This is a genomic window from Pseudomonas sp. dw_612, assembly GCF_018449725.1.
Lineage (GTDB): Bacteria > Pseudomonadota > Gammaproteobacteria > Pseudomonadales > Pseudomonadaceae > Aquipseudomonas.
Genome location: NZ_JAAVVC010000027.1, coordinates 1 through 57,671 on the forward strand (window position 1 = coordinate 1; position 57,671 = coordinate 57,671).

Annotated in this window: 44 protein-coding genes (1 of these 44 running past the window's edge); 23 read left to right on the plus strand and 21 right to left on the minus strand. The window is 60.4% G+C overall.

The annotated features are described in order from the left end of the window. Window positions 1–26: 26 nt before the first annotated feature. Together tal and rpiB are read right to left on the minus strand one after the other, a co-directional pair. Window positions 27–998: a transaldolase gene (tal, locus tag HB680_RS29060; RefSeq protein ID WP_213941756.1), complete on the minus strand. Its 972-nt coding sequence runs from the start codon at window positions 996–998 to the stop codon at window positions 27–29. Between the two features lie 60 nt (window positions 999–1,058). After that, window positions 1,059–1,538: a ribose 5-phosphate isomerase B gene (gene rpiB / locus HB680_RS29065; RefSeq protein ID WP_213941757.1), complete on the minus strand. Its 480-nt coding sequence runs from the start codon at window positions 1,536–1,538 to the stop codon at window positions 1,059–1,061. Window positions 1,539–1,808: 270 nt separating this feature from the next. Between rpiB and HB680_RS29070 the strand changes: the two genes are divergently transcribed. From HB680_RS29070 to dhaL, 6 genes are read left to right on the plus strand one after another with little or no spacing between them, the layout of a single operon-like run. After that, window positions 1,809–3,296 carry a sugar ABC transporter ATP-binding protein gene (locus tag HB680_RS29070; protein WP_213941758.1) on the plus strand — a complete coding sequence of 496 codons (1,488 nt, stop codon included), beginning with the start codon at window positions 1,809–1,811 and terminating at the stop codon, window positions 3,294–3,296. Beyond that, window positions 3,293–4,294 (plus strand): ABC transporter permease, encoded by a 1,002-nt coding sequence (locus HB680_RS29075; RefSeq protein WP_213941759.1) that lies wholly within the window; start codon window positions 3,293–3,295, stop codon window positions 4,292–4,294. The genes HB680_RS29070 and HB680_RS29075 overlap by 4 nt, the downstream gene beginning before the upstream one ends. Window positions 4,295–4,338: 44 nt before the next feature. Further along, window positions 4,339–5,361 carry a substrate-binding domain-containing protein gene (locus HB680_RS29080; protein ID WP_213941760.1) on the plus strand — a complete coding sequence of 341 codons (1,023 nt, stop codon included), beginning with the start codon at window positions 4,339–4,341 and terminating at the stop codon, window positions 5,359–5,361. 55 nt (window positions 5,362–5,416) lie between these two features. Then, window positions 5,417–6,175 (plus strand): SDR family oxidoreductase, encoded by a 759-nt coding sequence (locus HB680_RS29085; RefSeq protein ID WP_213941761.1) that lies wholly within the window; start codon window positions 5,417–5,419, stop codon window positions 6,173–6,175. 37 nt (window positions 6,176–6,212) lie between these two features. Beyond that, window positions 6,213–7,214, plus strand: a complete 1,002-nt coding sequence (locus tag HB680_RS29090; protein ID WP_213941762.1) for a dihydroxyacetone kinase subunit DhaK — start codon at window positions 6,213–6,215, stop codon at window positions 7,212–7,214. A gap of 3 nt (window positions 7,215–7,217) precedes the next feature. Continuing rightward, a complete protein-coding gene (gene dhaL / locus HB680_RS29095; RefSeq protein ID WP_213941763.1) occupies window positions 7,218–7,865 on the plus strand; it encodes a dihydroxyacetone kinase subunit DhaL in 648 nt (215 codons plus the stop codon). Window positions 7,866–7,926: 61 nt separating this feature from the next. On the opposite strand, the gene HB680_RS29100 is transcribed toward dhaL, so the two are convergent. Both HB680_RS29100 and HB680_RS29105 read right to left on the minus strand, forming a co-directional pair. Next, complete coding sequence (locus HB680_RS29100) at window positions 7,927–8,910, minus strand: sugar-binding transcriptional regulator (protein ID WP_213941764.1); 984 nt, start codon at window positions 8,908–8,910, stop codon at window positions 7,927–7,929. Between the two features lie 75 nt (window positions 8,911–8,985). Continuing rightward, complete coding sequence (locus HB680_RS29105; protein WP_213941765.1) at window positions 8,986–9,918, minus strand: LysR family transcriptional regulator; 933 nt, start codon at window positions 9,916–9,918, stop codon at window positions 8,986–8,988. A 210-nt stretch (window positions 9,919–10,128) separates the two neighbouring features. Between HB680_RS29105 and HB680_RS29110 the strand changes: the two genes are divergently transcribed. Further along, window positions 10,129–11,328, plus strand: a complete 1,200-nt coding sequence (locus HB680_RS29110) for a cation:dicarboxylase symporter family transporter (RefSeq protein WP_256735642.1) — start codon at window positions 10,129–10,131, stop codon at window positions 11,326–11,328. A 7-nt stretch (window positions 11,329–11,335) separates the two neighbouring features. On the opposite strand, the gene HB680_RS29115 is transcribed toward HB680_RS29110, so the two are convergent. The 5 genes from HB680_RS29115 to HB680_RS29135 form a co-directional block, all read right to left on the minus strand. Beyond that, on the minus strand, window positions 11,336–13,177 hold the full coding sequence (locus tag HB680_RS29115; RefSeq protein WP_213941767.1) for a peptide transporter: 1,842 nt from the start codon (window positions 13,175–13,177) through the stop codon (window positions 11,336–11,338). 71 nt (window positions 13,178–13,248) lie between these two features. After that, window positions 13,249–14,766, minus strand: a complete 1,518-nt coding sequence (locus HB680_RS29120) for an argininosuccinate lyase (RefSeq protein ID WP_213941768.1) — start codon at window positions 14,764–14,766, stop codon at window positions 13,249–13,251. Window positions 14,767–14,774: 8 nt separating this feature from the next. After that, window positions 14,775–20,867 (minus strand): filamentous hemagglutinin N-terminal domain-containing protein, encoded by a 6,093-nt coding sequence (locus HB680_RS29125; RefSeq protein WP_346657422.1) that lies wholly within the window; start codon window positions 20,865–20,867, stop codon window positions 14,775–14,777. Between the two features lie 10 nt (window positions 20,868–20,877). Next, window positions 20,878–23,916 carry a porin gene (locus HB680_RS29130; RefSeq protein ID WP_213941769.1) on the minus strand — a complete coding sequence of 1,013 codons (3,039 nt, stop codon included), beginning with the start codon at window positions 23,914–23,916 and terminating at the stop codon, window positions 20,878–20,880. Between the two features lie 88 nt (window positions 23,917–24,004). Beyond that, window positions 24,005–25,090 carry a hypothetical protein gene (locus tag HB680_RS29135; protein ID WP_213941770.1) on the minus strand — a complete coding sequence of 362 codons (1,086 nt, stop codon included), beginning with the start codon at window positions 25,088–25,090 and terminating at the stop codon, window positions 24,005–24,007. A 481-nt stretch (window positions 25,091–25,571) separates the two neighbouring features. Here HB680_RS29135 and HB680_RS29140 point away from each other — a divergent pair, with 481 nt between their 5' ends. From HB680_RS29140 to HB680_RS29210, 15 genes are all read left to right on the plus strand, one after another. Beyond that, entirely contained in the window at window positions 25,572–27,212 is a 1,641-nt protein-coding gene (locus HB680_RS29140) for a methyl-accepting chemotaxis protein (protein ID WP_213941771.1), read from the plus strand. A gap of 195 nt (window positions 27,213–27,407) precedes the next feature. Next, a complete protein-coding gene (locus HB680_RS29145; protein WP_213941772.1) occupies window positions 27,408–29,036 on the plus strand; it encodes a methyl-accepting chemotaxis protein in 1,629 nt (542 codons plus the stop codon). A 55-nt stretch (window positions 29,037–29,091) separates the two neighbouring features. Continuing rightward, complete coding sequence (locus HB680_RS29150) at window positions 29,092–29,742, plus strand: hypothetical protein (protein ID WP_213941773.1); 651 nt, start codon at window positions 29,092–29,094, stop codon at window positions 29,740–29,742. Window positions 29,743–29,793: 51 nt separating this feature from the next. Next, entirely contained in the window at window positions 29,794–30,222 is a 429-nt protein-coding gene (locus tag HB680_RS29155) for a hypothetical protein (protein WP_213941774.1), read from the plus strand. 85 nt (window positions 30,223–30,307) lie between these two features. Beyond that, window positions 30,308–31,174, plus strand: a complete 867-nt coding sequence (locus HB680_RS29160) for an HDOD domain-containing protein (RefSeq protein ID WP_213941775.1) — start codon at window positions 30,308–30,310, stop codon at window positions 31,172–31,174. 279 nt (window positions 31,175–31,453) lie between these two features. Next, window positions 31,454–33,076, plus strand: coding sequence for a methyl-accepting chemotaxis protein (locus HB680_RS29165; protein ID WP_213941776.1), 1,623 nt, complete (start codon window positions 31,454–31,456; stop codon window positions 33,074–33,076). A 25-nt stretch (window positions 33,077–33,101) separates the two neighbouring features. Next, the gene (locus HB680_RS29170; protein WP_213941777.1) at window positions 33,102–34,259 is read left to right on the plus strand and encodes a hypothetical protein; all 1,158 of its coding nucleotides are present in this window, start codon (window positions 33,102–33,104) and stop codon (window positions 34,257–34,259) included. 11 nt (window positions 34,260–34,270) lie between these two features. Next, a complete protein-coding gene (locus HB680_RS29175; protein ID WP_213941778.1) occupies window positions 34,271–34,675 on the plus strand; it encodes a phosphate ABC transporter substrate-binding protein in 405 nt (134 codons plus the stop codon). A 45-nt stretch (window positions 34,676–34,720) separates the two neighbouring features. Continuing rightward, on the plus strand, window positions 34,721–36,649 hold the full coding sequence (locus HB680_RS29180; protein ID WP_213941779.1) for a methyl-accepting chemotaxis protein: 1,929 nt from the start codon (window positions 34,721–34,723) through the stop codon (window positions 36,647–36,649). Between the two features lie 60 nt (window positions 36,650–36,709). Then, complete coding sequence (locus tag HB680_RS29185) at window positions 36,710–39,490, plus strand: PAS domain S-box protein (RefSeq protein WP_213941780.1); 2,781 nt, start codon at window positions 36,710–36,712, stop codon at window positions 39,488–39,490. Further along, the gene (locus HB680_RS29190; RefSeq protein WP_213941781.1) at window positions 39,487–40,119 is read left to right on the plus strand and encodes a response regulator transcription factor; all 633 of its coding nucleotides are present in this window, start codon (window positions 39,487–39,489) and stop codon (window positions 40,117–40,119) included. Before HB680_RS29185 ends, HB680_RS29190 begins: the two co-directional genes overlap by 4 nt. 287 nt (window positions 40,120–40,406) lie before the next feature. Next, window positions 40,407–41,339 (plus strand): chemotaxis protein CheW, encoded by a 933-nt coding sequence (locus tag HB680_RS29195; protein ID WP_213941782.1) that lies wholly within the window; start codon window positions 40,407–40,409, stop codon window positions 41,337–41,339. 514 nt (window positions 41,340–41,853) lie between these two features. Beyond that, the gene (locus tag HB680_RS29200; RefSeq protein ID WP_346657423.1) at window positions 41,854–42,474 is read left to right on the plus strand and encodes a response regulator transcription factor; all 621 of its coding nucleotides are present in this window, start codon (window positions 41,854–41,856) and stop codon (window positions 42,472–42,474) included. An 85-nt stretch (window positions 42,475–42,559) separates the two neighbouring features. Next, on the plus strand, window positions 42,560–44,410 hold the full coding sequence (locus tag HB680_RS29205; RefSeq protein ID WP_256735644.1) for a diguanylate cyclase: 1,851 nt from the start codon (window positions 42,560–42,562) through the stop codon (window positions 44,408–44,410). Window positions 44,411–44,530: 120 nt separating this feature from the next. Continuing rightward, window positions 44,531–44,740, plus strand: coding sequence for a hypothetical protein (locus HB680_RS29210; RefSeq protein WP_213941785.1), 210 nt, complete (start codon window positions 44,531–44,533; stop codon window positions 44,738–44,740). Window positions 44,741–44,775: 35 nt separating this feature from the next. Here HB680_RS29210 and metC read toward each other — a convergent pair whose 3' ends face one another. The 10 genes from metC to HB680_RS29260 are packed head-to-tail and all read right to left on the minus strand — an operon-like array spanning window position 44,776 to window position 55,499. Further along, complete coding sequence (gene metC / locus HB680_RS29215) at window positions 44,776–47,505, minus strand: cystathionine beta-lyase (protein WP_213941786.1); 2,730 nt, start codon at window positions 47,503–47,505, stop codon at window positions 44,776–44,778. Between the two features lie 24 nt (window positions 47,506–47,529). Then, window positions 47,530–48,186: a glutathione S-transferase C-terminal domain-containing protein gene (locus HB680_RS29220; protein WP_213941787.1), complete on the minus strand. Its 657-nt coding sequence runs from the start codon at window positions 48,184–48,186 to the stop codon at window positions 47,530–47,532. Next, window positions 48,183–48,779 (minus strand): cysteine dioxygenase, encoded by a 597-nt coding sequence (locus tag HB680_RS29225; protein WP_213941788.1) that lies wholly within the window; start codon window positions 48,777–48,779, stop codon window positions 48,183–48,185. The genes HB680_RS29220 and HB680_RS29225 overlap by 4 nt, the downstream gene beginning before the upstream one ends. Before the next feature lie 17 nt (window positions 48,780–48,796). Further along, entirely contained in the window at window positions 48,797–49,633 is an 837-nt protein-coding gene (locus HB680_RS29230) for an amino acid ABC transporter ATP-binding protein (RefSeq protein WP_213941789.1), read from the minus strand. Continuing rightward, the gene (locus HB680_RS29235; protein WP_213941790.1) at window positions 49,620–50,408 is read right to left on the minus strand and encodes an amino acid ABC transporter permease; all 789 of its coding nucleotides are present in this window, start codon (window positions 50,406–50,408) and stop codon (window positions 49,620–49,622) included. The genes HB680_RS29230 and HB680_RS29235 overlap by 14 nt, the downstream gene beginning before the upstream one ends. Further along, entirely contained in the window at window positions 50,398–51,132 is a 735-nt protein-coding gene (locus HB680_RS29240; RefSeq protein WP_213941791.1) for an amino acid ABC transporter permease, read from the minus strand. The genes HB680_RS29235 and HB680_RS29240 overlap by 11 nt, the downstream gene beginning before the upstream one ends. Then, window positions 51,129–52,340 (minus strand): aminotransferase class I/II-fold pyridoxal phosphate-dependent enzyme, encoded by a 1,212-nt coding sequence (locus HB680_RS29245; protein WP_213941792.1) that lies wholly within the window; start codon window positions 52,338–52,340, stop codon window positions 51,129–51,131. Before HB680_RS29245 ends, HB680_RS29240 begins: the two co-directional genes overlap by 4 nt. Then, a complete protein-coding gene (locus tag HB680_RS29250) occupies window positions 52,337–53,761 on the minus strand; it encodes an FAD-binding oxidoreductase (protein ID WP_213941793.1) in 1,425 nt (474 codons plus the stop codon). The genes HB680_RS29245 and HB680_RS29250 overlap by 4 nt, the downstream gene beginning before the upstream one ends. After that, window positions 53,758–54,609, minus strand: a complete 852-nt coding sequence (locus HB680_RS29255) for a transporter substrate-binding domain-containing protein (protein ID WP_213941794.1) — start codon at window positions 54,607–54,609, stop codon at window positions 53,758–53,760. Before HB680_RS29255 ends, HB680_RS29250 begins: the two co-directional genes overlap by 4 nt. Before the next feature lie 47 nt (window positions 54,610–54,656). After that, window positions 54,657–55,499, minus strand: a complete 843-nt coding sequence (locus tag HB680_RS29260; RefSeq protein ID WP_213941795.1) for a transporter substrate-binding domain-containing protein — start codon at window positions 55,497–55,499, stop codon at window positions 54,657–54,659. Window positions 55,500–55,745: 246 nt separating this feature from the next. Between HB680_RS29260 and HB680_RS29265 the strand changes: the two genes are divergently transcribed. After that, entirely contained in the window at window positions 55,746–56,597 is an 852-nt protein-coding gene (locus HB680_RS29265) for a LysR substrate-binding domain-containing protein (protein ID WP_213941796.1), read from the plus strand. A gap of 410 nt (window positions 56,598–57,007) precedes the next feature. Here the strand turns inward: HB680_RS29265 and HB680_RS29270 are convergent, their stop codons facing one another. Beyond that, entirely contained in the window at window positions 57,008–57,205 is a 198-nt protein-coding gene (locus tag HB680_RS29270; protein WP_054050768.1) for a YbdD/YjiX family protein, read from the minus strand. A gap of 15 nt (window positions 57,206–57,220) precedes the next feature. Further along, window positions 57,221–57,671, minus strand: the end of a protein-coding gene (locus HB680_RS29275) for a carbon starvation CstA family protein (protein ID WP_213941797.1). The gene runs 1,607 nt beyond the window's last position; 451 of the gene's 2,058 nt are visible here — the last part of the coding sequence; its start codon lies off the right edge, out of view — the gene reads right to left on this strand; its stop codon occupies window positions 57,221–57,223.

The following is a 57,671-nucleotide window of genomic DNA, read 5'->3' on the forward strand; positions in this document are numbered from 1 at the left end:
GGAATTCAAGATCTGTTCAGGCTGGTTCAAGCGACACCTCCGGCAAGTTTTTCCCGTAGCAACGTTTCAAGCTTCAACTGGTCCGCTTCAAAACCGCGGATGCCTTCGGCCAACTTTTCGCTGGCCATGGCGTCTTCGTTCATTTGCCAACGGAATTCGGCTTCGCTGAGTCGTCTCGGCAAGTCACCCTCGGCCTCGGCGCCATCGATCGGCACGGGTTTCAATTGACCTTCGGTGGCTTCAAGCGCCTCGAGCAAGGTCGGACTGATGGTCAGACGGTCGCAGCCGGCCAGCGCCCGGATTTCGCCGACATTGCGAAAGCTCGCGCCCATGACCACGGTCGGATATCGATGCTGGCGAAAGTACTGCAGGATGCGTTGTACCGATTGCACGCCCGGCTCTTCATCAGGCGCATAAACAGCGCCGGGATTGGCCTTGGTGTACCAATCGAGAATACGGCCCACGAACGGCGAGATCAGGTAGGCCCCGACTTCAGCGCACGCTCGTGCCTGAACGAAGTTGAAGATCAGCGTCAGGTTGCACTGCACGCCGTTCGACTCCAGCACTTTCGCGGCGCGTACCCCCTCCCACGTCGCCGCCAGTTTGATCAGGATGCGATCCCGACCGATGCCGGCCTGTTCGTACAACTCGACCAGGCGCCGGGCCTTGGCAATACTTGCCACGCTATCGAAGGAGAGCCGGGCACTCACTTCGGTCGACACTCGTCCCGGTACGAGCTCAAGAATCTGTTTGCCCATGGCGACCACCAAACGGTCGCAGGCTTCATCTATCGCGTCTTCGACGCTGACACCCAAGCCACGCACATCGGCCAGGATTTGATCGACCAGCGCGTTGTACTGGCCGGACTCGACCGCCTTCAAAATCAGCGAAGGGTTGGTGGTGGCGTCCTGAGGTGCAAAGCGGCGTATCGCGTCGAGATCGCCGGTATCGGCCACCACAACGCTGTGTTGTCTCAATTGTTCAAGCAGGTTGGACATTTTCTGGGCTCTTGTTGATTTGTGTTTCAGTCCCTGGCGCTTATCCCGACCGCCCGACCCTTATCGGGATGGCAAGTCCCGGTCGGCCTTCTCCACCGCCGTAATCCGCTCGACCTTCGGCCCGGAGCGCTCGGCTTCGAACTCGGACTCAAGGAAGATTTTGACGATGCTCTTGGCCAGCTCCAGACCGATCACCCGTGCACCGATGGACAGGATCTGTGCGTCGTTACTTTTGCGCGCGCGCTCGGCGGAATAGGTGTCGTGGGCCTGCGCGGCACGCACGCCCTTGATCTTGTTCGCGGAAATGGCCATGCCAATGCCGGTACCGCAAATCAGCACGCCCAGGCGATGTTCGCCAGCACTGACCGCGGTCGCCACGGCTACCGCGATATCCGGGTAAAGCACCGGGCTAGACGAATAGCAGCCGAAATCCTGAAGTTTGTAGCCCAACGCTTCGATATAGAGCTTGAGCAGTTCCTTGAGCTCGTAGCCTGCCTCATCGCAACCGATGGCCACAGAAAACGATTTGTTTGTTTCCATAACTTTTCCCTCCGCCGTCACGCAGAAGCGCCGACAACGATCAAATGATCATGCAATGAAATAATGCACAACCATTAGCCTGCTATAGGAACGCCTATGTCAAGTAATATTTTGAGCTTTTTTGCGCTAAAATCCACTCAACGACTAAAATAAAACAAAAGAATTGCAAGCATCGTTGACAGAATACGGTGAACTGATTTAAACATATGATCACTGACCGATCAGATGATCAGTTAGACCTAACAAGAAAATCAGCAAGAGGACACCCCGATGGCTACGCCATTACTGCTCCAGGCTGAACATGTCGCCAAAGCCTATGCAGGAATCCCCGCCCTGCGAGATGGGCGCCTCTCCCTCCGTGCCGGCAGCGTGCACGCCCTGTGCGGCGGCAACGGTGCAGGTAAATCGACATTTCTCAGCATCCTCATGGGCATCACCCAACGCGACGCAGGCAGCATCCTGCTCAACGGCAAGCCGGTGCAGTTCGATCGCCCCAGCGAAGCCCTGGCCGCCGGCGTGGCGATGATCACTCAGGAGCTGGAGCCCATTCCCTACATGACCGTCGCCGAGAACATCTGGCTGGGCCGTGAACCACGGCGCGCCGGCTGCATCGTCGACAGCAAGGAGCTGAATCGGCGTACTCGGGAACTGCTGCAAAGCCTGGAATTCGAGGTTGATGCGACCAGTCCGATGCACCGCTTGAGCGTGGCGCAGATCCAATTGGTGGAGATTGCCAAAGCGTTCAGCCATGACTGTCAGGTGATGATCATGGACGAACCGACCTCAGCCATTGGCGAGCGCGAAGCGGAAACCCTGTTCAAGGCCATCCGCCGCCTGACCGCCCGTGGCGCCGGAATCATCTATGTGTCCCACCGCCTCAGCGAGCTGTCGCAGATTGCCGACGACTACACCATCTTCCGCGACGGCGCCTTCGTCGAAAGCGGGCGCATGGCGGATATCGACCGTGCGCATCTGGTACGCGGCATCGTCGGCCAGGAGTTGCAGCGCATCGATCACAAGGTCGGTCGCGAATGCGCCGCGCAAAACTGCCTGGACGTTACCGGCCTGAGCCGTGACGGCGAATTCCAGGACATCAGCCTGCAACTGCGCCAAGGGGAGATCCTCGGCATCTACGGCTTGATGGGCTCGGGTCGCAGCGAATTCCTCAACTGCCTCTATGGCCTCACCGCACCCGACGCCGGCAGCGCCACGCTCCAGGGCCAGCCCCTGCCCATCGGCGTGCCGGCCGCGACCATTCGTGCCGGCATGTCGCTGGTGACCGAGGACCGCAAAGACAGCGGCCTGATACTCAGCGGCAGCATCATGGCCAACATCGCGCTCTCTGCTTATAAACAGCTGTCGAGCTGGTCGGTGATCAGCGCGCGCAAAGAAAATGAACTGGCCCGCAGCATGGTCAAGCGCCTGCAGATCAAGATCACCTCCCTGGACCTGCCCGTGGCCTCCATGAGTGGCGGCAACCAGCAGAAAGTCGTGCTTGCCAAGTGCCTCTCGACGCAGCCGATCTGCCTGCTGTGCGACGAGCCGACACGCGGCATCGACGAAGGCGCCAAGCAGGAAATCTATCACCTGCTCGATGAGTTCGTCCGCGCCGGCGGCTCGGCCATCGTCGTCTCTTCCGAAGCCCCGGAACTGCTCCATCTGAGTGATCGAATCGCGGTATTCAAGGGTGGCCGACTGGTCACCATCAGCACCGATACCGCTCTCTCCCAGGAAGCCTTGTTGAGTCTCGCCTCATGAACACCAAAACGCTTGCCACACCTGCCCCTGCTGCCCCGGTTTCCAAGACCAGCCACTCGACACGCGCCCGCCTGCGCTATGCCCTGGACCGCTTTGGCCTGCCGCTGGTTTTCATTCTGTTGTGTCTGGTCATGGCCTTCGCCAGTGAATACTTCATGACCTGGCGCAACTGGATGGACATTCTGCGCCAGACCTCCATCAACGGCATCCTGGCCGTCGGCATGACCTACGTGATTCTGACCAAGGGCATCGACCTGTCGGTCGGTTCGATCCTGGCCTTTTCCGGGCTGTGCAGCGCGCTGGTAGCGACGCAGGGTTACGGCTTGCTGGCGGCGGTCAGTGCCGGCATGTTCGCCGGCGCCATGCTCGGCGTGATCAACGGTTTCATGGTCGCCAACCTGACGATCCCGCCCTTCGTCGCCACCCTTGGCATGCTCAGCGTGGCCCGAGGCATGACCTTCATTCTCAACGACGGCAGCCCGGTCACCGATCTGCCCGAAAACTTCCTGGCTCTGGGCATCGGCACACTCGGCCCGATCGGTATCCCCATCATTATCTTCGCCGTCGTCGCCCTGATTTTCTGGATGGTGCTGCGCTACACCACTTATGGCCGCTACATCTACGCCGTGGGCGGCAACGAAAAAAGCGCCCGCACTTCCGGCATCGGCGTACGCAAGGTGACGTTCTCGGTCTACGTGGTTTCAGGCCTGCTGGCCGGCCTCGCCGGTGTGGTGCTTGCCGCCCGTACAACCTCCGCCCTGCCCCAGGCCGGCGGCTCCTATGAACTGGACGCCATCGCCGCCGTGGTGATCGGCGGCACCAGCCTCTCCGGTGGCACCGGCAGCATCGTCGGCACCCTGTTCGGCGCGCTGCTGATCGGCGTCATCAACAACGGTTTGAACCTGCTCGGTGTGTCTTCCTATTACCAACAAGTCGCCAAGGGTTTGATCATCGTACTTGCGGTGCTCATCGATGTCTGGCGCAAGAAAAAACGTTAAGCCGTATCACCCAACCAATGACTAAAACAATAAAGGAGTTACCCATGAAGCTTTCCACTAAAAAAGTCGGCAAATCTCTCGCGGCGTTGGCGGCTGTTTCCCTGCTCAGTAGTAGCATCGCGTTTGCTCAGGATAAGACCTACAAAATCGGCGCTGCGGTGTATGGCCTCAAGGGCCAGTACATGCAGAACTGGGTCCGTGAAATCAAAGAACACCCGGCGGTCAAGGACGGCACCGTGCAACTCACCGTGTTCGATGGCAACTATGACGCCATGACCCAGAATAACCAGATCGAAACCATGGTCACCCAGCATTACGACGCGATCATTTTCGTGCCGATCGACACCAAGGCCGGCGTCGCTACCGTGACCCAGGCGCAAATCAGCGGCGTCCCGGTCATCGCCTCCAACACCAAGGTGGCCAGCGCCAACGTTCCTTTTATCGGTAACGACGACGTCGAAGGTGGCCGCCTCCAGGCCCAGGCCATGGTCGACAAATTGCATGGCAAAGGCACCGTGGCAATCATCCAGGGCCCTATCGGCCAGTCGGCACAGATCGACCGGCAAAAAGGCGAAATCGAAGTCCTGCTGAAAAATCCGCAGATCAAGATCATTGAGATGAAGACCGCCAACTGGTCCCGCGCCGAAGCCCTGACACTCACCGAAGACTGGCTGAACGCGCACCCCAACGGCGGCATCAACGGCATCATTTCGCAGAACGACGACATGGCCCTCGGCGCCCTGCAAGCCATCAAGTCCCGTGGACTGTCGCCAAACGATGTTCCAGTGACCGCCATTGACGGCATGCCAGATGCCATCCAGGCCGCCAAAAAAGGCGAAGTCATCACGTTCCTGCAAGACGCCCAGGCCCAATCCCAGGGTGCTCTCGATATCGCCTTGCGCACCTTGGTAGGCAAGGATTACAAACCTCAGTCAACCATCTGGGAACGCTATGCCAAAGACGTGAAATGGGGTGAAGGTACGGATAAGGTGTACATCCTGCCGTGGGTGCCGGTCACCAGCAGTAACGCCGACGCCTTGTACGCCCAGGTCACCGGAAGCAAGTAAGCGTTTATCCAACTAGAGAACCCGGGCCGAAACCGGCCCGTACGGAGTGCATGAAATGTCCAATTTCTGGAACCAGGCGTTCGACCTCAACGGCCGCTGCGCCGTGATCACCGGCGGTGCTGCCGGTATCGGTCTGGCCTGCGCCAGCCTGCTGGTGGAGCGCGGCGCCAAAGTGGCCCTGCTGGACCGCGATCCGGCGGTGGTCGAGGTGGCTGCCAGCCTCGGCGCCGGGCATGTCGGCCTGGCCGTCGACCTGCGTCAACTGGATCAGGTGCAAGCCGCGGTTGACCAGGCCGCTGCGCAGCTCGGTCGTCTTGATTTCCTGGTCAACAGCGCCGGCGTGGCGCTGCTGGACAAGGCTCTGGACGTTAACGAGAACGCCTGGGACACGACGTTGGACATCAACCTCAAAGCCAGTTTTTTCGTGGCCCAGGCCTGCGCTCGACACATGATCGAGCAAGGCTCGGGACGTATCGTCAACCTCGCCTCCCAGGCCGCCGTAATCGGTCTGGACCGGCACGTGGCCTACTGCGCGAGCAAGGCCGCCGTGGTCGGCATGACCAAGGTCCTGGCCATGGAATGGGCGCCACACGGCATCAACGTCAACGCTGTCTCGCCAACCATCGTGGAAACCGCCCTGGGCAAAAAAGCCTGGGCCGGTGAATTGGGCGAGCGCGCCAAATTGCAGATCCCGATCGGACGGTTTGCCCAGCCCGAGGAAATCGCCGGCCTGGTGCTTTACCTGCTCAGCGACGCGGCCAAGATGATCACCGGCGAAAACGTGGTCATCGATGGCGGCTACAGCATTCAGTGATCGGTCTTAACACTACAAGAACAAGGAAACACACTTCATGAATCGAGTCATAAACGATCCGGATCAGGTGGTTGAGGACATGCTCAAGGGCATCCTCGTGGCGCACCCGGAACTGGCCCAGTACGAGGCCAATCCGCGAGTCATCCGCAAAAGCAAAACCTCACCGGCGGGCCAGGTGGGTATCGTCACCGGTGGCGGTTCCGGTCATGAGCCGGCGTTTCTCGGTTATGTCGGCCCGGGCCTGGTTGACGCGGTCGCGGTCGGCGAAATCTTCTCCTCGCCGACGGCCAAGAGCTTCTTCGATGCCTTCCGCGCCGCGGATCAGGGCGCCGGCATCGCGTGCCTGTATGGCAACTACGCGGGCGACAACATGAACGTCAAGCTGGCGATGAAAATGGCCGCCAGCAAAGAGATGAACATTCGCACCGTCGTGGCCAACGACGACGTGGCTTCCGCGCCTCCCGCTGACATTGCCAAGCGACGTGGCGTCGCCGGCGAGATCTTCATGTGGAAAGTCGGTGGCGCGGCCGCTGCCAAAGGCTACGACCTCGACGGCGTGATTCGCGTCGCGCAAAAGGCTGTCGACCAGTGCCGCTCCATCGGTGTCGGCCTCACCCCGTGCATCATCCCGGCAGTCGGCAAACCGAACTTCCAGATTGCCAACGGCATGATGGAACTGGGCATCGGCCATCACGGTGAGCCGGGCATCGAAGTGATCCCGGTCGAATCCGCCGCGGTCATGGCCGAGCGCATGCTCGCGCCGATTCTCGCCGACCGCGATTTCAGCCAGGATGAAAGCGTCGTGGTGCTGGTCTCCGGGCTGGGCGCCACGCCGGTGATGGAGTTGTACATTTTCTACGCCGAAGTCGAACGCCTGCTCACGGCCAAAGGCCTGCGCGTTCATCGCTGCTATGTCGGCAATTACTTCACGTCGCTGGAAATGATGGGCGTCACCCTGACCCTGCTCGGGCTCGACGCGGAACTGACAACCTTGATCGATCAACCGTGCCGCTCCATCGGCATGTCCCAGTCGGAGTGAACCATGAGCCAGCATTTCTCGAGTAGCAACGGTAGCGCCATCGTGGCCAACCTGGTCTCGATCATTGTCGCCAACCGCGAGTACCTCAGCGAAGTCGACGGCGCCATCGGTGACGGCGACCACGGCATCAACATGGCCAAGGGTTTTGCCAGGTGCGGCAAGAGCCTTGAAGGTCGCCAACTGTCCCTGGCCGAAGCCCTTGACGAGTTGACCCTGGCGCTGATGGAAGGTATCGGTGGCTCGATGGGGCCACTCTACGGCAGCCTGTTCATCGGGATGGCCGACGAAGTGCGCGGTCGCGAACAGATCGACGCGGCGAGCTTTGCCAGACTGCTGCGCGGTGGCCTGACCTCGCTGCAAGACATCACGGATGCAGGGGTCGGCGACAAGTGCCTGATGGACACGCTGATTCCATCGGTGGAAGCCTTCGAGCGCGCCGTGGCTGAGGGTGCCTCGTTTGGTGAAGCCCTGCGCCTGATGAAAATCGCCGCCTCCCAGGGCCGGGATTCCACCCGGGATCTGGTGGCAAAAATCGGCCGCGCCAGTCGCCTGGGCGAGCGGTCACTGGGCGTGCTGGATGCCGGTGCGGTGTCGTGCTGCCTGATCCTCACCAACCTCGCCGAATCGGTAGAAGCACAACTGCAGCACTAATCCCGCCTGTCCCTTCCATCCGGTACGTAGGGCAACGACCGGATGGCATGGGCTGTTTTCCTCAGGTCAGCTTGCGCGTTGCATCATCCAGTGCCAGTACCGTGTAAGCATTGGTCACCGTCGTCGCCAACGTATTGATCACCCCCGAACGCAAGGCCCCCAGCGTCGCCGCTGCCTTGGTGTTTTCGCTGGCAATCGCCACCACATCGGGAATACGCACCAACTCCTGCACCGACAAACCGATCACCCGCCCTTGCAGGGCGTTGACCGCCGGTTGCCCGTGAATGTCGATAAAGTCGTAACCCATCATGTCACCGACCGTGCCGGACAGTCGCGCCTGGGCAATTTCCTGGGGCGAGAACCAGCCCATGCGCACCATGTTGCTGTTCTCGCTCATGTCACCGATACCGATCAATGCAATATCGGCGCGACGGGCACGGTCCAGGGTCGAACGCACGGTATCGTTGTTGATCAGAATGCTGCGCAACTCCGGATTGGCCACCAGGGCGGGCGCGTAGAGCGTTTCGCTTTCCGCCCCGAAGCGCAAGGCCAGGCGCCGGCAAATATGGTCGGGGTTCATGTATTCGCCGGCCTTCAGCGAACCACCGATGGCGCAGACAAACGTGCAGTTGCGCGTCACCGGCAAAAATACATTCTCGGCCACGGCCCCGACGTTGCGGCCCATGCCGACGGCGACAATCATCCCATCGCTCAAGGTCTTGTTCAGGTAGTTGGCCACGAGGCTGGCAACCGCCGAACGCTGTGTGTCGGGGTCGCCATGATCGACGGCAATCAGCGCCCGATCCAGTTGGAAGCGCTCGACCAGTTGCTGTTCCAATTCATTGTTCAGCGCAGGATGCTGCAGTACACGCACCTCGACAATGCCTTCATCACGCGCGCGTTTGAGCAGCCGACTCACCTTTACCCGGGACAAATCGAAGCGCTTGGCGATCGCCTCCTGAGTGATGTTATCGAGGTAATAAAGCATGGCCACTTCAGTCATCAGATCGATGTCGCTGGCTGCACGCTGCGTACTGTCAGTCATGTGAGCTTCCGTTTTCGCAACAAAAAACCATTCTCCCTACTCAGCACCGGCCAAGTCCAGCGGCGAATAGCAAATTCAGCTCGATGCGATACGTTTTGCCAGGTCGATAAAGTTGCATAGGATCGGCCCCTGCTCTTCACGCCGGCACATCAGGGTGATGGGCGCCAACAATCGCGGTCGTGAGTTGATACGGCAATAGACCACGGACTCGCGATGAAAGCCGTTCATTGACGCGGGCACCACGGACACCCCTGCCCCCGCCGCCACCAGGCTGATGTTGGTCAACATGCGCTCGACTTCGAAGGCAATCTTGGGCGTGAAACCCGCGTTTTCGCAGGCCTCGATCAGCTTCGAATACATCCCCGTGGCGCCACTGCGGCGAACGAGAATGAACGGTTCCTCGGCCAGGTGCTTGAGCGCGATAACAGGCATCGAGTCATCGCCGTCCTCACCCTTCTTTTTCCGCGCGCGCTCCAATAACGGATGGCCCACCGGAAGAACCAGCAGCATGTCCTCCTCGAACAACTGATAAAAGGTCATTTCGTGGGGTTGGCTCACGGGCGCTCGCAGGATGCCGATATCAAGCTTGCGCTGAACCACGTCGTCGGTCAGTTCCCGGGCACTGCCCTCGTTGAGCAACAAGCTGACGCCCGGGTACGCCTCGCGATAGGCGCGGATGATCCGTGGGATCAACGGGTGCGCCGCCGCCGAACTGGTGAAGCCGATCGACATCGTGCCCTCATACCCTTGGGCGGCCTTGGCCGCACGCCGCGCGGCATCTTCGACCCGGTTGAGAATATCCCGAGCTTCCTGCAGGAAAATCAGCCCTCCGGGCGTCAGGTCGACACCTTTGGGATGGCGCCGAAACAGGTCGAATCCGAGCTCGCTTTCCAGGGCGCGGATCTGCTGGCTGAGCGGTGGCTGCTGCATGTTCAGGCGAACGGCCGCGCGAGTGAAATGCTGCTCCTCGGCGACCATCAGGAAGTAGCGCAAATGTCGAAGTTCCATAGAGCCCTGAAAAGGTGAGATCGATCGGGATGCGCCGGGTAAAAAGCGCCGAAACCATTAGACGAAACGACGCCCATGACTGTAATAACTCGTTACACTACAGGCTACAAAAAAGCCCGCCACCGACGTCCTTCCGGTCAACGGCGATTACGTTGCGAGGAGTCGTCATCCCCCATGCATCGCCGTTTTTTCAATAGCAGCGTCACACAAATGTTAGTCGCAATTGTGTGCGGTCTGGCACTGGGTTACGCGCAACCGCACATGGCGGTCACCCTCAAGCCCATCAGCGAAAGCTTCATCAAACTCATCGGCATGAACATCAACGTGATGGTGTTCGTGCTGGTCGTGTCGGGCGTCGCCAACCTGCATGATCAGCGTCAGTCTGCACGAATCGGCGGCAAGGCCGTGGTCTATTTCCAGGTCATGGCGCTGCTCTCGCTGCTGGCCGGGATGATCGTCACACTGGTGCTGCAACCCGGCACCGGGCTGGCGCTGGATGACAGCGAAATGACCCAGCTGGTACCCGACAATATTCACGATCCGTTCCAGTTCAGCCGTTTTATGCTCGACATGATCCCCTGCTCTTTCGTCGCGCCCTTCACCCAGGCCAGCACCCTGCAAGTGCTGTTTCTGGCCGTGTTGTTTGGCATGGCCCTGGCACGCAGTGGCCAGCACGGTGTGCCGTTGCGCCGGGGTATCGAAATCCTTGCCCAGTTGATGTTCAACATCATGGCCATGATCCTCAAACTGGCACCGCTGGCCGCCTTCGCCACGCTGGCCTATACCATCGGCCGATACGGCCCGTCGTCGATCCTGCCGCTGGCAAAACTGCTGTTGACCCTGTACGTGGCCTGCGCACTGTTCATCATCATCGTGTTCAGTTGCGTGACGCGATTTGCCGGGGTGCGCTTGTCGAGCCTGTTGCGCTACATCAAGGAAGAAATATTGCTGGTGTTGTTCACCACCTCGTCGCTGGCCGCGCTGCCCTCGCTGATCGTCAAGATGGAGCGCCTGGGCTGCGCGCAAGGCATCGTGCGGCTGGTCCTGCCCGCTGGCAACGCGCTCAACCTCAACGGCACCAATATCTACCTCACCGCCAGTGCACTGTTTATCGCCCAGATCGCCCAGGTGGATCTGAACGTCGGGCAGCTCATCACGTTGCTGATGATCGCGATGCTGACCTCCAAAGGCGCGAGCGCCGTGACCGGTTCGTCGTTCATCACCCTGGCCGTGACCCTGACTGCGCTGCAGATCGTGCCGCTCGACAGCGTCGCCCTGCTGCTGAGTATCGAACGGCTGATGAAATGCCGCTCGCTGACCAACCTGATCGGCAATGCCGTGGCTTGCCTGGCCGTCGCCCATTGGGAAAAGGCCATTGACCGGGAACGCTTGCAGCAGGAGTTGGGCTGACCCCCTGTCAACGCAGTTCATTCAACAGCGCCTCGCTCAATGCCTGCGCACGCCCGGAAAACAAGGTACGCAGTGGCTCGTCGGTTGCCAGATGCCGATACAGGGTGGCCCGCTCCGCATAATCGGTGGCCAGGCGTACGGCGGCCTGCACGTAATCTTCCCGCGTCTGCGCGATGGTCCATTGCGGGAGTCCGACGCGCCTGAACAACCCTTCATCAATGTGTTCGAACACCTGCGGACCGGTCTTGCACACCCCTGGCAGGCCGACCGTCAGTGCGTCGATGATGCCGTTGGTATTACCAAACGGAAACGGACTGAGAAACAGGTCGCAGCGGTTGAGAATAGCCATGTAATCCGGGTACGCCTGGTGCGGATACACCGTTGCATCGTGCACGCAGCGTTCAACCAGACGCAGTAACTGTGGGTACAGCAACCCTTGGGCCTGCCCGACCAGAAAATGGTAGTGCACCCGCTTCCCCGACTGCTGCAAAGTGCGTGCGGCAATGATCTGGCAAGCCGCCAGAAACCCCGGGTTGAGTTTCATCGTGGTCGCCGCCACGGCGATATGCACCACCGAGCCGTCTTCGCGCGTCAGCCGCGGCAGGTTCACGGCGATGGCCGAGGGACGGTAAGGCTGCCCGTCGGCGGGCAAGCGCAGCAGACGCTCGGTGAAACAGCCCGGGTCGCCGACGAAGTCATCCTCGACACTGATGCAGTCGATATGACGCGAGCCGGTGGTCGCCGGATGCCCCAGTGCCGCGACTTGCAGCGGTGCAATCCGCAGATTGCTGGCGAACAGGGTAATCAGGAACATGCCGACGCTGGGCATGTAGAACACGTGCGGCTGCCGCGCCTGGGCCAGATCGCGCAACTGGCCGAGGCAGGCGAACAGATCATCCGGTTCGGCGAACTCGACAAACTCGTCGAACACCTGGCGCCCCAGGTCATCGACATTCGCCCCGTAGCCGATGCCCACCACGTGAAAATCCCGCCGCGCTGCTTCCAGCGTCCGCGAATGGGTGCGATAGATTGAGTGCCCACCAGAAAACCACTCCACCAATACGAGCATCAGCGGTTTTTTCGCGACGCTGTCGACGGCGCCCCGATTCACCGGCAGGTGATGCAAACCGACACTCTCCAGCTTGCGTTCGATCAAGCGATTGATCGAGGCCTTGATCCGGTGCCGCTCGGGCAGGTCCGCATAACTGCAATGCATGTAAACGTCGTGCAACACACCGATCGGCAGCCCATCAAGGCTGTCGATCTGGTCCAGGCGATCCGGCAGCCAGGCCAGCAAGGCCTCGCGTTTGGAGTGCGCGGCGGGCGTACCGAGAAAGCGTGGCGACAGCAACGCCATGAACAGCGCGGCGGCCAGCGCGGGGTTGCGCGCCCATAGCAACTCGACGTCCAGCGGCAGTTCGGACTCCGGGGAATAGAGGATGCAGAACTTCACCAAATCCTGTTCCGCAAGCCGATAGTCATCGGCGTTATGCCCCAGCAGATTCAGCGAACGCAGAATGTGGTCGCAGTTGACAAAAGCACTGGCCGCAAACAGGGATGACAGCCAGCGCTGCAAGTTAATCAGTTGGCCAAAGCCGTCCGGGCTGATATGAAACCCGGGGTCGGAAAACAACGCGGTGATGGCGCTGGTCAGCCGCGTCAACACGTGGTTTTCCAGCTCGCCCGGCGAAATGGCGGGCGACACGCTCAGTGAGAACTGTTCGGACAATTTGCCGTAGTTGCGGTCGATCAGTTGCAGCAACCGGACCAGATCGCCGGCAGCCGCCTCATGGTCACGGGTGTAACAACGGTATTCGAACTGTTCCAGGGAAAACACTTGATCGGTCATCGCAAACGCCAGGTTGAGAATGGACGGTTACAGTCGCGGGCCTGACCGTCAGCAGTCAGGCCCGTGATCACTCAGTGGCCCAGCGCGTAGAAGACTTTATCCAGATTGACCTGAGCCTGCGCCAGCTTCTGACGCTGCTCGCTCAACCAATCCTGATCGGCCTTGAGGCGCTGTTTTTCCTTACCCAGCATACGCTCGACTTCAGAACGTTGCGGTCCGCCCAGCCCCTTGCTGGCGCTGACCATGTTCTGCGCCGTCAGCACCGTGCGGAACCGCGCTTCGGTCAGCGGCAGCGTACCCTCCAGGTTGAACGCTTCCAGCGCCTTGGCGTAGATCCGGCGCGCCTGATCAAACGGGATGTCGGCCGGTTTGATCTTGTTCTGACGGCCGTAGGTGACCAGGTCCGAAGCGAAGTGATGACCTACGCGAAACGGCACATCAGACTCACGTTGCAGGGTGTCGGCCAGTTCGGTGGTGGTGGAGTAATCCGCATCGACTTCCTGCAGGGCGCGATTCTTGTCGATGATCAGGTTGCCCAGCATATCGGTCAACAGGTCGAAGGCCTGGGTGGTCTGATCCAGGCTCTTTTCTGCCTGGTCGCGCTTGTAGTCCGGCATGCCTGAGGAAACATTGTGGCCTTCGAACTCGTACGTCACCGCCCCGCCCACAATGTCGCTGGCTTGCAGGCGCAGACGGTTGAGGACATAGGGGTTGCGCTTCTGCGGCATGATGCTGCTGGTGCCGGTCAGATGACCTTCCTGGATCATGATCCAGGGATACGGCTGGTGATACTGGATGTGAATGTCCTGGGCCATCAGCCCGATGGTTTGCGCGGCGTTGGCGCAAATGCCGGTCAACTCCATGCCGGTATCGAGGGCGCCGAGCTGGGTGGCGTCGTAGGAGTTTTCAACCGGCGCATCGAAGCCCAGCAGGTCCGACAACCGTTTGCGGTCGACCGGAAAACTCGAAGTGCCCAACGCCGCGCCGCCCAGCGGGCTCAGGTTCAGGCGTGCATACGCCTGTTGCAGTCGCGTGGTATCGCGGTCAAACACCGCCGTGTAGCCCAGCAGGTAATGGGCATAAGTGGTCGGCTGCGCCTGCACACCATTGGTGTAGGCCGGGACGATCGTGTCGATGTGGTTCTGCGCCAGATCGATGAACGCGGCCCGTGAACGGTTGATCGAATCCAGCAACTTCAGCGCGTTCTCACGCTGCATCAGCCGGCGCGTGGTGGACAGGATGTCCTGGCGGCTACGCCCCGAATGCATGCGCGATCCGTCAGGGCCGGCCAGTTTCAGAATCAGTGGCTCGTAGTCCAGGTAATCCGCTGGACGCTCGGCCCCTGGCTTGTCGCCGTCCTTGATGACCTGGTCAACGGCCGCCACGATCTTCTTGCCCAGGTCCTTGGGCACGATGTTGTTTTCGATGACCATCACCGTGGACGCCTTGTTCATTTCGCCCAGGTAGTAGAAGTAGTCGTGGACTTCTTTCTTCTCGCCGGCCTGGGCGCTGCCCAGGGAAAAACTCAACGCCAACGGCAACAGGGCAACACGGATTGCCAGACGCAGAGGGGAATAGGAATGGTTCATTGGGGTCGTCACTCTCGGTCGGTTTTACTGGAAGAACGGGCGCCTGCCGTGTCGGCGGCCGCGACGCTGCGCCATTGCGCAACGTCGATGCTCACCTGATCGGCAACGCTGCCCAGGGCTGTGAGGTGGTAATCGGGTGCCAGTGGCTGGCTCCAGGCGCTGCGGGCCATCTGCAGTTGCAGGTACTGGGTGGTCGGTGCGGAAGCGGGGTCGAGCAGGCTGCTGTTGATCAGCCCGCCCCGGGAAATCACCACCACCCCCGCGCCGCTGGCCGTCAGGCTGGTGGCGTCATCGGTGTGGGTGATGTAGCGGCCGCTCGGGCTGTCGACATCCACCAACAGCAGACCATCGGCCACCTGCAGGCTGTTATTGCCATCGTCGAAGCTCAAGGCTGCACCGCCGGCGCTCCTGCCAGTCAGCGTGAGGTTGCCGTCGCCGCCGGTAGCCACTCGGTTGTAGCCGCTGGCATTGACCGCACTGAAGGCGATCCCGTCGCCGCTGCCTTGGGTGGTGCCGGTCAGGTGAATGTCACCACTGCGGGACAGGATCTGCACACCATTGGCAGTCCCCGACCCACCGCTGCGAATGCTCAGGCCGGCCTTGGAGGACGTGGCCGCACTGATGCCGGTCAGGGACAGATCGCCGCTGACCGTGGACAGCGTCAGCGAACTGCCGGTGCCGGACGGATAGATATTGATGCCGGAACCGCCCTGGGATTGGCCATTGAGCGTGACCGAACCGGTGCCGGTTGCCTGGATCAGGTTTTGCCCGGTCAACAAGCCGATGCCATCCCCCGCCCCGCTGCTGCCGGTGATGCTCAACGCACCGTTCTCGACGCTGAGTTGTGCCTTGCCATTACCGTAGACCTCGACACCACTGCCCTGGTCCCGGGCACTGCCGATCAACGTCAGGTTGCCATCGCCGCGGGTTTGCAGAATGTTGTTGACGCTGAGGATGGCGATGCCGTGGTCCAGCTCCCCGCTGTTGGGCGAGTGGAAATTGCCGATCAGGGTAATGTCGCCGCCGTCGGAGGTGATCCGGTTGCTGGACACGCCGTTGCCGGTGCTGCCCCCCAACGCGATGGCATCCGAGGTGCCGACCGAGTCGCCACGCAAGGTAATGTTGCCCGAGCCGCTGCTGACGTTCACGCCTTGGGAATTGCCGGTGGCGTTGAAGAAAATCCCGTAGCCGCCGAACGGCATGGTGCTGTTGCCGCTGATAGTGATGTCGCCGCTGGTGGTCGCCAGGCTGATGGAAGCATTGGCGCCCGACGGTGCGATATCGACGCCGCGTCCTGAAACGCTGGTACCGTCCAGCGTCAGATCGCCGCTCTGGGTGGCGATGCGGATAGTTGAGTAATCGCCGCCAGCATCCAGTGACAAGGCTTTGAACGAGCCGCTGGCCGTGCTTAGTGTGTTGTGATTGGCCTTGAGCAGGACATCGCCGCGACTGCTGCTGATGTTGATGCTCGCCCCCGGCGTCGCGGCGGTGCCGGCCCCCGGAGTCACCAGCGCCAAGGCCGGTGTGGTGCCGCCCGCCGTGGTACCGGTGAGGCTGATAGCGCCATCGGTGGTGAGGTTGATCGACGAGGTTGCACCGGTGGAATTGAGGATCGTGCCGAAACTGCCGGTGCTGCTGCCGTCGAGGACGATCGCGCCGCCCTGGCCAGAACTGAGGCTCACAGCGCCGTCGCCCGCAGCGGCCAGGTAGACACCTCGGCCATTACTGTTGCCCTGCACGGTCAGCGTCCCCGTGCCGACGCTCAAACTTTGCGAAGACACCGCCGCCGTCGAACACACCAGCACGCCCGCTCCCGAGGTGGCATTGCCGCGCAGGGTCACATTGCCGGAACCAGTGGCGGCGATGCTGTTACTGGTGCTGAAAATCCGCGTGCCGTTGCCGCTGCCCAGGCTGGTGCTGTCGACCGTGATCGAGCCAAGTCCGGTGGTGATCAGGCTGCTGCCGCCGGTGAGCGTGAACCCGTCGCCGCTACCGCTGACGCTCGTTTGCAGGGCATTGATGTTGATGTTGCCGCCCCCGGCATCGAGGCGGCTGCCGCGTACGCTCACGCCCGATGCGCTGGACCCCGCAGCCGTGGCGCCATTGAGGTTGATATCACCGCCGTGGGTGGCGACGAACGTGCCGCTGCCCAGGGACACGCCGCTGCCGTTGCTGAGGTTGCTGCTGGTCGAGGATTGACTCGGCTGCACCACACCCGTGACGCTGAAGTTGCCCCCTTGAGTGCTGATCCGATTGCCGGAACTGCCACCGATCACAACCGCGTCCGAGGCGCCCACCGAACTGCCGCGCAAGGTGATATTGCCCGCGCCGCTGCTGACATTGACGCCCTGGGAGCTACCGGTGGAGTTAAGGAAAACGCCGTAACCGGCCAAAGGCGTCGCGCTGGTGCCATTGATATCGATATCGCCGCTGCCGGTCGCCAGGCTGATGGCAGCGTTGGCCCCCGACGGCGCAATCTCAACACCGCGCCCGGAAACACTGGAGCCATCCAGGCTCAGGTCGCCGCTTTGGGTGGCGATGCGGATCGTTGAATAATCGCCGCCGGCATCCAGCGACAATCCTCTGAACGAACCGTTCGAGATGCTGACGGTGTTTTGATTGGCCTTGAGCCGCACGTCACCACCGCTGCTGGCGATGTTGATACTCGCGCCCGGTGTCGTGGCCGTGCCGCTGCCCGAGGTCACCAGTGCCAGGGCCGCGATGCTCCCGCCCGTCTCGGTGCCGGTGAGGCTGATGGCACCGTCGGTGATGAGGTTGATCGACGACGTTGCGCCGGTGGAGTTGAGGATCGTGCCATAACTTGCGGTGCTGCTGCCGTCGAGCACGATCGCGCCGCCCTGGCCAGAGCTGAGGTTCACGGTTCCGTCACCCGCCGCCGCCAGATAGACACCCCGGCCATTACTGTTGCCCTGCACGGTCAGCGTTCCCGTGCCGACGCTCAGGCTTTGCGAAGACGCCGCCGCCGTCGAACACACCAGCACGCCCGCCCCCGAGGCAGCATTGCCGCGCAGAGTGACATTGCCGGAACCGCTGGCGGCGATGCTGTTACTGGTGCTGAAAATTCGCGTGCCGTTGCCGCTGCCCAGGTTGGTGCTGTCAACGGTGATCGAGCCGAGGCCGGTGGTGATCAGGCTGCTACCGCTGGCCAGGGTGAACCCGTCGCCGGCGCCGCCGACACTCGCTTGCAAGGCACTGATGCTGATGTTGCCGCCCCCGGCATCAAGGCGGCTGCCGCGCACGCTCACGCCAGTGGCGGTGCTGCCTGTCGCCAGGGTCGAAGCCGTGGCGCCATTGAGGTTGATATCACCGCCGTGGGTGGCGATGAACGTGCCACTGCTCAGGGAAACACCGCTGCCATTGCTGAGGTTGCTGCTGGTCGAGGACTGACTTGGCTGAACCGTGCCACTGATGGTGAGTGAGCCGCCTTGGGTGCTGATGTCATTGCCAGCGCCGCCGCCCAGAACCACCGCATCCGAGGCCCCCACTGCATTGCCGCGCAAGGTGATATTGCCGGAACCGCCGCTGACATTGACGCCCTGAGAGGTACCGGTGGCGTTGAAGAGAATCCCCGACCCCGCCAACGGAGCGGTGCTGTTGCCATTGAAGTTGATGTCGCCGCGACGGCTGCTGATTTTGATGCTCGCGCCCGGCGCGGTGGCCGTGCTGTTGCCCGACGTCGCCAGCGCCAGGGCCGCGATGTTTCCGCCCGCCGTGGCACCGGTGAGGCTGATGGCGCCGTCGGTCGCGAGGTTGATCGACGAAGTGGCACCGGTGGAATTGAGGATCGTGCCGTAACTCGCGGTGCTGCTGCCGTCGAGCACGATCGCGCCGCCTTGGGCCGAACTAAGGTTCACCGCACCATCACCCGCCGCCGCCAGATAGACACCCCGGCCATTACTGTTGCCCTGCACGGTCAGCGTCCCCGTGCCGACGCTCAGGCTTTGCGAAGACGCCGCCGCCGTCGAACACACCAGCACGCCCGCCCCCGAAGTGGCATTGCCACGCAGAGTGACATTGCCGGAACCGCTGGCGGCGATGCTGTTACTGGTGCTGAAAATTCGCGTGCCGTTGCCGCTGCCCAGGTTGGTGCTGTCAACGGTGATCGAGCCGAGGCCGGTGGTCACCAACCGGCTGCCGCCACTCAGAACGAACCCGTCGCCGATGCCGCTGATGCTCGCTTGCAAGGCGCTGATGCTGATGTTGCCGCCACCGGCATCGATGCTGCTGCCGCTGATGCTGACACCCGTTGCGGTGGACCCTGCCGCCAGGGTCGCCGACGTGGCGCCGCGCAGGATTACGTTGCCGCCGCTGGTGGTGATGCGCGTGCCGTTGCTCAAGGAAATACCGCTGCCATTGCTGACGTTGGTGCTGGCCCAGGCTTGATTCGGCTGCACCGCACCGCTGATGGTGAGGTTGCCGCCATTGGTGCTGACCGTGGCATTGCTCAGGGCCACCGAGCCGTTGCCGGTATTGTTGAAGTTCGAATACAGCGACACATTGAGTGTCTTGCCGGTGGCGTTGCTGATACTCGTGTTGGTCATCACGATGTTGCGATGCGCCTGCAGCGTCAGCGTGGCGTTACCGACCGCGCGCACGTTGCTCAGCACGTTGATGTCGCCGGACGTACCGCCCACCGACGAGGTGCAGACCAGAATGTTCGCCCCTTCGGACAACGACGCGTTAAGGGTCGCCGAGCTGAGGTTGGAGCTGGCCGCGCCACTTGAGGTGAACGGGCTGGTGCTGGTGGCGCCGGAACTGGCGCCTTGGGTGATGTTGATGTTGAACGGGTCAATCAGCCAGGTGCCGCCGTTGCCCGACACCGCGCTGAGATCAACGATGCCCGTGACTTCCAGGGCATGGCCAGAGGTTTCCACCAACCCGCCGCGCCCTTGAATGCCTGCGCCTTTGACGCTGATACCGCCATGGAACTGCGTGCTGTCGAGGGACCAGAGAACCACCTTTCCGCCATTGCCGTTGCTCAGGGCATCGGCGCTGATGCGTGCGTCGCTGCCCATGTAGGTCGCATTCGCCTGGTGAACACCGCCGCTGCCCTGATAGTCGCCGCCCAGCAACACGGTGCCGCCACCCACGTCACCCTCGGCGTTGATTTTGCCGCTGTCGAACAGGCCGACGTATTCCCCGGTCATGCTGACGTTGCCGCCCGTCTCGCCACTGTTGCGCCCGGACACATCCAGGGTGCCGCTGTTGACGACCACGCCGTTGCTGCCGCCATCGAGGATCACACGACCATTGCGTTGCTGCAGGCTGCGAGCCTCGATCACGCCTTCGTTGTTCACCACATTGCTGAGCATGGCCTGCGAGTCACGGGCACTGAGGGCGACCAGGCCGCCAGTGGCCCGAATCACCCCGCTGTTGGCGACACTGGCACCGATCACCGGGTCGTTGACTTCCAGGTTGATCAAGCCGTCGCCATTGAGGTCCAGGGTGATTTTCTCGCCACCACCGAGCACCACCGAGCCCAATCGGGCAACCACCGTGCCTTCGTTGCGCACCTGGGCACCGAGCAGCGCAACACTGCCGCCGTCACCGGCCGTGATCGTGCCCTGGTTGATCACTGCGCCTTGGCTCTTACCGGCAAACACCTTGCGCCCGGCCATGAAATCGCTGTTGGAAATGTCCAGCGAACTGGCCACCAGACCACCGACGTTGACCATCGAACCCGCCCCGAACAGCACACCGGACGGGTTGATCAGGTACACCTGACCGTTGGCACTCAACTGACCGAGAATCTGCGAACCGTCGCTGCCGGTCACCCGGTTCAGGGCCACCGATGAGCTGCCCGGCTGCTGGAATTTGACCTGCGCGGCACTGCCGACATTGAAGGTGTCCCAGGTCGCGATCATGCGGTCGCTGCCCTGATTAACGGTCATCACATTGCCGTTGCTGTGGATGCTCGCGCTGCCGGCAATGACTTGGCCGTTGGCCGGCAGCGCGTTGTTGTCCAGCGCCAGCGCCGGCAGCGGCGCCAGACTGTAGAGCGCGCAGAGCACGGCATGGCTGAGGGGTTTGAGGCGCGGTAGCGTCTCGCGGCTGGTGCGGTTGGATTGAACGTTGCTCACAGCCTTCTCCTCAGAATGAATAATTAATGCCAGTGCCGAAGGCGCTGATGGTGGTGCCGACACCCGGCGAGTAACCGGTGGCGGCGTACACCCCGGTCAGCGCGAAGTTGTAGTTGGCCAGGGATTGGTTTTTCAGCAGCACGTACTGGCCGAACAGATCAGTGTTTTTGGTGAGTTTGTAGCTGGCGCCCAACGCATACTGAGTAGCGCCCATGCCATGGGTGTCGCAGTCGACATCACTGGCGGCGATCATCGAACACTGGCCCGGCAAGGCCTTGGCGTAACTGGCCCGCAACTGCCAGGCGCCGATGTTGTGACTGACGCCGAACATGTAGGCGCGGCGGCGATAGCGGGACAGGTCGCTGGAGGTGGTGCTGGTGTTGATCACACCGTCTTCGGAATAGGACAGGTCGTCGGCAATCACCGACAGCTTGGTGTCGCCGAAGTCATAGGCCAGGCCATAGCGCACACTGAAATCGTCCGATGAGGTGCCCTCGGTGACATGGGTGCTGCTGCCCACGCCCCGGGCATTGCGTCCCAGCGAAGCGATGCCGAAATAATCGATATGCCGTTCAGCCGCGACAATCGCCGTGAAGCCGCCGTGGGTGTAGCTCAGGCTGGCGCCGTAGATGTAGCCGTTGCTGACGTCGTCGGCCGCGCGGGTGCCGTTGTTGGAATACGCCAGTTTCAATTGCAAGCCGTACCATTCCGGGGTCCAGTACTGCGCGACGCCGGCCTGGCGTCGGTTGAACGCGGCGTCATCGTTGTTCGAGGTGTCGGCGGTGCCGGACGGCCCGTTGACGTTGGTGGCCAGGCTCGTACCGAAACCGGGCGAACCGATGATGTTGTAATACGCGGCACTGGTTTTGCCGTAGAACGGGTCGAGGCTGGTGGTGCTCTCTTTCAACGGCATGTCCCAGATGCCGTACAGCACGGTGCCGAACTGGCCATTGTTCAGGGCGGCGGCGGAGTTGCGCAGTTTTGTACTCGGCGATGCCGACTGCACCACCGAAGGATCGTCGCTTTCGGTGTAGTTCAGGGAAATGCCGTACTCGAGTTGCCACAGCAGGTTCCAGTCATCCGTCAGTGCGTAGCCACCGTGTACGCCGACATTGGAAACGTTGTCACGAGCGCGCCAGAAACTCGCCATGTTGTTGCCGCTGGGGGTTGCCAATCGACTTTGATTGGCCGGCGCCGCCCGGGTCGCCCCGGAACGGTCGACGTATTCGGGAACGATGCCCAGCGAGCCGTAGATCACCGTATCGGTTTCGGCCACTTCGAAGTCCTCGCCCTTGGAACCCAGGTCACTGGCCAACCCGGCGAATGCCTGGGGCGAGCCGGAAATCGAGAACCACAGACGTCTCGCCGCGCGATCGTCGCTGGTCGGATTGTCGCCCGGTGAAAAGGCCAGGCTGGCGTTCATCACCAGGTCGCGGTGATACAGGTTTACGCCCACGCCATAGCCGTAGCGGGTCAGGTGGTTGTCGCTTGCATCCCAAGGGTTCTTGTTGACGGTGACCTTGCCTGCATCGGCGAACAACGCGCCTTCGGCAATCGCGCCGTAGACGGTGCCGAGGTATTTACGCAACTCCAGGCGCCCTAATACACCTTCGTCCCCGGCGGCTTCGCCCACCGGGTAGGCACGCACACCGTTAGGTCCGCCGAGGCTGAGCTTTTCCGAGGAGTCTAGGTTTTTATCAGCCCACTGCCCGGCAACCGAGGCGTACAGCGAATAGCCGTACCCCAGCGATTGCAGGCGACTGAGTGAAACGTTGGTTTTTTTGTAGGTGCCCGCAGCTTTTGCCGTGTAGTCATCCAGCGCGGCATCCGCGGCGGTGTTTTTGTCCAGATCACCGATCCCGTAGACCAGGCTCCAGGCATTGCTGCCCTGCCAGCCGTCACGCCAATTGCCATAGAGCGTGGCGCTGCGAAACACCGCCGATTTGTTCACGGTGAAACCGCCCGCCGAATCCTCGAAATGACGATGTTCTTCGGCCAGGTTGAAACTGATGTTGGCCTCCCGCGAGCGCAGCAGCGAGCTGTTGAGAAACACCGAAGACACTTTGGCGGTACCGTCGGCATTGACGTCCTTCAGCCCCTTGCCGATCGAATACTCCAGCTCGGCGTAGTTGGCGCCGATGGACACGCCGCTGGCACCCAGCGGTTGCTGGTAGCCGATACCCTTGATTTCCAGGCCTTCGAAGGTGTTCTGCGAGTTGACGGTGAACGACTCACCCAGGCCGAACGCATCATTGAGGCTGACGCTGGAGGTCAGCCGATTGGAACCGGTGTAATAGTTGCCGTAATTATCGATGGCCGCACGAGCCGTCAACGCCGTCATCTCGCTGAGTTCCAGCAGGATGTCCGCCGCACCCGGTTGCTGCGAAGGACGCAAAATAGCATGCACGGAAACGCCGGCGATGTCCGACAGGCGCAGCAGTACCCGCTCCAGATCCTGCTCGCGAATGATCGTTCCCGGTTGCAAGGCATCGACGAAGCGTTGCTGCATACCGGGACGCAGGCGCACGTTCGGTCCCGGCCTGGCGACCACCGTGCCGATGACCCCTTCCTGGATACCGATGGTGACTTGGCCGTTCTGGATTTCCTGGGCCGGCAGGTAAGCCCGGGCCACCAGATAACCACGCGCCCGATACAACGCGGTGACCTGCTCCGCCGCTTCACGCAGGCCATTGAGGTCGAGCACGCGCTGAGTGTAAGGACGCAGTTGCGCCTGCAATTGGGCGTCGTTGATTTCCCGGTTGCCGCTAAAGGTAAACCCCTTCACCTCAAGCTTCACCGATGAAGCCGCGCCGGCCCCGGCATGGCTGTCAGGCTCGGTGCCCTGGCTTTCAATGCGCACGCTGCCCGGCGCGGCAGGTTGCGCACTGTCGGTCGGGCGCAGGGCCGAGCGGTTGGTATCGAACAATGTACCGGCGGAAGGCAGGGTATCGGCCTGGGCGCGAGCCGCCATCAGGGCCATTACCATAAAAGCGAGACGGCCAGGCGTGAACGCCTGCGACGCCCTGGTTAACAGATCGTTTGTGCGCATACATCACTCTTATTATTTTTATCGAGGACGTTATTGTCCGGCCCAGGCAGCCTTGCCAAGCCGGTGTTGAATCAATACAACTGTGTACTCAGGGAAAAATGATTCGGGCGACTTTTTCATCGCGAAACAGTCGGGGAGCGCTATGCCCAAAACCCGCAATGGTGTGCTGCGGATGGTGGATCGGCGTTTGCCACTTGGTTGCCAGGAACTGTTCGTAGGCGAGATACACGAGCTGCCGTTCGACCCGGGTCCCGCCCTGGAAACTGGCGCCGCAGGAGCTGTCCATGACCCGGCTGTTGGGGTTGTCGTCCTTGGACCCGACCAGGTAAGTCACATTCCGCGCAGCGTAGCGGGCGAACAGTTGCCGACCGGACAATTGCTGCGCCTGCAGATAGGCCGGCGCGCCTTCAAGGCCGTAGCGATAGCGATCATAGCTGGGGCAGATAATCGTTTTTACCGGGGCGAACGCGCCGTCCTGCATACGGTTGTCATCCAGGTACAGATAGCTCGACGGGCTGGCGATGACGTAACGAATGCTGATGCCGCTGGCCTTGAGCCCGGCGTCCAGGTTGTTGACGATCGCGTAGCGCTGCATCAGTTGCCCACCGGCAGAGTGGCTGACCATGACGATTTCCTTGAGCTTTGGAAAACGCTGGCGGTCGGACAAGTAGCCGACCAAGTCGTCCAGCACTTTAAAGCCCGAAATGCCGGTATGCCCCGACTGCGATTCGATGCCATGCATCCATTTGTCACGGGACCAAAGAGGCATGTCATTGGCGACGCCCGGATCGGTCGGCGTCAGGAAGTTAGGCGCCAGCAACAGCGTCTTGCCGGCTGACAGCCCGGCATTGCCCAGCAGTTTTCGACCGGTCTCGAAGTACTTGTCAGCATCGCGTTGTACGCCGTGCAGCATGACCACGGCGCGCTCGATGCCTTGGGGTGGCTGATACAGATCGGCGTTGGCGTAGATCCGGAACGGATAGGCCTCGCTGTCATGGCCCAGGCGCAATGTCTGGAACGTTTCGTCAACGTGGTGCTTACCGGGCACTTCGCCTTGGGCTTCAGAGAGGGAACAGGACGTGATCGCCCCAACCAGAACCACCGAGCCCAACACCGAGGCCAACGATTTGGCAACGGCGAAGGACGTGTGGAGGCGTTTGAAAAGATTGACCATGAAACCCTCTTGCAGATACGCCGAAAGAGGCGGCATCGACTCGATGCATCTCTTGTTTTTTTTGAATTTAACAGTGGCGACGACCGATTAAAAATACATAAAAAATCAATCTCGATACTTTAAAAATATCGAGTCATGGCAATCGTAATAATGTGCAAACAAGGAAGCACTTCGCCGACAGCGAAGTGTGTAGCGCACGCACGAAATCACTACAAAAACTCGATACTTATAAAGTATCAACATAGACTTTTTTATGTATTTTCAATACCCAAATATCGCCACTAACATGCGGGCACGAACGCATGCGAGCCCCTAAGAGCCCAGCGTAGTGGCGAAATGAAGGCACTTCTCGACCTTTGCGCCAGCACCAAAATAATACTCGGCCGAATACTTATACCCATGGGAAACATCGGCCCCGTAGCTCCTCAATTCTGCCAATTGCTATTTAAACGTTAACTTCTAACTCAGCAGGCGCTTTCCCATGAATTGGTTTTACGACCTCAAGCTATCAACCAAGCTCATCTGTTCCTTTGCACTCTGCGCATTCATTACGCTGGCGGTGGGATGGCTCGGGAGTAATGGGGTAACCGACCTTTCTGCTGCCCTCAAACTGGTGTTCAGCAACAACCTGGTGTCCGTTGCCAAGACCGCCGAAGCCAAGAACAACGCCATCGCCCAGCACCGCGACCTGTATCACTTGCTATCAGCGACTTCCGCCAACGCCACCATTACAGCGAAGAATGAAATTCTTGGCACGATGCGTATCAATCGCGCCGAAAGTGAAAAAGCCTTCGCCATCTATCGCTCAACGCCTTTGGCCGACGATGAGCGCGCCGCGGGCGACAAGATGGAAGCGGATTGGCCGATCTACCAGTCGCTGATCGACCGCACCGTCAACCAGATCATGGCCGGTGATGTCGAGGGCGCAAGAACCTTGATGGACAACGACCTGCAAAAAGCCTACCGCAAGGTCATGGATGAACTGACCCTCATGGTGGAGTCAAACAATCGCCAGATCGGCGAAGGTGCCGAAGAGGCGGCAAAACTTGAAAGCGCCGCCAAAACCAACCTTTATATAGGCATTGTGCTGGCGTTCGTTGCCGCGCTTGCCCTGGGCTTGCTCATCAGCCGGTTAATCAGCCAGCCTATCGCCGAAGCGATGATGGGCGCCCGGCGCGTGGCCAGTGGCGATCTCAGCCAAGTCATGAAGAGCAGTCGCCGAGATGAAACCGGCCAGTTGCTGACCGCACTTTGCGAGATGCGCTTGAGCCTCCGGACCACCATTCAACAGATTGCCAGTGCGGCGGATCAACTCGCTTCCGCTGCCGAAGAACTCAACGTCGTGACCGAGGAAAGCAGCCGCGGCCTGATGCGCCAGAACGATGAAATCCAGCAGGCCGTCACTGCCGTCACAGAAATGACCTCGGTAGTTGAAGAAGTCGCGCGCAACGCCATGTCCACCTCTGAAGCGTCGAAAGTCACCAGCGACGAAGCCGCCATCGGCCGGGATCAAGCCCTGGACGCCGTCAGCGCCATCAACAGCGTCACCGTGGAAATCACTACTTCAAGCACGATCGTCGAAGAACTCGCCGGACAGGTCAGGGACATCGCCAAGGTACTGGATGTGATTCGCGCCATTGCCGAGCAGACCAACCTGTTGGCACTCAACGCCGCCATCGAGGCTGCGCGCGCCGGCGAGCAAGGTCGTGGTTTCGCCGTGGTGGCGGACGAAGTGCGCGCATTGGCCGCCCGCACGCAAGCCTCGACCGGTGAAATCGAGGGCATGATCAGCTCGGTGCGCAACAGTGCCGACCGCGCCGTACTCGCCATGGGCAACAGTCGGTCGCTGGCCAGCGATACCCAGTCACTGGCCCAGGCCACCGGCGAGTCGCTGGAGCGCATCGCAACGAGTATCGCGCTGATCAACGACCGCAACATCGTGATTGCCACCGCGTCGGAGCAGCAGGCGAATGCGGCACGTGAGGTGGATCGCAATCTTGTGAACATCCAGGACCTGTCGACCCAGACGGCCGCCGGCGCCAACCAGACCAGCGCGTCCAGCCAGGATCTGTCGCGCCTGGCCATTTCGTTCAACAACCTGGTGAGTCAGTTCAAACTTTAAGTCTGCACGTTTATTTGCCGAGCCTGAGCAGGGTTTATCGCCCCGCTCATGCATGCAGGGGTAAGGACACTCCAAACATTCATCAAACATGCTGAATGACAACCTCACCCTTTGATCCGATCCCCCGCGTGGTCCTGGCGAACTATTCCCATGGCGAATATGTCGGCAAACGTAAGCATTTACCTGGAGTGATATATGTCCCTCAGAACACTGAACCTCGCCCCGCGCTCGGTTCTATGCTTCGGACTTTTCTGCTTGCTGATTATTGGCATGGGCCTGTTTGCCTTGCATCAGGCATCCGAGCTGAATGATGCAGAAGACCTCGTCGAAAACAATGTGCTTCCCACTGTCGAAGTACTGGGCGAATTGGACAGGAACTTTATAAGTATTCGTCCTAACAATGCCAACTTGCGCAGCCCGCTCGAAACCGACGCGGTTAAAGCCAAGAGCGTGGAAGCCATCGCCACACTGCATGACAACACCGAGAAAAAAATGAAACGCCTGTCAGAACTGCTGATCACGGCCAAGGGCAAGGCCGTGTTCGAAGTGCTGGTAGCCGACACTCACGAATTCAATGCCATCGAAGATAAATACCTGGCCCTTATCAGGACAGGCGATTTACCGGGCGCCAATAAATTTACCGCGACGGACGTCATACCCGGCATCACCAAGGTGTCCGATGGTATCAACACATTGATCGAACTGGCTCAGCTCAAGGCCAAGGCGGCCGGCGAAGCCGCGGACACCGTCTATCTGCATACGCAGGTCATGGTCACCGTCATGATCGTCATCTCGTTGCTGGCGACCGTGTTGCTGGCCTGGCTGTACACCCGCAGCATCACTGTTCCGCTGGGCCAGTCCCTCGCGATCGCCCGGCGGATTGCCGACAACGATTTCAGCCAGCCCATTGTGGTGAAAGGCTCGGATGAACTGGCGCAGTTGCTGATAGCGCTGGCCACCATGCAGACCAACCTGCGCAGGACGATCGCCCAGATTGGTGGCTCATCGACTCAGCTCGCCACCACCGCCGAACAAATGTTCGCGGTGACCGAGGACGCCTCCAAAGGAATGATTCGTCAGAACAATGAAATCGAGATGGCCGCCACGGCGATCACCGAGATGAGCACGGCGGTCGATGAGGTCGCCAGCAACGCGGCCCAGGCCTGCGCCGCAGCCACCCAATCGAGTGCCACCGCGTCGAGCGGACGTAGCCGCGTCGAAGAAACCCTCAACGCCATCGGCCTGATGGTCGCCAGCGTGCGCTCCACGTCCAGCGAGATCAAACGCCTTTCCGTCATGGCCGTGGACATCAGCAAGGTGCTGGACGTGATTCGCGCTATCTCCGAACAAACCAACCTGCTGGCCCTGAATGCGGCGATCGAGGCCGCGCGTGCCGGTGAGGCCGGGCGAGGTTTTGCGGTGGTGGCCGACGAGGTGCGAGCACTGGCTCATCGCACCCAGGTCTCGACCCAGGAAATCGAGCAGATGGTCGGCAGCATCCAGACCGGCACCGGCAACGCCGTGGCGTCCATGGACCAGACCACCGTGCAGGCCGAAAACACCTTGCGTCTGGCGGAGGCTGCGGGTCAGGCCCTGGCCGAGATCACCGAATCAATCATCCAGATCAACGAGCGCAACCTGCTGATTTCGACGGCGGCCGAAGAACAGGCCCAAGTCGCCCGGGAAGTCGACCGCAGCCTGGTCAGCATTCGCGATCTGTCGACGCAGACGGCCACCGGCTCCCACCAGACCTCGATTGTCAGCGGCGAGCTGTCGAAGTTGGCCGTCAACCTCAATGGTCTGGTTGAGCACTTCAGGCTGTAACGGGTCATGGGTCACACGAAAACCATTAGCGATCAATTTGCATGAGACTCCCCCTATGACGAAGTCCCTGAGGTTCCAGACGCTGGCGCTACTGATGACCAGCATCGTGTTGATATTGTCGATCAGCCTGGCGTGGCTTCATTTTCTTTCCAGCAACTTGCAAGACTATAAAGACCTCATCGACGGGCCGCTGCAAGCATCGCACATGGCCGACGAAGCCAATTTGCAATTCAAGGTGCAAGTACAGGAGTGGAAAAACGTCCTGTTGCGCGGCAAGAACTCTGCCGATCGTGACGAACTCTGGAGCAAGTTCGAGGATCAGGAACGTCGTGTGCAGGACATCCTCAAGCACTTGAGCGTGCTCGAGGGTATCGACCCGGCCATCAAGGCCCGTGTGGGCAAACTCAGCGAGGAGCATCGCACCCTCGGGGACGCTTATCGAAAAGGCCGGGATGCGTTCGTTGCCGCGAATGCTGACTCTGTCGCGGGTGATCGGGCCGTCATCGGCATTGACCGCGCTGTCACCAAACAGATGAATCAATTGGTGATCGACCTGCGCTACCTGAGCAACACGCAATCGCAAGATATCAATGCTGACGCCAGCCAGACCATTCTGACGGGCACCCTGGCGATACTGGTCTCGGCGCTGATCCTGGGCATTTTCACCTTGGTCTCGTCGCGCCGATTTCGCAGGATGATCGAGTAAGCGCTCGCCTGATTCAGATTAACTTTTAAAGAGTAACCATGAGGACTCACCATGTCTTGGAATCCGCGTCACTTGTCAGCAATACAATCGTTAACGGCCTCACAAGCTCGAATGATAGATATACAAGAATGCCTGAATCATCTCGAACTCATCCCGTGCGACCCGGATGCCGCCCGGTCTTTGATCGGGCATATAAGATGGTTGGCTCTGTCGGCCGACACTGCACTGCTCGCGACGACAAATATCTTCTGCCTCGAACTTCACAAACTGATCAGCTCGCCGAGAATTGAACAAAAGCTAAAGGGGCCAACGCTGCAGACCCTCAAAAAATGCTGCAACTTATTGGCGTGGCAACTGGAGTTCACAAACCCGCGAACGGGTATTTTGCAAATGGACCGACTGGAAGAGATGACCCTGCTCAACAACTTGAAACAGTCGCTTAAAAACAACCTTGACGAAACACCTGATTCCACCAAATAGAAACGCCAGTTCATATTATAAAGACACCACCCCCCGTGATTATTTAACACCCTCCTCTGCCCTAATTGCGCAGATAGGTACCCTGATGCTGACAGAACTCACCGCCGAACAAATAAAATTTGCCTTACAGGGCATCACTGTGCCCCCACAGCCACAAATAATGGTTGACCTGCAAATTGAACAGTACATGCCAGACCCTGACTTGAGTGAGATCGCCCGATTGATTTCACAAGACCCGGGCATGGCCGGCGCATTATTAAAATTAATCAACTCCAGCCATTTCGGCTTGAGCAATCGTATTTCTTCGATTCAACGCGCGGTCAACCTGCTGGGCAGTCGGTCAGTCATTAATCTTATTAATGCTCTTTCCATCAAAAGCGAAATGAATGACGACGCCATCGTGACACTCAATCGATTCTGGGATACCGCCCAGGACGTTGCGATGACGTGCCTGACCCTGGCTAAGCGGATTGGATCGCAGGCGGTGGACGAAGCGTATGCGTTAGGGCTGTTCCATGATTGCGGGGTGCCCTTGATGTTCAAGAGATTCCCGAACTATATGGCTGTTCTGGAACAAGGCTACGCCTCGACCAGTTACAACCAGCGTGTCGTCGACGTCGAAAACAAGGCCTTTAATACCAATCACGCGGTCGTCGGTTATTTCACGGCAAAGGCCTGGCGCCTGCCTGAACACTTGAGCATCACCATTGCCAATCACCATAACGCAGTGGCTGTATTCAGTGACGAGTCCAGTCGACATAGCACACTCAAGAACCTGCTTTCCATTCTGAAAATGTCCGAACACATCTGCGAATCACATTTAATAATTGGCAAGTCACGCCAGGATCACGAGTGGGACAGCGTAGGCCATTTAATACTCGATTATGTCGGATTATCCGAGTACGACTTCCAGGAACTCAAATCGAGTATTCGTGAGTTGGGCACCCGTTAAACAATACCTGAAGCAAGACTCATACCTTATGAGGTAGGGCGATGCCTACCCCGACCACCAGAATGACCACCCAAAAATAGGCGCCACCCGATGGTTAATTGCTCAGTTGGATTCGTATTATTCCTATATGAAGTTGTCAGTGCCGGTAGTCGTCGGCGCGTCGAACCACCGGCAGAAAAACTCAAATATTGAACGTAACAACCAACGTTCCTGAACGTCTGCGATCCAGAACATCCTCGCGTTAGGGCTCATGTTCTATTAACGATTGAGAACCCTGAAATGCTGCAAAAAATCCCGCTGACTTTAAAGCTTTCATTGATGCCCATCGTGGCCCTGATCGGACTTCTGATATTCGTCGGTTATACCTCGCTGCAGTTGTCCGACAATGATGCTCGACTGGTTGCTCTTGAGGACAACAGCTACCCCATTCTGGAAAAAACCGACGCGGTGATTTTTCAGTTCTCGCGCTTGCCGGGGATGCTCAACGGCGCGGTGACCGCCGGAGAAATTTCAGCGCTCAACGACGTCCGAAAAGTGCTCGACGATATCGCCAGCAAGCAGCAGGAACTGCATGACCTGAGCCGCGACCAGCCGCAACGCAATCAACAGCTCGTGGCCTGGAATGACGCCATCAAACGCTATTGCGACAACGCCCTGTCGGCTTCAAGGCAATTGATCGAAGGCAGCAGCACGTTCGAAAAACTACGCCCCAACCTCGATCGCATGGCCACCGATCTGCAAGCGGCCAATACCTTCGGCGACGCGTTTCGCGCGAATGCTTACAAGGTGTTCCAGGCCAGCCTGTCCCAGACCCGCACCGACAATGCGACCACAACCCACGCGGGTTATGGCCTGACACTGGTACTGGTGCTGCTGGTTACTTTTGGTTCGGTGGTCATGATTCGCCAGATCATGAAAAACATCCATGGCGTCGTCGATTCACTGAGAGCCATTGCCAGCGGCGACGGCGATCTGACCCGGCGCGTCGATGTCCGTTCCGAGGATGAGATCGGCACCATGATCGTCCTGTTCAACAGCGTCCTCGACAAACTGCAAGGCACCCTTCGGCAAATCATCGATTCGGCCAACCCGCTGGGTGACGTGTCGAAGGAACTGTACCGCCTGACCCAAAACTCGGAAGAAAACTCCAAGTCTCAGCAGGACCGTACCGACTCGATCAGTCGCGACATCCACACCATGACGGTGAGCATCCAGGAAGTGGCGCAGCGTTCGCAGCAAGCTTCCGAGGAAGCCGGTGCGGCCTCCAGGCAAGCCGATACGGCACGCCAGGTCATCAGTGGGTTGTCGGCCAACATCAGCGACCTTGGCGTCAGCGTCCTCAGTGCCGTGCAGGACATGCAGCAACTGGAAGAGGAAACCCAACAGGTCGGCACGGTACTGACCGTCATTCACAGCATCGCCGAGCAAACCAATCTGCTGGCCCTGAATGCCGCGATCGAAGCGGCCAGGGCCGGTGACCAGGGCCGTGGCTTCGCCGTGGTTGCCGATGAAGTGCGCTCCCTGGCGCAGAAAACCGCGGCCTCTACCGCCGAGATCCGGCAAATCATCCAGCGCCTGCAAAACAGCGCCAACAGCGTGCTCAGTGTCATGACGCTCAATGGCGAGAAAGCCCAAGCAAGCATCGCCAGCTCGGTACAGGCCACTGAAACGCTGGACGCCATCGCTCAGGCAGTGCGCGAAATCAACCAGCTCAATGCCGGCATCGCTCAATTCACACATGAGCAGATTGGCCTCAGCCATTCCATACAGAAAGACACGCAAGTCCTTCAGCAGGATTCCAAAGCATCCGCCCATGGTGCCGATGCCACTGCCCGCCTCGGCGAGCAGTTGGTCAGCACGGGCGATCACTTACGCGCGACAACCTCCCAGTTCCGCGTTTAACACCTCAACAACAGAGACGCCCCGAATGTTCAATTATCGAGCCCTCAGCGCCCTCGCCATTTGCGTGGCCAGCGCACCAGCGTTTGCGCTGGATCAAGGAGATTACCGCTTCAATGGTTTCGGCACTGTTGGCGTCACCCATCTGGGTGGCGAAAGCCAGAGTCACGGTTACGGCATCAGCGGCCAGACGACGGATGGCTGGCGTGGTGATCAGTTGTCCAAGCTGGGTGGTCAATTCCAGTACGGCCTGACCGACACCATCGATTTCACCGTGCAGATGCTGGCCAAGTCCTACAGCGACCAGTGGCGACTCAAACCGGAATGGCTGTACCTGTCCTGGGAAGCCACCGACAAACTGAAGTTCAGCGCGGGCAAGCTCGGTACCCCGATCTACATGTATTCGGAAACCCTCAACGTCGGGTTTACCAATCCGTGGATTCGTCTGCCGGATGAGGTCTACAACCAGGTTCAGTTCAGCTCCTATCGGGGTGTCAGCGCGGTGTATACCGAACCCCTGCCTTTCGGCGCCCTCACCTTTCAGGTCGCTGGCGGACAGTCGACCAACGACAAGAACTACGTCATGGATGCCATGTACGAAGCCGATGCGAAGAATGCCTACTTCTCCAACGTGACCCTCAGCACCAACGATTTCGGTTCGTTGCGCCTCAGCTACACGCAAGCCAATTTGCATTCGAACGTGCATGACACGGTTGAGACTCCGTTTGGCCCTGCCGACCTGACCTTCATGCACCTGCAAGGCAACAAGGCGCAGTTTTCCTCGATCGGTTATCAGTACGACAACGGTACCTGGCTGAGCAGTAACGAAGCCACCAAGCTGAAGATCTCCGACGCGGGAACCGAGCCGGTCAACGCGTTCTACCTGATGGGCGGACGCCGCTTCGGCGACTTCCTGGCCCACGTCACTTACGGGCAGATGGATGATGCTTCGGGACGTGAGTCATCCTGGACCTACGGCTTGAACTACAACGTCTCGCCTACCGTCGTGGTCAAGGGTGAGTTCAAAAGAGTCGATACCTCAGGAGGCGCTCCGGGGTTCTTCGCACGCAATACCCAGCAGACCATCGACGATATTTTCTATAGCGCCAGCAGCGGCCAGCAAGGTTCGCCTGCGCGCAACTTCGACGGCGACATCATCAGTATCGGCGTCGATTTCGTATTCTAAGGAGCGTTCCAATGAAGCTGTCTATTGTCGCTCAAAGCGTACTTGCACTATTGAGCATGGTCGGCGTGGCCCACGCCGAGGTTGCGGTAATTGTGAACCCGGCGCTGAGCACCGCGCCGACCCAGTCGGACGTGGCGAACATTTTTCTGGGCAAGGACAAATCCCTCAAAGGGGTCGACCAGGACAACTGGAGCCCCACCAAGGAAAAGTTCTACACCGCCGTGACCAGCAAGAGCGAATCACAGTTGAAGTCTTACTGGTCAGGCCTGGTGTTTACCGGCAAGGGTCAGCCGCTGCCGCACGTTGCTGATGATGGCGCAGTGGTCGGCCAGGTGAGCGCTCAAGCGGATGCCATCGGGTATGTGGACAAAGCGGCAGTGAACGACAAGGTCAAGGTGTTGTTTACCTTGCCTTGATGGCGGCACTGACGAACATGACAACACCTCTGAGTGGATGCCCCCATGGCTTCTCGTAGTCTTCAATCGAAGTTCGTTCTTCCGGTCCTGGCCATTGTGGTGCTGACCACGTTGGTGCTTGTTGCCGTCATTTCCGTAAGAACCAGCCGCACTATCGAGCAGTCCGCGCACGATAAAATGCAGGAGCAGCTTTCCAGCATGCAGCACGTTCTCGACGTGATCGACACCCTCATGATGGAACGTGTGAAGGGGTCGATGGCGCTGCTGATGGAGCGCGGTCAATTCCAGGGGGTTCCACATCAAGGCGAGCGAGTGGCCGTCAGCGACAGGATGGTGCCTGACCTCGTTCTGGATGGTCAGCCACAGGCGAACAACTTCGAACTGGTTGACCGGGTGGCGTCCAGTCAGGGTGGGTCGGCGACGTTGTTCTCCAGGGCCAATGACGAGTTTGTGCGCATCAGCACCAATGTACTGGTCGACGGCAAGCGCGCCATTGGCACGCTGCTCGATCCCCTCGGAATGCCGGTTAGCGCGATTCGAAAGGGCCAGGCGTTCTATGGGCAAGTCGATATCCTGGGCAATCCGTACCTGACAGGCTACGAACCTATTCTGGACAGCCTGAAACAGACGGTGGGCATCTGGTATGTGGGTTACAAGGTCGACATGCAAGCCTTGCAGGAGTCCATCGCAAAGAGCCACATCCTGAGCGGTGGCTTCGTCGCGTTATTGGACAATAAGGACAATGTGCGCTTTCAATCGAAAAGCGTCGAAACGGATACCGTGCGGCGTGTTGCCGATGGCAGCCGTCAGGGCTGGGTGGTGAAACGTGAACGCTTCACCCCTTGGGGGTTCACCATGATGGCGGCTTACCCCGAAGAAGAAGTCCGGATTGCCGTCAGGAATGAAATCATTCGTGTAGCCGTGAGCGGTCTGGCGCTGGCCGCTGCGTTGATGGGCCTGGTCTTCTGGCTGTCGCGCTCGCTGGTGGTCAAGCCTTTGAGCCTGGCGGTCGGGGTGGCCCGCAAGATCGCGGCGGGAGATTTGTCATCGCCCTCCTCTACCACCCTGCGTAACGATGAGATTGGCGATCTGGTCCGCTCACTGAGCAATATGCAAATGTCATTGCGTCAGATGATCGGCAACATCGCGGGCAATGCCCAAACGATTTCCGCGCTGTCGTCCTCACTCTCCTCTTCTGCCGATGACGTGGCCACTCAATCGGAGCAACAGAGTGGCGCCGCGGCTTCGGCGGCCGCATCGCTGGAGGAACTGAGCACCAGTATTGGCCATGTCTCAGTCAAGGCCCGCGAATCCTTCAGCCTGGCTCAAGACGCAGGCGACAAGGCCAGGCTGGGCGGCGTCGTGGTGGAGAAAGCTTCAGCGGAAATGCACAACATCGCCGACAGCGTCAGTCAGTCGTCCGAGCGCATCGTTTTGCTGGGGCAACACTCGGCCCGGATTTCAACCATTGTCGGCGTCATCAAATCGATCGCCGACCAGACCAACCTGCTCGCACTGAACGCGGCCATTGAGGCAGCGCGGGCCGGCGAGCACGGACGCGGCTTCGCGGTCGTCGCCGATGAAGTCCGGGAGCTTGCCGAGCGCACCGCACGCTCCACGGTAGAAATCACGACGATGATCGGCGCTATCCAATCAGGAACGGAACAGACCGTGCAGACCATGCGGGAGGGGCAGGTACGCGCCCACGCCGGCGTTGAAATGGCCGGCGCGGCCGGACGTGCCGTGATGGACATCCGCGGTTGCTCCGAACAGGTCGTGGATGCCGTCAATAGCATTTCCGCAGCCCTTGAACAGCAAAACGCGGCTAATCATGAAATTGCCGTCAACGTGGCCAACATGGCGGAGATGTCTGAGAAAAACACGTTCGCGGTCCAGCAAGTCGCGCAGGCGTCCAGGCAATTGCAAGCGTCTTCCAACTCGCTACGGGCAACCGTTGACCTGTTCAAGTTATGAACTTGACCCATTCACCCCCTGATCCACGGCGAACCCGAATTCATATTGAGCGACGTACCGATGCTGTTATCAATCGAACCGGATAGCGCCGACGCGCAGACGGCACTGGAAAGTCAGGACCTGTCCCACGTTGCGTTCGAGTTCGCAACCATCGGCCTGGCCCTGTTAGCCCTGGACGGGCGCTGGCTGCGCGTCAATCGTCACCTCTGTGAGTTGCTCGGGCGCAGTGAGAGCGAATTGCTGCACACCACCAGCCAGGCCTTGACCCATCCGGACGACCTGCCAGAAGCACTGGCCGCCGGCCAACGCCTGGTACTGGGCGAGACGCCCGAGATTCGCCTGAAAAAGCGCTACCGCCACCGTGACGGCCACTACCTCAAGGTACAACTGACGTGCAGCGCGATACGCTCCAGCGACAACACGCCCCTGCATTTCGTCATCCAGATTGAAGACCGCAGCCGTCTCCTTGAGGCCGAAGAGCGCCTGACCCTGCTGGAAACCCGGCTGCGCACCAGCGAGCAGCAGTTCCGTGCCCTGGCCCACAACACGTCAAATATCGTCATCCGCTACGACCTCAATTGCCGCCGCACGTATGTCAATCCGGCCTTCGAGCGGGAGACCGGCATCCCAATGGCGCACGCCCTGCAATGCAGTCTTGCAGACAGTTGGAGCACGGACATACCGGTTGAGCGCTACCTCAAGCAACTGCGTCAGGTGATGCTCACCGGTCTGCCTCAAGACATTATTCTGGAGTGGTCGCGCCCCCAGCGCGGCGAGATGGCCATTCACGCCTTGAAGCTGATTCCCGAGATAAGTGCCAACGGTTCGGTGGTCAGCGTTCTGGCCAAGGGGCATAACATCACCGCGCTCAAACGCCACGAGCGGCTGGAGGAAGCCCTGCTGCACATTTTCGAACGGTTGGCGCAGGGGGCCCGACTGCCGGAAGTCCTGGCACTGGTGACGAAATACATTGAGCAGGCAAAGCCGCACTTTCTGGCCAGCATCATGCTGGTGGACGACGACGGTCTTTACCTGCTTCCCGGCTCGGCGCCCAGCCTGCCAACCAGTTATTCGCAAGGACGCGGTCGCATCGAAATCGGCAAAGGCCTCGGTATCTGTGCCACCGCCGCGTGGAGCGGCAACACGGTCATTGCCGAAGACCTGGCCTCACACCCCTACTGCAATGTTTTCCGCGAACAAGCCATCAAGGCCGGGCTGCGTGCCTGCTGGTCGGAACCGATCAAGGACTCCGCCGGCAAGGTGCTGGGGACCTTTTGCATCTACTTGCGTCACCCCGGGCGGCCGACGAACGACGACCTCAAACTGGTTCGTCAAGCCAGCCATATGGCCGCTATCGCCATCGAGCGCAAACGTGCCGAGACATTGCTGCTCGAGAGCGAACAACGTTACCGGGAAATTTCCGACAAATCCCTGGATGCCCTGTTTCTGCTGGAAGTCACCGAGGACGGGGTCTTCCGGACCATCGAGGTCAACCCGACCTACGAACGTTACGCCGGCATGGGCCGCGCGGAACTGATCGGCAAGAACATCGAGACCACGCTTGCGCCCCCAGTCGCGGCTATTGCCATGGCCAAGATGCGACAGTGCGTGGAAAGCGCAACCGTGCTCGACGAAGAAGAGGCGCTGGACCTGCCGGCCGGGCAACTGACCTATTTCCACACGACGCTGGTTCCGGTACGGGATGCTTACGGACGCGTCCACCGAATCGTCGGTATCGCCCGCGACATCACCGCGCGCAAACATGCGGAACACGTTCTGCATACCCGCGAACAGGAATTCCGCGCGTTAGTAGAGAACACCCCGGATGTGGTGGCGCGCTTCGATTTGCAGTGCCGCTTTTTGTATGCCAACCCCGCCGCGCAACACATGCTCGAACGCCCACTGGCCTTTCTGCTCGGCAAAAACTCCAGCCAAGCATCGCCCCGCTCGCCCGCCGCCAAATCCTTTCAAGACAAGCTCGAACGCATCATCCGGACCGGCGAAGCGACCGCCGAGGAATTGACCCTGGACGTGCCGGTGATACAAGACGCAGAAGCGGCCTGTTACCTGGTCCGACTGGTTCCCGAGCGCGATCAGCACGGGCGGCTGGTCAGCATTCTCGCCGTCGGCCGCAACATCAGTGCCATGCGTGCCGCCGAGCGACGCCTGAAAGAATCCCATGCACAACTGCGTCAGCTCTCCAGTTACCGCGAAAGCACGCGGGAAGAGGAACGCAAGCGCATCGCCCGGGAAATTCACGACGAACTGGGGCAGCAACTGACCGTTCTGCGCATGGGAATTTCGATGCTGCGCCTGCAATTCGGCAGCGATCATCCGCTGCTGGTGGAGCGGGTCCAGGCGCTGATGGTACGGGTCGACGAAACCATTCAGGTGGTTCGCAACGTCGCCACCAGCCTGCGCCCCTCCGCACTCGACATGGGCCTGACCTCGGCCCTCGAATGGCTGGTTTCCGAATTTTCGCGCAACACGACCATTCCTTGCCGACTGAATGCGCCCTCGGCTCGCTTGGAGCTCGACGACGAGCGCGCCACCGCAATCTTCCGGGTGATTCAGGAGTGCCTGACCAATGTCGCGCGTCACGCCCAGGCCAGCCGAGTGGATATCGACCTCGAGCGCGGCGTCGGGCATGTGCAGATTGAAGTGCGGGACAACGGCAAAGGCTTCGACCCGGAGCAACTGCCCAAAGGCACGCTCGGGATGCTCGGCATGCACGAGCGAGGACACATGCTTGGCGGCACCGTTACCGTAAACAGCCACCCCGGACAGGGTACTCACGTCCGGGTGAATATCCCCTTCCAGGTAAACCCGGAGACTCCATGATCCAACTGATGATCGCTGACGACCACGCCATCATGCGCGAAGGTCTGAAACAGCTCTTCGCCCTGGCTGGCGATCTGCAAGTCATAGGTGAAGCAGAAAACGGTGTGATGCTGTTTGAGCAACTGCGCCAAGGCCACGTCGACCTGCTGCTGCTCGACATGAGCATGCCCGGCATCAGCGGCGAAGACCTGATCGCGCGTATCCATACGCACTATCCGCAGCTGCCGATTCTGGTGCTGAGCATGCACAACGAAGTGCAGATCGCGCAGCGGGCACTGAGGTCGGGCGCCTCTGGCTATCTGACCAAGGACCGCGACCCCGAGGCCCTGCTCACGGCGATCCGCCGCGTCGCGAACGGCGGACGCTACATCGACGCCGCCCTGGCCGAACAGATCGCCTTCGCGGCCAGCGGCCTGGGCCCGTATACCCAGCACGACATGCTCACTGACCGGGAATTGCAGGTCATGCGTTTGCTCGCGCGTGGCTTTAGCGTTTCGCGTACCGCCACAGAACTGTCCATCAGCCACAAGACCATCAGCACCCATAAAGCACGCATGATGGAAAAAATGGGGTTTACCAGCATGTCGGAAATTGTCCGCTACGCCGTGAGTCAACGGCTTATCGAGTGACCCGTCTTCGGCCCGTAACGTTGCACCGTGCACCTCACAAAAGCACCGCAAAACCTCAAGCAACAGGTCGTAGGGCAATGCCTACCCAACCCCCGCCACACGCCCACTCCAAAACCAGCGTTGACCGATGTCCAGGCCCGGTGCACGGCCGGCATCATGCGATGCCACCGGGATTACGCTGCATATTTTTTGCAGGACTACCCGCTCCGGCAGTCAGGTCACCGGCCGGAGAATCCGCATTGAGCGCATCTACCGCCCCCCGCTAACGAACCACGATGGAAGTAGATATGCACGACCTATCGTTTTGGCTATTGCTGGCCGCCACACCCGGTGCCGCGATGCTCGTCGTCCTGGGCATTCATTATCTGAAAACCCCACACAACGACACAAAGGCGATCTCCCCTGTTGCGCCGCTGGTCGAGATGGAATCCTGCGGCCTGGAGCAATTCACGCGACAGACGATCGAGCAGATCACGGCCATTTCCTCGGCCCTGTCCGATTGCGCGACGGCTGCAAAACACGTCGCCCCGCAGGATCCTCCGGCACATCCATCGACACTCGGTGGCTCCGTCGAGACCACTCGCAACGATGTTCTGGACAAAGACCTCGCCGTACTCGTCGCCAACATGCGCGAAATGGCCGCGCTCACCGCGCGCCTGCATGACGAAAGGCAGCACCTTGTCCCCAGGACCGTCACCCCGGTGCTGGTTGCCGACAGTGCGAAAAAAAACCGCTGCTACCTCTCCTTCACCCTGCGCGAAGAGCAATTTGCGGTGCGCACGTTGAGCGTCTGCGGCGTCGTTGAGGCCTCTCAACTCATCACCAAGGCGAGCATGCCCCCGAAGCTGCGCAGGGCGATCAAGTTGGGCGGCGCGTTGGTCCCGGTGATCGACCTGGGCGTGTATCTGGGTGGGCAGCCCATAGAGATCGGTCGACGCACGAGTATCGTCATTCTGGAAGTGACCCTCGACGAGCGCGCACAGATGATCGGCGTGGTGGTGGATTCGGTCGGCAAAGTGGAGGAAATCCCCCCGAGCGGCGTCGAATCGCGAGAGGCGTTTGACAGCGAGATCCACAAAGACTTCACCGTCGGCACGATCACGGTCAACAACCACACGGTCACCCTGCTGGACATCGGACGAGGATTATTGACCCATGAATTCGTCGCGGGACGTGCGGCAACCCCCTCCCAGGCGCAGGAAAACATCTCCCGTGGATAGCCGCCAAATCAGCCGGCTTCCGGGGCACTGCGGGCATTCCCCTACCTGAAAATCAGCCCACACTGATGGTCGTGGAGTCTGCACCGTTGCACTATGGTCCTGTGTCGATACCTACGCTTGGATTGCCGAAAGTTCGACACATCTGTGTGTTTGTGTGTGCGTGCTGCTCCTGGGTCGGGAGCCCGTGAAGTGTTGTCTATGAACCCCTACATAGTCCAACCGACCATGGATCTTCGCTTCTGGCGGGGATGGCGATTCTTGGGTTCTTCACGATTACTCGTGAAGAACCTTTTTTTTGCCCCTACATAAACAACTTCGCCCCTGCGGCCCCGCCACCTACGCAGCGGCAGAAAGCCCCTACCGAAAAATCAGCCGTTCCCGATAGGCCGGCTGCTGGCAGCGTGCCACCATCGCTACAGCTTCAAACGTTTGTCTGGTCATCTGTACTCCCTTATCGACCTCCCGGTCCGCTCTACCAAAGCATCCATAACCTATGCCAAAAAAAATCCGCCTGTTGATCGTCGACGACCACCCCATCATGCGCGAAGGGTTGAAACAACTGTTCGCCCTGACCAGCGACTTGAAGGTCGTCGCAGAGGCCGAAAACGGCGAGCTGGCGCTGCAGCGTTTGAAACAGGGCGATATCGACTTGCTGCTGCTCGATATGAACATGCCAGGGCTCTGCGGCGAGCCCTTGCTGACGCTCATTCACACCAAGCATCCGCGACAGAAAACGCTGGTGCTCAGCATGCACAACGACCCGCAGGTCGCCATACGCGCGCTCAAGGCCGGAGCCACCGGTTACCTGTGCAAGGTGTGCTCACTCGAGACGCTGCTGGGTGCGGTGCGCCGGGTTGCCTGCGGCGAGCGCATCATCGATCCGCACATAGCCGAATGCATAGCCTTCGAAGCCAATGAGCTGAAACAGCAGTTCCATCACGACCCGCTCACCGCCCGCGAGTCCCAGATCCTGCACCTGTTTGCCCTTGGCGCCAGCGTGACGCAAATAGCCCGGAAGCTGACCATCAGTAGCAAAACCGTGAGTACTCACAAGACTCGATTGATGGAGAAGCTGGGCTTTTCCAGCAATGCCGAAATCGTTCGCTACGCCGTGAGCCAAAGGATTATCAAGTGACGAGAGGACATCAATAATGCGGCTCAACGGGCTTGTTTTCAGATTTCATGAGCTGTCGCTCGCCGGACGGGCTCTACGCTTGGCCATGCTGCGCATCGGTCTGGTGTCGCTGTCTGCGGGCACGGTGTCCTACTTCGTCAATCAGTCTTCGATCGAAGAGGGCATCACCCGGCAGTTGCTGCTGTCCACCGAACAAACCTTGCAACTGGAGTCCCTGCCGTTCCGGGAAATCAAGGATCTGCAGCAGAATTTTCTCAATGACTACAAGAATATCCATGCCAGGCCGGGCATCGAGGCCACGCTGGTGCGCGACTTCAACCAGATTTTCTACCGCCACGACGATGGCTCCTACACCCAGCGCCCGATGCTGTTCGAAGGCAAACCACTGGCTGACGGTCGCCGCTTCACCGGGATGTCAGCCACCTATGCACCGGATATTCCTCCCGATGACGACATCAAGGCGCGGTTTGCCCTGTCTTACATCCTGTCCCATAAATACGGTTCCAGCACCAAGGGTCGGCTGTTCAACTTCTACGGCGTGGTACCGGAAAAAGGTTTTCCCATCTACCAGGCCTCCGACATCGCGCAAGTGTTTACTTACTCGGGCCCGGATGCGCTGAAACTCGAAAACTATGAGTTTTATGAACGCGGCTTCGGTACGCCTGGAAACAGCACCGTGTTTACCCACGTCTACTGGGACATGTCCAACAACGCCTGGATGACCACCATTGCCACGCCCGACGTGGCCGATGCGTCCGGCAAGCACCACATCCTGGCCTGTGTCGATGTGCTGCTCGATGACCTGATGAAACGCACCGCCAAACCCTTCGTGCAGGGCACGTTCAGCATCATCTTCACCGCCGACAGCGACGGCACGCTGGTCTATCACCCCAATTACATGGAGCAGATCAAAAACAGTGAGGGTAAGGCGTCCATCCGCTCGCTCAAGATTGACCCTGCGTACCCTCTGATAAGCGCCATCCAGGGGCTGACGCCCGGTAAAGCGACCGTGGTGCAGACACAAAAGGCTATCGTCGCGGTCGGCATCATTCCCGGTACGCCCTGGGTACTCGCCGTCCACTACCCCCGGTCGATGATGATTCCGATGATTTTGAGCAACCTGGCCATCGTGATCGCCCTCGGGTTGCTCACCCTGTTGGTGGAAATCTTTATCCTGCGCTCGATTCTGCAAAAGCAAGTGGCCATTCCGCTGTCCCGGCTGATGCAGGCCACACGGTTGCTGGGCTTGTCCAAAGAGCGCTGGGGCCATGATGTTTTGCCCACCGAATCCCCCGACGAAATTGGTGAGTTGGCCCGCGACTTCGCCCACATGGCGGAGCGAATCCAGGGTGCGCACGAGCAGCTGGAATTGCAGGTACAGGACCGCACGGCCGCGCTCGAAGAAGCCAACCGCCAATTGAAGGTGCTGAGCACCACCGATGGCCTGACCGGTGTGGCCAACCGACGCCAATTCGATGAAGTGCTGCTCAGCGAATGGCGTCGCGCCTTGCGCGCGGGAACGCTGTTGTCATTGATGCTGATCGATGTGGATTACTTCAAGAAGTACAACGACCACTACGGGCACCAGGCCGGTGATGATTGCCTGCGCCGCGTCGCCAAAACCCTGGAAGCCCATGCCCTGCGAGCGGGCGATCAAGTGGCGCGCTACGGCGGCGAGGAATTTGCCCTCATCACCACCACACTCCACACCGAAAAATCGTTTGCGCATGCACAGACGCTGTGCGATGCGCTGGAACAAATGGCACTGCCGCACGCACTGTCCCCGTTCGGCTTCGTCACGGTGAGTATTGGCGTGGCGGTCATCTCTCCCGCAGACGGCTGGACCGCCGAACAGTTGCTCAAGCAAGCCGACCTGGCCCTTTATTGTGCCAAGGCTCAGGGCCGCAACCAGGCGGCTCTGGCGAACATGATGTAACGCCGGGACAAGGCGACCGCCAGTCCTCCACGGCTGGCAACAACCCGTTTCCTCAACTAGTGTTTCTACCTCATCGAACAGCCCCCACTGCATTGCGGGCGCTTAATCAAGGAGAGATAGATGACACCCGTTTGTATTGCCGAGCAAACTTATCGCGCCTGGTCCAGCCCGATCCTGCTTGAACTCAAGGAGCGCGAGCATCAGCTGGATCCTGCGGCCCGCCAGGCCCTGCAGAATGTACTGGTAGAGCGACGGCTGCTGGATTCCGGCAACCCCGTCGGCCCGGATCGACGCAACGCCGACCCGGCCAAAGGCGACAAACTCTGGTAGCTGCCGCTCATTACCGATTCGCTGCCAGGGAGGTGTCACACCGCAGCCGCAGCGAATCCCCGCTCCAGGTCCTCGATCAACGCCTCGACATCCTCCAACCCGATGTGCAATCGCAGTACCGGATTCAGTGCACGATCCTCGGCGCTATCGCGTTCCTTGAGCTCGGCGACGGTGACCAGGCTTTCATAACCGCCCCAGGACGCGCCCAGCCCAAACAATTGCAGCGCATTGATGAAGCGCTCGGCATACCCTTCGTCAGCGTCGCGCAATTCGAACGAGAGCAAACCGTTGCTGCCCTTGAAGTCGCGTTGCCACAGGGCATGACCGGAGTGATCGGGCAACGCGGGATGGAACACCCGCTTCACCTGGGGTTGCGCCTGTAGCCAGTGGGCGATTTCCAGGGCCTGGCGTTCGTGGACGTCCAGGCGTGGCGCCAGGGTCCGGGCGCCGCGCAGCACCAGGTACGCGTCGTCGGGGCTGACAGCGTTGCCGAAGGTGTCGCTCATCGTCGCCAACGGTTGCCAGACGTCTTCACGGGTGCAGACGCTGCCCATGACCACATCGCTGTGACCGCACAGGTATTTGGTCAACGCCATGATCGAGATGTCCGCGCCGAGGGTCAGCGGCCGGTACAGGTAGCCCGAGCCCCAGGTGTTGTCCACGGCCAGCAGAATGCCGCGCGGCTTGCACAGGGCGGCGATGGCCGGCAGGTCGGCGAGTTCGTACAGCAACGAACCGGGCACTTCGGTGTAGACCATTTTGGTGTTGGCTTGCAGCTTCCCGGGCAGATCGTTGCCGTCGGGGGCGAAGTAGCTGACCTCAATACCAAACGGCTGGAGAAACTCCCGGGCCAGACGCCGCACGGGCGAATACACGGCGTCGGTGATCAGCACATGATCGCCGGGGCGCAGATAGGCGAGGAACGTCTGCGCCACGGCGGCCAGGCCGGTGCCGAACAAACGGGTGCGATAGCCGCCCTCGAGTTCGGTGACCAGGTCTTCCAGAGCGAACGCCGTCGGATTGCCGCGCGCGCCGTAGCTCAAAACGCGCTCGTGGTCACGGCGGGAACGGGCGTCGCGCATCTGGGCGAGGTTGTCGAACAGCACCGTGCTCAAGCGGGTGACCGGGACGTTGACCCCGCGGCCGCCGTTGCCTTTTTCTGTACGCGCGCAATGGACCAGTTGGGTGCGAACCCGGTCACCCTTGGACGCTTTCAGCGGCTTGAGGCTGGCGATTTCCTCCTGGCTCATCTGCGCCAGCAAACCGATTTCCCAGGCCAGGTACTGACGCGCTGCATCCTTGTTGCCGGAGTGGCGGTCGTGGGTAAAAAACAGGAAATCGATGCACTGCTCGTCGGGTGGTGTGTGGGCGTCCACTTGCCACTCAAGACCCGCCACATCTCCAGCGAACCGGGTTTGCCGGCGCTGAGGCTCAGGCAACTCCAGCGCCGCGAACGCCGCCAACCGTGGATCATCGGCCAGCAACACCAACGGTCGTTGCTCACCGGCCACCTCGGCCGCCAGCAACGAGCGGATCGACCAACGTGCCCCGGCAATATGACCTTTGCGATACACCATGCTCGGGCGCAGATCGATCAGTGCGACGGCATCGTCCTTCAACGCGTCGGCCAACGCCTGGGCCGTGATGGATGGCAGCGCTGGCGGCACGGCAACTTCGAGCGCCGGCAATGCCAGAGAACTGCTCGCGCCCCCCTCAAGCACATACGCCTCATGCCCCAACTGCCGCAGCCAACTGGCAACAATCGGTGCACGCACGCCATCGCTGTCGATCAGCACCAGCCGCGCCTTGCGCACACCCATGTACAAATCAGTGGATTGGATCAACTGCCCGCCGGGCGTGTGTTGTGCCCCCGGCAAACTACCGGCGGTAAACTCTTCGACGGTGCGCACATCACACAGAAACAGACTGCGTCCGCTCTCCTTGGCCCACTGTTCAACCTGCGCGGCGGCAACAGTTTTTACCCCAGCCTTCTCCGCCAACTGCGCGGCGGCCAAGCGTTGACCGGGCAACGCGCTGGATGACACCTCATCGGCATAACGCCGCGTGCTGCCATGTTCCAGCTGAAAATCTTCCAGATACCAACCCTGAGTGCCGTTCTCCAGGGCGTAGACCGGGTTCTTCAGCCCCAGATTGATCAACGTCTGCGCACCGATAATGCTTCGGGTGCGACCGGCGCAATTGACCACGATCGGCGTGCTCTCGTCCGGCACCAGATCGTGGACGCGATAGCCCAGTTCGCCATTCGGGCAGCACACGGAACCGGGAATGGTCATCTTGCGGTATTCATCGAACGGCCGGCCGTCGAGCACCACCAACGGCTCGCCCCGGGCCTGCCATTCGGCCAACTGCGTGGCGGTAATGTGCGGGGTATGACTCGCCTCTTCCACCAACTCGCCAAACGCTTTGGACGGCACATGCACGCCGGCAAACAACTGGAAACCGGCGGCTTGCCAGCCATCGGCGCCGCCGTCGAGGACATGCACACGAGCATAGCCCAGCGCCCGCAAACGCTGGGCGGCACGCGCCGCCACATCGCCGCCGTCCTGGTCGTAAATCACCAGCCGTACCTGAGGATTCGGCGCCAAACGCCGGGCCTCCAGCTCCAATCGGCTATAGGGCAGGTTCACGCCGAAAAACAGATGGGCTTCGCCATATTGGCCATGCTCACGCACGTCGAACAGGGCGATTTCCTGCCCGTCGAACAGCCACTGCTGCAGTTGCCCTGGAGTTACGGTCTGGCTCATGGAAGTCCCGCTTGAAAATAGAAGTTATTGAAGCGCGAGGGAGCGCTCGTTGGCGGCGATGTCGCGGCCCTTGGCGTAGGCGCGCTGGATCGCCGGCCGAGCCTTGAGGCGTTCGCGCCAGGCGTGAATGTGCGGGTAGTCCGCCAAATCCTGGCCCTGTCGCAGCGGCTGAATCCACGGGAAGATCGCCATGTCGGCGATGGAGTACTCGCCCGCCACATACGGCACTTCGGCCAGGCGTGTTTCCAACACTCGATACAACCGCGTCGCCTCGGCATTGAACAGGTCGAGGGCGAACGTGATCGGTTCCGGTGCCTTCTCCTTGAACAGTTGCAACTGGCTCAGGTACGGCGTGACATGCCCGACCTGCCAGAACAGCCATTCCTGAACCTTTTGCCGCTCGGCCGTCCCCGCCGGCGGCAGAAAACGCCCGGCCTTGTCGGCCAGGTAGTTGAGGATCGCGCCCGACTCGAACAGGCTCAACGGCGCGTCCGATCCCTCAGGCGCGTGGTCGACAATCGCCGGAATCCGCCCATTGGCACTGATGCGCTGGAACGCCGCCTGCTTCTGCTCGCCGGTGCGGATGTTGATCGGCAACAGGCGATGCTCAAGCCCGAGTTCTTCCAGCAGGATGCCGATCTTCAGCCCGTTGCCGGTCGGCCAATAGTACAAGTCGATCATGCGTAGGCCTTGATCGACGGCGCCATTTGCGAGGCGTTGTAATTGAGAATCCGCCCGTCGGCTTCGACGCCGTAGCGCCCGTTGAGGGACTCCAGCGGCAAGCCGTACAGATGGAAGTGCAGGGTCGCCTGTTCGCCCTCGACCCGAATCCCATGCAGGTCTTCGCCGAGGAACGAGATCGACGTACCGGGTTGCACAATCACTTCTTTTTCCAGGTGCAAAGTGGTGACCCCCGGCTCGCGACCTTCATCACTGCGCCCGTAGACGTAGTTGATTTCCTGGCCTTCGACGGCGCTGATGATCGCCCAGGTTTCGTGGTTGTGCGCGATTGTGCTTTTGCCCGGCAACAGCGAGTTCAGGTACAGCGTCGGCGTGTCGCCATCGTCGTTAAGGCGGTAGCGGAACGCGGTGCTACCCTGCCCCGGCACCGGCGCGGGGAAGGCGTCGAAGTTGAACAAGTCCCGGCGCTCGGCCAGGGTTTCGAGCAGGGCAACAATCTCCACCAGCGCGGCACGGTCGACGCCCCGTTGATTGATCACACGGATTTTCTTGAGGAAATCCTCGATGACGACGGCACGGTTATCGGTACTCATGAATTAGCTCCTCGGTATTACACGGACAGGCTATAGCGGCTCAGGTTGGTCAACAGGTACGGATCATTGGCATTCGCCGGGCGACGGCCCGGATCACCCAAGGCATGGCGCAGGAATTCCTGGGTGCGCTCGCTGCTCGGGTGCTGGAAGATTTGCGCGGCGCTGCCGTGTTCGACGATCACGCCGTTTTCGGTGAAGTAGACGATGTCGCTGATTTCCTCGGCGAAACGCATTTCGTGGGTCACCAGCACGCAGGTCATGCCCTCTTCGGTCAGCTCGCGAATCACCGTCAGCACCTCGCCGACCGTTTCCGGGTCGAGGGCCGACGTCACTTCATCGAACAGAATCAGTTCCGGGCGCATCGCCAGGGCGCGGGCAATCGCCACCCGCTGCTGCTGACCACCAGACAACTGCCCCGGATAGGCATCGGCCTTGTGTTCCATGCGCACTTTGGCCAACAGCGCCCGGGCCTCTTTTTCGGCTTCGGCGCGGCTGCGGCCCAAGACTTTGCGCGGGGCGATCACCAGGTTTTCCAACACCGACAAATGCGGGAACAGGTTGTACTGCTGAAACACAAACCCCACGCGTTTGCGCAGCTCGATGCGCTGGGCTTCTTTGGCCAATGTGTGAACTTCGGTGGCGCCGACGCGGATGCTGCCGCGCTGGGGCTGCAACAGGCCGGTGATGCAGCGCAGGATGGTCGATTTGCCGGAGCCGGACGGGCCGATGATCGACACCGCCTGGCCGCGATGCACATCGAGGTCGATGCCCTTGAGCACCGGGTTGGCGCCGAACGACAGGTGCAGGTCGCGCAGGCTGACCAGGGGCTCGGCGACGGTTTCAATAGAAGGCATAACGTCGCTCCAGGCGTTGGGTCAGTCGGGAAATCGGGTAGCAATAGGCAAAGAACAGCACCAGCAGACTCAGGTAAATCACCACGGTGAAACCGGTCATGTTCACGGTGTTGCTGGCAATCTGCGCGGTGTCGATCACGTCATGCACGCCCACCAAAGACGCGAGTGCGGTGCCCATGGTGATCACCGCGTAGAGGTTCATCCACGGCGGCAACATGCGTTTGAAGCACTGCGGCAGGATGATCGAACGGAAAATCTGCCCACGGGTAAACGCCAGGGAACGCGCGGCTTCCCACTGGGTGCTGGGGATCGAGGCGATGGCGCCGCGGAAGATTTCCGCGACGTTGGCACTCGCCGGCAAGGCCAGGCCGATGGTGACTTTCACCCAGTCCGGGAACGAGACATAGGTGCTGCCGAGCTTGATCTCGAACGGAAACACGTAGGTGGTGAAATAGATCAGCACCAGCCACGGCGCATTGCGGAAAATCTGCACCCAGATCTGCGCCGGCAAGCGCAACAGGCGCAGCGGCGACACCGCCAACGCCCCCACCAACAGTCCCAGCACCGAGCCCAAACCGATCGCCACCAGGCTGATCAGAATGTTCTGGCCAAAACCCACGGCCAGGGCCGGCGACCATTGCAGCAACGCCTTGAACACCGGGCTTTGCGGCGCGAAATACAGCAGAAACAGCACCGCGCCAGCCAAAATCAGCAACTTGCCGACATGCCGCCGTGGCCAGGCCAGCGGTGCGCTGACGGACGATTCAATGGCCATAGCCGGGCATCCTCAGGCGCGCTTCGAGCAGGCGCCCCACACAATTGACGATAAAACTCAGCAGGCCGAAAAAGCTCAGGATCAGGATCATCAGCTCCAGCACGTTATCGCTTTGGGTCCAGATCATGATCGCCGCGTACGTGATATCCCCGACTGCGATGGCCGAAGCCACGGCGGTCATCTTCACTAGGTCGATCAGGTTGTTGATCAGCGACGGCAAGGCAAAACGCAGGGCCAGGGGCAATTGCACGTTCCACAGCAACTGGCGACTGCTGAACGCCAGGGAGCTGGCGGCTTCCAGGGTCACCGTCGGCACCGCCTCGATCCCGGCGCGCAAGGCTTCGGCGTGGAACGCACCTTTGTGCAGCGAGATCACAATCACCACCCAGGCGAACGGCGTCAGCGGGTTCGCCGCACCGACGGCTTGGGTCAGCAACATGTTCAAGACGAGGAACGCGCAATACAACTGCACCAGCGTCGGCGTGTTGCGGGTGACTTCAATGAAGACACGCGCCGGTTTGGCCAGCCACGGTTTGCCCGAGGTCAACATCGCCGCCAACCCGACACCCGCCAGCAGGCTACCGACGATGGTAAACAGGCACAGCAGCGCGGTGGTCAGCGCGCCTTGTTCCAACGTGCCGCGTTGATAGGCGTCCAACAGAAAGGTGTAATTGAGGCCGAACCCGGCGGTCCAGTGGACGAACAGCTCCAACAGATGACTCATGGGTTGCCCCGCAACTGCCCGCAGGCATGGGCGATGCGGCGCCCGGCTTCGGCGACACTTTCAGTCGCGGTGGCAATGGACAGGCGAAACCACGGCGACAGGCCATACGCGCTGCCCGCCACGCCAGCGACGCCCTCCTCCAGCAAATACGCCACGACATCGGCGTCACTGTCGACGCGCACGCCGTCCGGGCGATAACGTCCCAACACGCCTTCGCAGCGGACAAACACGAAGAAACCGCCCTGGGGTTCGAGCACTTCCAGACCGTCCACTTCGCTTAACGCGGCGACTAGCAGATCCCGACGTTGTTGATACGCTGCAACCTGCGAGGGCAAGAAATCCAGTCCACCGTCGAAAGCGGCCAACGCAGCGGCTTGCCCGACCGAGGACGCGCCCGAAGTCGATTGCGATTGCACGACCGCCATAGCGTTGGTCAGCACCTGCGGCCCGGCACCGAAACCGATGCGCCAACCGGTCATGGCGTAGGTCTTGGATACACCGCCCACCAACAGGCAACGCGGTTGCAGATCCGGCGCGACGTTTAGCAGACTCTGCGGTGGTTGCCCGTCAAAGCGAATATGTTCGTAAAGCTCATCCAGCAGGATCAGCACCTGCGGATGGCGTCGCAGCACTTCGGCCAATGCCTGCAACTCGGCAGCGCTGTACACCGCGCCACTCGGGTTGCCGGGGCCGTTGAGAATCAGCCAGTGGGTGCGTTCGCCGATGTGCTGTTCCAGTTGCTGCGGCGTCAGTTTGCAGCCCTGGGCCAACCCGCACTCGATAAACACCGGTTCGCCGCCATTGAAGCGCACGCTGTCCGGGAACGATGGCCAATACGGCGTCGGCACCAACACTTCATCGCCATCGTCGAGGGTCGCGGCGAAGGCGTTGAAGATGATCTGTTTCGCACCGTTGGCAATCACGATGGATTCCAGTGGGTATTCGAGCCGGTTTTCCCGTTGGAGTTTGCGTTGTACGGCCAGTCTTAACGCTTTGACGCCAGGCGTCGGCGTGTACTTGGTGGCCCCGGCGGCAATCGCCGCGTAGGCCGCTTGTTTGATGTGTTCTGGCGTATCGAAATCCGGCTCGCCGGTGGTCAGGTCGAGGATGTCGCGACCGGTCTCGCGCAACGCCGTGGCCTGGGATTTGGCCGCCGCGTTGGCTGACAACGATACGCGCTGCACGCGTTTGGACAGGCGAACACTCATGGCTTGAGCACCTCCACGACTTTGCCCGGATTGAGCAGGTTTTTCGGGTCCAGCGCGTGCTTGATCCGCCGCATCAGGTCCAGTTCCACCGCGCTTTTGTAGCGATCCAGCAAACCGACCTTACGCTGGCCGATGCCGTGTTCGGCGCTGATCGAACCGCCGTGGGCGTGAGCGCTGTCGTGCACTAGCTCGCTGAGCGCCGCGTAGTTCGCCATGTGCGCCTCGACCGTCGAATCCAGCGGATGCGCGACGTTGTAGTGCAGGTTGCCGTCGCCCAAATGGCCGAAGGTAAAATGCCGCACGCCGGGAAAGTGTTGTTGCAGCAACGCATCGGTGTGCGCGACAAACGCCACGACCTGGGAAATCGGCACCGAGATGTCGTGCTTCATGTTGCGCCCGGCACGCTTCTGCGCCTCGCTCATGTTTTCCCGCAGCAGCCACAGGCCTTCGCTCTGGGCCAGGCTTTCGGCGATCAGCGCGTTGGCCAACAGCTCCTGTTCAAAGGCTTCGCCCAGCACCGTTTCAAACGCTTCGCGGGCGTGGCTTTCGCTGTGGTTGTCGGAGAGTTCCAGCAGCGCAAACCACGGCTGCTGCGCACCGAGAAACGGCTGCGGGCCTTGGGGAAATTGTTCGCGCAACAACGCCAGGCAATCGGCGCTGAGCAATTCGAACGCGGTCAGGCTGGCGCCGAAACCGGCGCGGGCATGGGACAGGAATTGCACGGCCTGCGCCAAAGAATCGAAGGCCAGCAGCGCCGTGGCCTGGGCCTTGGGCAACGGGAACAGTTTCAAGGTCGCGGCAGTGATAATGCCGAGGGTGCCTTCGCTGCCAATGAATAAGTCGCGAAGGTCGTAGCCGGTGTTGTCCTTGCGCAAACCGCGCAAGCCATTCCAGATTTCGCCCTGGGCGGTGACCACTTCCAGGCCCAACGTCAGTTCGCGAGTATTGCCGTAACGCAGCACTGCGGTGCCGCCAGCATTGGTGCCGAGGTTGCCGCCAATCGTGCAACTGCCTTCGGCGCCGAGGCTCAGGGGAAACAGGCGTCCGGCGTTACGCGCCACGTCCTGCACGGTTTGCAGGATGCAGCCGGCCTCGACGGTCAGGGTGTCGTTATCGGTATCCACGTTGCGTACGCGGTTCAGGCGATCGAGCAACAGCAACACGGCGCGGCCACTGGCGTCCGGGGTCGCGCCGCCCATCAAACCGGTGTTGCCGCCCTGCACCACGATCGGTGTGTCATGGGCCACGCAAGCGCGGACCACCGCCGCGACTTCCTCAGTGTTGGCCGGATGCACGGCGGCGATCACTTGCCCGACGTAACGCCCCTGCTTGTCCGTCAGGTACGGCGCCGCCTCTTCACTGCTTTGCACATGGCTGGCGCCGAGCAGTTGCTGCAATGTCGCGAACAACCCTTGGCTCATGGCTGGACCGCCAGCGGTGCGGCGTTGCGGTACTGTTCATGCAAATCGCGCAAGGCCTGGGATGGCGCCATGCCGGTGCGCTCGCCCAATGCGATCAACCAGCCGCTGCGGTGCCAGTCGCGGACGATGGCGTCGAGTTTGGCCTGGGTGTCGTGTTCACCTTTGCGAATCCAGATCACCGAGTTCGACGGGATCAAATCCCCCGGCAACGGAATCTCGTAACCGGCCCACTCCGCATCGCTCAACAACGCATGCATGGTCGGGCTGACATGCACCGCCGCCACGCAACCATTGCCGCGCAGGGACAACAGCGACTCGGACTGACTGCGAAACGCCTTGATCTCGGCGCCGTAGGTTTCCTGCAATGGCTTGATGAAGTTGCTGCCCTGGGACACGCACACCGGTTTGCCTTTCAGGTCGGCCCACTGGGTGATGCCCGCGCCTTTGCGAATCAGTGCGGCACCGCCGACTTCTTCGTAAGGCGTCGGCACATAATCAAGAATCTCGGCGCGCTCGTCGGTGTACTGCATGTTGGCGATCAGGATGTCGACCTTGCCCTGTTGCAGGAACTGCACGCGGTTCGGCGCCAGTACCGAAACGGTGTTGGTCTCGACGCCGAGCGCCTTGCCGATGCCCTTGGCCAGTTCGACGTTGTAGCCCAAGTGTTCGCCGGTCTTCGGGTCGATGGTGCCGAACGGCGGACCGCTGAGAATCACCCCGACGCTGATCGCGTGGCGTTGTTGGATTTTGTCGAGGGTGGCGTCGGCCTGGGCCAGGCTGGCGGCCAGCGCGGCGCACCCGGCCAGGCACAGGGTGGTCAGGGTTTTAGCGGAAAAAAGTGGCTTCATGCACGGCTACCTTGAGCGTTGATCGGTTGAAAACGAAGGGCCGGGACTCAGGCGCCATTAGCCTGGAACTGCTTCTGCAACTCGACCAACGCCGGGGACGCCGGGGTGATGTGGTTGCGAGTCTGGGCCTCGATCAGCCAGCCGCTGCGGTGCAGCTCCTTGATGATCGGGTCGAGTTTGGCCTGGGTGTCGCTCTCGCCACGACGGGTCCAGATCACCGACGGCGCCGGGTTGAGTTCCGGAGCGATGGCGCGGTAGCCCTGCCATTCGGCGGTGTCTGCGATCAACGGATTGATCAGCGTGGCGTCGTGCACGGCCGCGACGCAGTTGTTGCCGCGCAGGGCCAGCAAGGATTCCGACGAACTCTTGAACGCCTTGATCTCGGCACCCAACTCGGTCAGCGGCTTCACGTAGCTGCTGCCCTGAGAGGTGCAGACCGGTTGGTTCTTCAGGTCTTCCCAGCGCGTGATCTTGCTGTCCTTCAGAACCGCTGCGGTGCCGCCGACGCGGTAGAACGGCGTCGGCACAAAGCCGAGAATCTCGCCACGCTCGGCGGTCCATTCCATGTTGGCGATCAGCAAATCGACCTTGCCCTGTTGCAGGAACTGCACGCGGTTGGCCGGCAGGACCGGCACCAGTTGCACTTCGGCACCGAGTTGGCGGCCCAGCTCGTTAGCTAGGTCAACGTTCAAGCCGCGAGGTTTCTGGCTAGCGGGATCGATCCCGCCAAACGGGCCGCCGGACAGCAGCACGCCGACCACCAACACGTGGCGTTCCTGGATCTTGTCCAGCGTGGCATCGGCCTGGGCGGCAGTGATGCCGGACAAGGAGATCAAGGCGCCCAGCATCACAGGCAATAATCGTTTTACGGGTGAGCGCTCGAGCAACATGGATTTCCCCCCTCATGGATGATCGGCGTACCCCGACCTGATGAGTGGGCATCCTGGGTACAGCGCCCAGGTAACGGAAATACAAATATCTAATATCGTTATAACTCGCAGTATTTCCTTTTTAAGCAAAACGCTTATATCCCCGTATTTACTGGAGCCTGCGATCCTTCGGAAAAATACCCGCCAACAAACACATAAAAATATGTAATGTTTAGGTTTGCACCCTTGATATAAAAAGCAGCCGCCATGTCGACCCTCGATCTCGAATTACTGCGCACCTTCATCGCCGTGGTCGATCACCACAGTTTTGCCGAAGCCGGCGCGCAACTGGCCCGCACGCAATCCTCCGTCACGCAACATATGCAACGCCTGGAGCAGCAGGTGGGCGTGAGCCTGTTCGAGAAGCGCGGGCGGCAGAAACAGCTCACGGAAGCGGGCCAGCAATTGCTGCGGCATGCGCGGCAGATGCTTTCCTTGAATGACGACGCACTGAATTCCTTGCGTGAAAGCAGCCTGAGCGGCGTGCTGCGCATCGGCTCGCCCCATGACATCGCCGACACTATCCTGCCGCCGATGCTCAGCCACATAGCGCGCTCAGCGCCACGCTTGCGCCTGGAGATCGACGTCGGGCGCAGTCCATTCCTGATGGATGACCTGCACCGGGGCAAGGTCGACATGGTGATCTCCACCCGCGCCGACCCGAACCTCGAAGGCTTCGCCTTGCGCACCTCGCCGGTGTGGTGGATTTGCTCGGCGCAGTACATCCACAACCCCGGCGAGCCGTTGCCGCTGATCCTGGTGGATGAACCGAGCATCTATCGGCGTTATGCGCTGGAAGCCCTCGAACGCGCGAACATCCCGTGGCGTCAGGCGTACCTGGCGTCGAACCTGATCGGCATTAAAGCCGCCACGCGCGCAGGATTGGGCGTGACCCCCAGAAGCATGGAAATGCTCGGGCCGGACATGCGGGTATTGGGGGAAAACGATGGATTGCCGCGATTGCCGGATGTGACGTATCACCTGTGGATACGGCCGAATACGGTGAATCCGTTGGTGCGTAGGGCCTACGATTTAATCAAAAGCAATCAGGGCCACTAGCCAACACCACAAATCAAATGTGGGAGCGGGCTTGCTCGCGAAGGGACCGAGTCAGTCGATAGAGATGTCGACTGACCCACCGCTTTCGCGAGCAAGCCCGCTCCCACAGGGGTTTTGCGTCGTTCACAAATACAAGGCTCAACCCCAATCAAATGTGGGAGCGAGCTTGCTCGCGATGACGGCTTAACATTCAACAATGCTGCTGACTGCCAGACCGCTTTCGCGAGCAAGCCCGCTCCCACAGGGGTTTTGCGTCGTTCACAAATATACGTCTCAACCTCAATCGAATGTGGGAGCGAGCCTGCTCGCGAAAGCGGAGTGTCAGCCAACATCAATGTGACTGACAGATTGCCTTCGCGAGCAGGCTCGCTCCCACAGGGTAATGCGTTACTTCAGTGCCAACAGCTCGCTCAACAACACTTCGGCCCAGCCTTGCTCCCGTAACGCGCTTCCTGACGTTCCCGGAAGAACATTTCGTAGTCCATCACGGGCTTGTCCGGATGTTTGGTCTGCATATGCTCGACGTAGTTGTCGTAGTCGGGCATGCCGACCATCAGGCGCGCGGCCTGACCGAGGTATTTACCGAGGCGACTCAGGTCATTGAACATCGTGGCAATCCTCGATCACGCTTGCGGCACAGCCTGGAAGGGCGATTCTTTATCTGTGCGTTCTTTTGTACCCCAGGCGGAAATCCCGACCTTGAGTGCATAGAACAGGATGCTGAACACCACGAACAGGAACAGCGCGGTCAGCGTTGCGTTGGTGTACGCGTTGTAGATCACATGCTGCATCTGGTTGATGTCCTTGGCCGGCGCGAGGATCTGACCGTTGGCCAGGGCATCGCTGTATTTCTTGGCCAGGGCCAGGAAGCCGATCGCCGGATTCGCGTCGAACAGCTTGATGAAGCCTGCGGTAGTGGTGCAGATCAGCAACCACGCGGCCGGCAACAAGGTCACCCAGATGTAGCGTTGGCGTTTCATTTTGATCAGCACAACGGTGGCGAGCATCAGCGCGATGCCGGCGAGCATCTGGTTGGAGATGCCGAACAGCGGCCACAAGGTGTTGATGCCACCG

Bases quoted from the DNA above. Each gene is read 5' to 3' on its own strand.
- tal (WP_213941756.1), bottom strand. From the start codon at position 998: ATGTCCAACCTGCTTGAACAATTGAGACAACACAGCGTTGTGGTGGCC.
- rpiB (WP_213941757.1), bottom strand. From the start codon at position 1,538: ATGGAAACAAACAAATCGTTTTCTGTGGCCATCGGTTGCGATGAGGCA.
- HB680_RS29070 (WP_213941758.1), top strand. From the start codon at position 1,809: ATGGCTACGCCATTACTGCTCCAGGCTGAACATGTCGCCAAAGCCTAT.
- HB680_RS29075 (WP_213941759.1), top strand. From the start codon at position 3,293: ATGAACACCAAAACGCTTGCCACACCTGCCCCTGCTGCCCCGGTTTCC.
- HB680_RS29080 (WP_213941760.1), top strand. From the start codon at position 4,339: ATGAAGCTTTCCACTAAAAAAGTCGGCAAATCTCTCGCGGCGTTGGCG.
- HB680_RS29085 (WP_213941761.1), top strand. From the start codon at position 5,417: ATGTCCAATTTCTGGAACCAGGCGTTCGACCTCAACGGCCGCTGCGCC.
- HB680_RS29090 (WP_213941762.1), top strand. From the start codon at position 6,213: ATGAATCGAGTCATAAACGATCCGGATCAGGTGGTTGAGGACATGCTC.
- dhaL (WP_213941763.1), top strand. From the start codon at position 7,218: ATGAGCCAGCATTTCTCGAGTAGCAACGGTAGCGCCATCGTGGCCAAC.
- HB680_RS29100 (WP_213941764.1), bottom strand. From the start codon at position 8,910: ATGACTGACAGTACGCAGCGTGCAGCCAGCGACATCGATCTGATGACT.
- HB680_RS29105 (WP_213941765.1), bottom strand. From the start codon at position 9,918: ATGGAACTTCGACATTTGCGCTACTTCCTGATGGTCGCCGAGGAGCAG.
- HB680_RS29110 (WP_256735642.1), top strand. From the start codon at position 10,129: ATGTTAGTCGCAATTGTGTGCGGTCTGGCACTGGGTTACGCGCAACCG.
- HB680_RS29115 (WP_213941767.1), bottom strand. From the start codon at position 13,177: ATGACCGATCAAGTGTTTTCCCTGGAACAGTTCGAATACCGTTGTTAC.
- HB680_RS29120 (WP_213941768.1), bottom strand. From the start codon at position 14,766: ATGAACCATTCCTATTCCCCTCTGCGTCTGGCAATCCGTGTTGCCCTG.
- HB680_RS29130 (WP_213941769.1), bottom strand. From the start codon at position 23,916: ATGCGCACAAACGATCTGTTAACCAGGGCGTCGCAGGCGTTCACGCCT.
- HB680_RS29135 (WP_213941770.1), bottom strand. From the start codon at position 25,090: ATGGTCAATCTTTTCAAACGCCTCCACACGTCCTTCGCCGTTGCCAAA.
- HB680_RS29140 (WP_213941771.1), top strand. From the start codon at position 25,572: ATGAATTGGTTTTACGACCTCAAGCTATCAACCAAGCTCATCTGTTCC.
- HB680_RS29145 (WP_213941772.1), top strand. From the start codon at position 27,408: ATGTCCCTCAGAACACTGAACCTCGCCCCGCGCTCGGTTCTATGCTTC.
- HB680_RS29150 (WP_213941773.1), top strand. From the start codon at position 29,092: ATGACGAAGTCCCTGAGGTTCCAGACGCTGGCGCTACTGATGACCAGC.
- HB680_RS29155 (WP_213941774.1), top strand. From the start codon at position 29,794: ATGTCTTGGAATCCGCGTCACTTGTCAGCAATACAATCGTTAACGGCC.
- HB680_RS29160 (WP_213941775.1), top strand. From the start codon at position 30,308: ATGCTGACAGAACTCACCGCCGAACAAATAAAATTTGCCTTACAGGGC.
- HB680_RS29165 (WP_213941776.1), top strand. From the start codon at position 31,454: ATGCTGCAAAAAATCCCGCTGACTTTAAAGCTTTCATTGATGCCCATC.
- HB680_RS29170 (WP_213941777.1), top strand. From the start codon at position 33,102: ATGTTCAATTATCGAGCCCTCAGCGCCCTCGCCATTTGCGTGGCCAGC.
- HB680_RS29175 (WP_213941778.1), top strand. From the start codon at position 34,271: ATGAAGCTGTCTATTGTCGCTCAAAGCGTACTTGCACTATTGAGCATG.
- HB680_RS29180 (WP_213941779.1), top strand. From the start codon at position 34,721: ATGGCTTCTCGTAGTCTTCAATCGAAGTTCGTTCTTCCGGTCCTGGCC.
- HB680_RS29185 (WP_213941780.1), top strand. From the start codon at position 36,710: ATGCTGTTATCAATCGAACCGGATAGCGCCGACGCGCAGACGGCACTG.
- HB680_RS29190 (WP_213941781.1), top strand. From the start codon at position 39,487: ATGATCCAACTGATGATCGCTGACGACCACGCCATCATGCGCGAAGGT.
- HB680_RS29195 (WP_213941782.1), top strand. From the start codon at position 40,407: ATGCACGACCTATCGTTTTGGCTATTGCTGGCCGCCACACCCGGTGCC.
- HB680_RS29205 (WP_256735644.1), top strand. From the start codon at position 42,560: ATGCTGCGCATCGGTCTGGTGTCGCTGTCTGCGGGCACGGTGTCCTAC.
- HB680_RS29210 (WP_213941785.1), top strand. From the start codon at position 44,531: ATGACACCCGTTTGTATTGCCGAGCAAACTTATCGCGCCTGGTCCAGC.
- metC (WP_213941786.1), bottom strand. From the start codon at position 47,505: ATGAGCCAGACCGTAACTCCAGGGCAACTGCAGCAGTGGCTGTTCGAC.
- HB680_RS29220 (WP_213941787.1), bottom strand. From the start codon at position 48,186: ATGATCGACTTGTACTATTGGCCGACCGGCAACGGGCTGAAGATCGGC.
- HB680_RS29225 (WP_213941788.1), bottom strand. From the start codon at position 48,779: ATGAGTACCGATAACCGTGCCGTCGTCATCGAGGATTTCCTCAAGAAA.
- HB680_RS29230 (WP_213941789.1), bottom strand. From the start codon at position 49,633: ATGCCTTCTATTGAAACCGTCGCCGAGCCCCTGGTCAGCCTGCGCGAC.
- HB680_RS29235 (WP_213941790.1), bottom strand. From the start codon at position 50,408: ATGGCCATTGAATCGTCCGTCAGCGCACCGCTGGCCTGGCCACGGCGG.
- HB680_RS29240 (WP_213941791.1), bottom strand. From the start codon at position 51,132: ATGAGTCATCTGTTGGAGCTGTTCGTCCACTGGACCGCCGGGTTCGGC.
- HB680_RS29245 (WP_213941792.1), bottom strand. From the start codon at position 52,340: ATGAGTGTTCGCCTGTCCAAACGCGTGCAGCGCGTATCGTTGTCAGCC.
- HB680_RS29250 (WP_213941793.1), bottom strand. From the start codon at position 53,761: ATGAGCCAAGGGTTGTTCGCGACATTGCAGCAACTGCTCGGCGCCAGC.
- HB680_RS29255 (WP_213941794.1), bottom strand. From the start codon at position 54,609: ATGAAGCCACTTTTTTCCGCTAAAACCCTGACCACCCTGTGCCTGGCC.
- HB680_RS29260 (WP_213941795.1), bottom strand. From the start codon at position 55,499: ATGTTGCTCGAGCGCTCACCCGTAAAACGATTATTGCCTGTGATGCTG.
- HB680_RS29265 (WP_213941796.1), top strand. From the start codon at position 55,746: ATGTCGACCCTCGATCTCGAATTACTGCGCACCTTCATCGCCGTGGTC.
- HB680_RS29270 (WP_054050768.1), bottom strand. From the start codon at position 57,205: ATGTTCAATGACCTGAGTCGCCTCGGTAAATACCTCGGTCAGGCCGCG.